The organism is Nicoletella semolina, from assembly GCF_004345745.1.
Classification (GTDB): Bacteria; Pseudomonadota; Gammaproteobacteria; order Enterobacterales; family Pasteurellaceae; genus Nicoletella; species Nicoletella semolina.
On sequence record NZ_SLXJ01000002.1, the window covers coordinates 113,890 to 171,364 of the forward strand.

Annotated in this window: 58 protein-coding genes and 2 pseudogenes; 29 read left to right on the plus strand and 31 right to left on the minus strand. The window is 40.5% G+C overall.

Going from position 1 to position 57,475, the window contains the following annotated elements:
- Nucleotides 1-246: 246 nt before the first annotated feature.
- The 4 genes from prmA (at nt 247) to EV693_RS01965 (ending at nt 4,562) form a co-directional block, all read left to right on the plus strand.
- Nucleotides 247-1,131, plus strand: coding sequence for a 50S ribosomal protein L11 methyltransferase (gene prmA, locus EV693_RS01950; protein WP_132500712.1), 885 nt, complete (start codon nt 247-249; stop codon nt 1,129-1,131).
- A gap of 268 nt (nt 1,132-1,399) precedes the next feature.
- On the plus strand, nt 1,400-2,464 hold the full coding sequence (locus EV693_RS01955) for an acyl-CoA dehydrogenase family protein (RefSeq protein ID WP_132500713.1): 1,065 nt from the start codon (nt 1,400-1,402) through the stop codon (nt 2,462-2,464).
- A gap of 11 nt (nt 2,465-2,475) precedes the next feature.
- Nucleotides 2,476-3,018 (plus strand): carboxymuconolactone decarboxylase family protein, encoded by a 543-nt coding sequence (locus EV693_RS01960; protein WP_132500714.1) that lies wholly within the window; start codon nt 2,476-2,478, stop codon nt 3,016-3,018.
- A gap of 182 nt (nt 3,019-3,200) precedes the next feature.
- Nucleotides 3,201-4,562, plus strand: coding sequence for an esterase-like activity of phytase family protein (locus EV693_RS01965; RefSeq protein ID WP_132500715.1), 1,362 nt, complete (start codon nt 3,201-3,203; stop codon nt 4,560-4,562).
- A gap of 65 nt (nt 4,563-4,627) precedes the next feature.
- Here the strand turns inward: EV693_RS01965 and EV693_RS09675 are convergent, their stop codons facing one another.
- The 5 genes from EV693_RS09675 to rppH form a co-directional block, all read right to left on the minus strand.
- Nucleotides 4,628-4,762: a hypothetical protein gene (locus EV693_RS09675; protein ID WP_279432607.1), complete on the minus strand. Its 135-nt coding sequence runs from the start codon at nt 4,760-4,762 to the stop codon at nt 4,628-4,630.
- Between the two features lie 90 nt (nt 4,763-4,852).
- Nucleotides 4,853-5,542, minus strand: a complete 690-nt coding sequence (locus tag EV693_RS01970; RefSeq protein ID WP_132500716.1) for a phosphoglycolate phosphatase — start codon at nt 5,540-5,542, stop codon at nt 4,853-4,855.
- A 30-nt stretch (nt 5,543-5,572) separates the two neighbouring features.
- Complete coding sequence (gene lgt / locus EV693_RS01975) at nt 5,573-6,373, minus strand: prolipoprotein diacylglyceryl transferase (RefSeq protein WP_132500717.1); 801 nt, start codon at nt 6,371-6,373, stop codon at nt 5,573-5,575.
- Nucleotides 6,374-6,445: 72 nt separating this feature from the next.
- A complete protein-coding gene (locus EV693_RS01980) occupies nt 6,446-7,255 on the minus strand; it encodes a sulfite exporter TauE/SafE family protein (RefSeq protein ID WP_132500718.1) in 810 nt (269 codons plus the stop codon).
- A complete protein-coding gene (gene rppH, locus EV693_RS01985) occupies nt 7,255-7,830 on the minus strand; it encodes an RNA pyrophosphohydrolase (RefSeq protein ID WP_132500719.1) in 576 nt (191 codons plus the stop codon). The genes EV693_RS01980 and rppH overlap by 1 nt, the downstream gene beginning before the upstream one ends.
- 692 nt (nt 7,831-8,522) lie before the next feature.
- Here rppH and trpS point away from each other — a divergent pair.
- From trpS to EV693_RS02000, 3 genes are all read left to right on the plus strand, one after another.
- Nucleotides 8,523-9,551, plus strand: a complete 1,029-nt coding sequence (trpS, locus tag EV693_RS01990; RefSeq protein ID WP_132500720.1) for a tryptophan--tRNA ligase — start codon at nt 8,523-8,525, stop codon at nt 9,549-9,551.
- 106 nt (nt 9,552-9,657) lie between these two features.
- Nucleotides 9,658-9,939, plus strand: coding sequence for a DNA-directed RNA polymerase subunit omega (gene rpoZ / locus EV693_RS01995; RefSeq protein ID WP_132500721.1), 282 nt, complete (start codon nt 9,658-9,660; stop codon nt 9,937-9,939).
- A 100-nt stretch (nt 9,940-10,039) separates the two neighbouring features.
- Complete coding sequence (locus EV693_RS02000; RefSeq protein ID WP_132500722.1) at nt 10,040-11,752, plus strand: RelA/SpoT family protein; 1,713 nt, start codon at nt 10,040-10,042, stop codon at nt 11,750-11,752.
- Between the two features lie 5 nt (nt 11,753-11,757).
- Here EV693_RS02000 and mfd read toward each other — a convergent pair whose 3' ends face one another.
- Entirely contained in the window at nt 11,758-15,210 is a 3,453-nt protein-coding gene (gene mfd / locus EV693_RS02005; protein WP_132500723.1) for a transcription-repair coupling factor, read from the minus strand.
- 215 nt (nt 15,211-15,425) lie between these two features.
- Here mfd and EV693_RS02010 point away from each other — a divergent pair, with 215 nt between their 5' ends.
- Nucleotides 15,426-16,352 (plus strand): LysR family transcriptional regulator, encoded by a 927-nt coding sequence (locus EV693_RS02010; RefSeq protein WP_132500724.1) that lies wholly within the window; start codon nt 15,426-15,428, stop codon nt 16,350-16,352.
- A gap of 53 nt (nt 16,353-16,405) precedes the next feature.
- Here EV693_RS02010 and EV693_RS02015 read toward each other — a convergent pair whose 3' ends face one another.
- From EV693_RS02015 to epmA, 12 genes and pseudogenes are all read right to left on the minus strand, one after another.
- Nucleotides 16,406-16,651 carry an FAD assembly factor SdhE gene (locus EV693_RS02015; protein ID WP_132500725.1) on the minus strand — a complete coding sequence of 82 codons (246 nt, stop codon included), beginning with the start codon at nt 16,649-16,651 and terminating at the stop codon, nt 16,406-16,408.
- The gene (ispH, locus tag EV693_RS02020) at nt 16,651-17,595 is read right to left on the minus strand and encodes a 4-hydroxy-3-methylbut-2-enyl diphosphate reductase (RefSeq protein ID WP_132500726.1); all 945 of its coding nucleotides are present in this window, start codon (nt 17,593-17,595) and stop codon (nt 16,651-16,653) included. The genes EV693_RS02015 and ispH overlap by 1 nt, the downstream gene beginning before the upstream one ends.
- Entirely contained in the window at nt 17,595-18,113 is a 519-nt protein-coding gene (lspA, locus tag EV693_RS02025; RefSeq protein WP_132500727.1) for a signal peptidase II, read from the minus strand. Before lspA ends, ispH begins: the two co-directional genes overlap by 1 nt.
- A gap of 66 nt (nt 18,114-18,179) precedes the next feature.
- Nucleotides 18,180-18,518, minus strand: coding sequence for a P-II family nitrogen regulator (locus EV693_RS02030; RefSeq protein WP_132500728.1), 339 nt, complete (start codon nt 18,516-18,518; stop codon nt 18,180-18,182).
- 9 nt (nt 18,519-18,527) lie between these two features.
- The gene (mog, locus tag EV693_RS02035; protein WP_132500729.1) at nt 18,528-19,154 is read right to left on the minus strand and encodes a molybdopterin adenylyltransferase; all 627 of its coding nucleotides are present in this window, start codon (nt 19,152-19,154) and stop codon (nt 18,528-18,530) included.
- Between the two features lie 57 nt (nt 19,155-19,211).
- Nucleotides 19,212-19,592 carry a YbaN family protein gene (locus tag EV693_RS02040; protein ID WP_132500730.1) on the minus strand — a complete coding sequence of 127 codons (381 nt, stop codon included), beginning with the start codon at nt 19,590-19,592 and terminating at the stop codon, nt 19,212-19,214.
- Nucleotides 19,589-20,344, minus strand: coding sequence for a UDP-2,3-diacylglucosamine diphosphatase (gene lpxH / locus EV693_RS02045; protein WP_132500731.1), 756 nt, complete (start codon nt 20,342-20,344; stop codon nt 19,589-19,591). The genes EV693_RS02040 and lpxH overlap by 4 nt, the downstream gene beginning before the upstream one ends.
- Before the next feature lie 37 nt (nt 20,345-20,381).
- A complete protein-coding gene (locus tag EV693_RS02050; protein WP_132500732.1) occupies nt 20,382-20,909 on the minus strand; it encodes a DUF1523 family protein in 528 nt (175 codons plus the stop codon).
- Nucleotides 20,906-21,706: a TatD family hydrolase gene (locus tag EV693_RS02055; protein ID WP_132500733.1), complete on the minus strand. Its 801-nt coding sequence runs from the start codon at nt 21,704-21,706 to the stop codon at nt 20,906-20,908. The genes EV693_RS02050 and EV693_RS02055 overlap by 4 nt, the downstream gene beginning before the upstream one ends.
- Nucleotides 21,707-21,716: 10 nt before the next feature.
- Nucleotides 21,717-21,926: pseudogene (locus tag EV693_RS02060) on the minus strand (type II toxin-antitoxin system RelE/ParE family toxin); the annotation flags it as partial.
- An 86-nt stretch (nt 21,927-22,012) separates the two neighbouring features.
- A pseudogene (locus EV693_RS09735) lies at nt 22,013-22,087 on the minus strand (type II toxin-antitoxin system ParD family antitoxin); the annotation flags it as partial.
- Between the two features lie 198 nt (nt 22,088-22,285).
- Nucleotides 22,286-23,266: an elongation factor P--(R)-beta-lysine ligase gene (epmA, locus tag EV693_RS02070; RefSeq protein ID WP_132500734.1), complete on the minus strand. Its 981-nt coding sequence runs from the start codon at nt 23,264-23,266 to the stop codon at nt 22,286-22,288.
- 192 nt (nt 23,267-23,458) lie between these two features.
- Here epmA and EV693_RS02075 point away from each other — a divergent pair, with 192 nt between their 5' ends.
- The 4 genes from EV693_RS02075 to lysA all read left to right on the plus strand — a co-directional run bounded on the left by EV693_RS02075 (nt 23,459) and on the right by lysA (nt 27,976).
- Nucleotides 23,459-24,943, plus strand: coding sequence for a TrkH family potassium uptake protein (locus tag EV693_RS02075; RefSeq protein ID WP_132500735.1), 1,485 nt, complete (start codon nt 23,459-23,461; stop codon nt 24,941-24,943).
- A gap of 194 nt (nt 24,944-25,137) precedes the next feature.
- Nucleotides 25,138-26,478 (plus strand): 30S ribosomal protein S12 methylthiotransferase RimO, encoded by a 1,341-nt coding sequence (gene rimO / locus EV693_RS02080; protein WP_132500860.1) that lies wholly within the window; start codon nt 25,138-25,140, stop codon nt 26,476-26,478.
- On the plus strand, nt 26,478-26,642 hold the full coding sequence (gene lptM / locus EV693_RS02085) for an LPS translocon maturation chaperone LptM (protein WP_207906466.1): 165 nt from the start codon (nt 26,478-26,480) through the stop codon (nt 26,640-26,642). The genes rimO and lptM overlap by 1 nt, the downstream gene beginning before the upstream one ends.
- Before the next feature lie 83 nt (nt 26,643-26,725).
- Nucleotides 26,726-27,976, plus strand: a complete 1,251-nt coding sequence (gene lysA, locus EV693_RS02090) for a diaminopimelate decarboxylase (RefSeq protein ID WP_132500736.1) — start codon at nt 26,726-26,728, stop codon at nt 27,974-27,976.
- Nucleotides 27,977-28,085: 109 nt separating this feature from the next.
- Here the strand turns inward: lysA and dapD are convergent, their stop codons facing one another.
- Complete coding sequence (dapD, locus tag EV693_RS02095; RefSeq protein WP_132500737.1) at nt 28,086-28,910, minus strand: 2,3,4,5-tetrahydropyridine-2,6-dicarboxylate N-succinyltransferase; 825 nt, start codon at nt 28,908-28,910, stop codon at nt 28,086-28,088.
- A gap of 233 nt (nt 28,911-29,143) precedes the next feature.
- Here dapD and yceD point away from each other — a divergent pair, with 233 nt between their 5' ends.
- From yceD to plsX, 3 genes are read left to right on the plus strand one after another with little or no spacing between them, the layout of a single operon-like run.
- Complete coding sequence (gene yceD, locus EV693_RS02100; protein WP_132500738.1) at nt 29,144-29,668, plus strand: 23S rRNA accumulation protein YceD; 525 nt, start codon at nt 29,144-29,146, stop codon at nt 29,666-29,668.
- Between the two features lie 19 nt (nt 29,669-29,687).
- Nucleotides 29,688-29,855, plus strand: coding sequence for a 50S ribosomal protein L32 (gene rpmF, locus EV693_RS02105; protein ID WP_132500739.1), 168 nt, complete (start codon nt 29,688-29,690; stop codon nt 29,853-29,855).
- 14 nt (nt 29,856-29,869) lie between these two features.
- Nucleotides 29,870-30,904, plus strand: a complete 1,035-nt coding sequence (gene plsX / locus EV693_RS02110) for a phosphate acyltransferase PlsX (protein WP_132500740.1) — start codon at nt 29,870-29,872, stop codon at nt 30,902-30,904.
- Nucleotides 30,905-30,926: 22 nt separating this feature from the next.
- On the opposite strand, the gene EV693_RS02115 is transcribed toward plsX, so the two are convergent.
- On the minus strand, nt 30,927-31,325 hold the full coding sequence (locus tag EV693_RS02115; RefSeq protein ID WP_132500741.1) for a MerR family transcriptional regulator: 399 nt from the start codon (nt 31,323-31,325) through the stop codon (nt 30,927-30,929).
- 135 nt (nt 31,326-31,460) lie between these two features.
- Between EV693_RS02115 and EV693_RS09465 the strand changes: the two genes are divergently transcribed.
- From EV693_RS09465 to trmB, 3 genes are all read left to right on the plus strand, one after another.
- On the plus strand, nt 31,461-31,619 hold the full coding sequence (locus EV693_RS09465; protein ID WP_165904864.1) for a hypothetical protein: 159 nt from the start codon (nt 31,461-31,463) through the stop codon (nt 31,617-31,619).
- 152 nt (nt 31,620-31,771) lie between these two features.
- Nucleotides 31,772-32,722 carry a beta-ketoacyl-ACP synthase III gene (locus EV693_RS02120; RefSeq protein WP_132500742.1) on the plus strand — a complete coding sequence of 317 codons (951 nt, stop codon included), beginning with the start codon at nt 31,772-31,774 and terminating at the stop codon, nt 32,720-32,722.
- Between the two features lie 43 nt (nt 32,723-32,765).
- On the plus strand, nt 32,766-33,515 hold the full coding sequence (trmB, locus tag EV693_RS02125; RefSeq protein ID WP_132500743.1) for a tRNA (guanosine(46)-N7)-methyltransferase TrmB: 750 nt from the start codon (nt 32,766-32,768) through the stop codon (nt 33,513-33,515).
- 136 nt (nt 33,516-33,651) lie between these two features.
- Here trmB and ilvC read toward each other — a convergent pair whose 3' ends face one another.
- Entirely contained in the window at nt 33,652-35,133 is a 1,482-nt protein-coding gene (gene ilvC / locus EV693_RS02130; RefSeq protein WP_132500744.1) for a ketol-acid reductoisomerase, read from the minus strand.
- A gap of 272 nt (nt 35,134-35,405) precedes the next feature.
- On the opposite strand from ilvC, the gene ppa reads away from it, so the two are divergent.
- A complete protein-coding gene (gene ppa / locus EV693_RS02135; RefSeq protein ID WP_132500745.1) occupies nt 35,406-35,933 on the plus strand; it encodes an inorganic diphosphatase in 528 nt (175 codons plus the stop codon).
- A gap of 108 nt (nt 35,934-36,041) precedes the next feature.
- Nucleotides 36,042-36,821: a M48 family metallopeptidase gene (locus EV693_RS02140; RefSeq protein WP_132500746.1), complete on the plus strand. Its 780-nt coding sequence runs from the start codon at nt 36,042-36,044 to the stop codon at nt 36,819-36,821.
- A 79-nt stretch (nt 36,822-36,900) separates the two neighbouring features.
- Here the strand turns inward: EV693_RS02140 and murC are convergent, their stop codons facing one another.
- The 5 genes from murC to mraY all read right to left on the minus strand — a co-directional run bounded on the left by murC (nt 36,901) and on the right by mraY (nt 43,179).
- Nucleotides 36,901-38,328: a UDP-N-acetylmuramate--L-alanine ligase gene (gene murC / locus EV693_RS02145; RefSeq protein WP_132500747.1), complete on the minus strand. Its 1,428-nt coding sequence runs from the start codon at nt 38,326-38,328 to the stop codon at nt 36,901-36,903.
- A gap of 47 nt (nt 38,329-38,375) precedes the next feature.
- Complete coding sequence (gene murG / locus EV693_RS02150; protein WP_132500748.1) at nt 38,376-39,446, minus strand: undecaprenyldiphospho-muramoylpentapeptide beta-N-acetylglucosaminyltransferase; 1,071 nt, start codon at nt 39,444-39,446, stop codon at nt 38,376-38,378.
- A 98-nt stretch (nt 39,447-39,544) separates the two neighbouring features.
- Entirely contained in the window at nt 39,545-40,723 is a 1,179-nt protein-coding gene (ftsW, locus tag EV693_RS02155) for a putative lipid II flippase FtsW (RefSeq protein WP_132500749.1), read from the minus strand.
- Nucleotides 40,723-42,051: a UDP-N-acetylmuramoyl-L-alanine--D-glutamate ligase gene (gene murD / locus EV693_RS02160; RefSeq protein ID WP_132500750.1), complete on the minus strand. Its 1,329-nt coding sequence runs from the start codon at nt 42,049-42,051 to the stop codon at nt 40,723-40,725. The genes ftsW and murD overlap by 1 nt, the downstream gene beginning before the upstream one ends.
- 45 nt (nt 42,052-42,096) lie before the next feature.
- Complete coding sequence (mraY, locus tag EV693_RS02165) at nt 42,097-43,179, minus strand: phospho-N-acetylmuramoyl-pentapeptide-transferase (protein WP_132500751.1); 1,083 nt, start codon at nt 43,177-43,179, stop codon at nt 42,097-42,099.
- Between the two features lie 401 nt (nt 43,180-43,580).
- On the opposite strand from mraY, the gene EV693_RS02170 reads away from it, so the two are divergent.
- The 9 genes from EV693_RS02170 to cgtA all read left to right on the plus strand — a co-directional run bounded on the left by EV693_RS02170 (nt 43,581) and on the right by cgtA (nt 52,381).
- Nucleotides 43,581-45,455 carry a PTS mannitol transporter subunit IICBA gene (locus tag EV693_RS02170; RefSeq protein WP_132500752.1) on the plus strand — a complete coding sequence of 625 codons (1,875 nt, stop codon included), beginning with the start codon at nt 43,581-43,583 and terminating at the stop codon, nt 45,453-45,455.
- Nucleotides 45,456-45,520: 65 nt separating this feature from the next.
- The gene (locus EV693_RS02175; RefSeq protein ID WP_132500753.1) at nt 45,521-46,663 is read left to right on the plus strand and encodes a mannitol-1-phosphate 5-dehydrogenase; all 1,143 of its coding nucleotides are present in this window, start codon (nt 45,521-45,523) and stop codon (nt 46,661-46,663) included.
- An 18-nt stretch (nt 46,664-46,681) separates the two neighbouring features.
- Nucleotides 46,682-47,218 carry an MltR family transcriptional regulator gene (locus tag EV693_RS02180; RefSeq protein ID WP_132500754.1) on the plus strand — a complete coding sequence of 179 codons (537 nt, stop codon included), beginning with the start codon at nt 46,682-46,684 and terminating at the stop codon, nt 47,216-47,218.
- Nucleotides 47,219-47,372: 154 nt separating this feature from the next.
- A complete protein-coding gene (gene nagB, locus EV693_RS02185; protein ID WP_132500755.1) occupies nt 47,373-48,167 on the plus strand; it encodes a glucosamine-6-phosphate deaminase in 795 nt (264 codons plus the stop codon).
- An 8-nt stretch (nt 48,168-48,175) separates the two neighbouring features.
- Nucleotides 48,176-49,321: an N-acetylglucosamine-6-phosphate deacetylase gene (gene nagA / locus EV693_RS02190; RefSeq protein WP_132500756.1), complete on the plus strand. Its 1,146-nt coding sequence runs from the start codon at nt 48,176-48,178 to the stop codon at nt 49,319-49,321.
- A gap of 171 nt (nt 49,322-49,492) precedes the next feature.
- On the plus strand, nt 49,493-49,804 hold the full coding sequence (rplU, locus tag EV693_RS02195; protein WP_132500757.1) for a 50S ribosomal protein L21: 312 nt from the start codon (nt 49,493-49,495) through the stop codon (nt 49,802-49,804).
- Nucleotides 49,805-49,824: 20 nt separating this feature from the next.
- Entirely contained in the window at nt 49,825-50,082 is a 258-nt protein-coding gene (rpmA, locus tag EV693_RS02200) for a 50S ribosomal protein L27 (protein ID WP_132500758.1), read from the plus strand.
- 102 nt (nt 50,083-50,184) lie between these two features.
- Complete coding sequence (locus tag EV693_RS02205; RefSeq protein WP_132500759.1) at nt 50,185-51,123, plus strand: DMT family transporter; 939 nt, start codon at nt 50,185-50,187, stop codon at nt 51,121-51,123.
- Nucleotides 51,124-51,211: 88 nt separating this feature from the next.
- On the plus strand, nt 51,212-52,381 hold the full coding sequence (gene cgtA / locus EV693_RS02210; protein ID WP_132500760.1) for an Obg family GTPase CgtA: 1,170 nt from the start codon (nt 51,212-51,214) through the stop codon (nt 52,379-52,381).
- Between the two features lie 744 nt (nt 52,382-53,125).
- Here the strand turns inward: cgtA and EV693_RS02215 are convergent.
- The 5 genes from EV693_RS02215 to EV693_RS02235 all read right to left on the minus strand — a co-directional run bounded on the left by EV693_RS02215 (nt 53,126) and on the right by EV693_RS02235 (nt 57,433).
- The gene (locus tag EV693_RS02215; protein ID WP_132500761.1) at nt 53,126-54,232 is read right to left on the minus strand and encodes an ABC transporter substrate-binding protein; all 1,107 of its coding nucleotides are present in this window, start codon (nt 54,230-54,232) and stop codon (nt 53,126-53,128) included.
- Nucleotides 54,233-54,243: 11 nt separating this feature from the next.
- Nucleotides 54,244-55,011 (minus strand): ABC transporter ATP-binding protein, encoded by a 768-nt coding sequence (locus EV693_RS02220; protein ID WP_132500762.1) that lies wholly within the window; start codon nt 55,009-55,011, stop codon nt 54,244-54,246.
- A 19-nt stretch (nt 55,012-55,030) separates the two neighbouring features.
- Nucleotides 55,031-56,068, minus strand: coding sequence for a FecCD family ABC transporter permease (locus EV693_RS02225; RefSeq protein ID WP_132500763.1), 1,038 nt, complete (start codon nt 56,066-56,068; stop codon nt 55,031-55,033).
- A 110-nt stretch (nt 56,069-56,178) separates the two neighbouring features.
- Nucleotides 56,179-56,616, minus strand: a complete 438-nt coding sequence (mioC, locus tag EV693_RS02230; protein ID WP_132500764.1) for an FMN-binding protein MioC — start codon at nt 56,614-56,616, stop codon at nt 56,179-56,181.
- A 52-nt stretch (nt 56,617-56,668) separates the two neighbouring features.
- A complete protein-coding gene (locus tag EV693_RS02235; protein ID WP_132500765.1) occupies nt 56,669-57,433 on the minus strand; it encodes a DeoR/GlpR family DNA-binding transcription regulator in 765 nt (254 codons plus the stop codon).
- Between the last annotated feature and the right edge of the window lie 42 nt (nt 57,434-57,475).

Sequence of the window (57,475 nt, forward strand, 5' to 3'; positions counted from 1 at the left end):
TCTTTGATTCCTTATTTAACGAAAATATAGGCGTGAAGGTATGTGTATGGTAAAGTATGCAAGAATAGCCTTGCACTTCAAGTGATTAATAAAGTTCAGAAAATATTGAATAAAAATTATTTTTATTAATCTCAGTGAAGATCTACATTTTAATCTAGCGGTCAAAAATAGGCAAAAATTTTCAATGAGAATAATGATCGATTGAAATAAACTATTCACTATCGAATTAAATAATTAGGAAACTATATGGCGTGGATACAAATTCGTTTAAACAGCACAGATAATCAAGCAGAACAAATCAGCGATTTTTTAGAAGAGATTGGTGCAGTGTCAGTTACCTTTATGGATAGCCAAGATACTCCCATTTTTGAGCCGCTCCCAGGGGAAACTCGACTTTGGGGCAACACTGACGTAGTCGCATTATTTGATGCAGAAACGGAAATGAACGTCATTGTTGAAGCGTTGATCACAAGCCGCTTAGTGGAAGCCGATTTTGCTCATAAAATTGAACAAATTGAGGACAAGGATTGGGAAAGAGAGTGGATGGATAATTTCCACCCAATGCAGTTTGGCAAGCGGTTGTGGATTTGTCCAAGCTGGCGAGCAGTGCCTGACCCACAAGCGGTCAATGTAATGCTTGACCCAGGGCTTGCATTTGGCACAGGCACGCACCCAACAACAGCAATGTGTCTAGAATGGCTAGATGCGATTGATCTCGTAGGTAAAACGGTGATCGATTTTGGCTGCGGTTCAGGCATTTTAGCCATTGCTGCGTTGAAATTAGGGGCAAAACAAGCCATTGGTATTGATATTGATCCACAGGCGATTTTAGCCAGCCAAAACAATGCTGCTGCCAATGACGTAGCTGATCGTTTACAGCTTTTTCTTGCTAAAGATCAACCTCAAGACCTGCAAGCTGATGTGGTCGTAGCCAATATTCTTGCAGGACCGCTCAGAGAACTTGCACCGAATATTATCAAGCTAGTCAAGCCCCAAGGTCAGCTAGGTCTGTCAGGCATTCTATCCTCTCAAGCTAACACAGTAAGCGAAGCCTATGCCAACAACTTCACCCTTGAGCCTGTACGAGAACAAGAGGAATGGTGTCGAATTACAGGTGTAAGAAAAAATTAAGACACAAGATTACGATTAAAATTACTAATCTATGCCACAGTTATTCAAATGCACTGAGCTGGGTTTTGTGTAATAAGCGGTCGAAATGCAGCAGAAAATTGCAATTGCGAGTCTAAGGCGTCGTTTACTTCTTTCATAGAAGAATTTGTTATGGCATTGGGTATACCAAAAATAAATACCAAATGCTTTAAATCTATTTTAAAGTTATAAAAAATAATTCTAACATCATAGCCATTCAACATATTTATTTACAGGATGTGGAGTGGCTATGTCAATACTTTCTCGATCTTTTATAGATTGGCTGACGAAATATGCAAATCAGCTTGATCAATCCAATCAATATTCCGATGAATTATTTACTCGACTTGCTAATGACGGCGTCTTTAAGGTTGGTGTGCCTGTCGAGTTAGGGGGAAATGGAGGCGATTATCACGATGTGATCGCAATCATTGAAGAATTAGCAAGTTATTCTTTAACTGCGGGCTTCATTACTTGGGGACACCGAACGCTGATTCAAAACCTCATTGAAAGTACAAATCCTTTACCAAGAGAAAAGTGGTTACCAGTGTTACTTGCTGGCCAACTATCTGGCGGCACAGGGTTATCCAATGCGGTCAAATTTCTCTCTGGGATAGAAGAATTACAAGTAAAAATTATAGAAAAAAATGGGAAATTCTACTTGCAGGGTAAATTGCCTTGGATAACTAATGTATCCAAACGTGGTTTTATTACGATCTTTGCTGCAGAGTATGCCGACAATCGTCAATCCCCTGTGATTATTGCCTTACCCCATGATGCAACGGGTGTCACTCGTAGCGTAGAACTAGAGTTAGTCGGACTACAAGGAAGTAATACTGTCGCACTGCTATTAGAGAACGTGGCACTCAATCCAGCTTGGATAATTGCAGATAATGCGAGTGACTATTTGGCTCAAATTCGTCCCGCCTTTTTAAGCTTTCAATGTGCAATGGCATTTGGATTAGCTAAAAGATCATTAGCTGAGGTAGAACAATCCCTCTCAGGTAACCGTTCTATTTTAGAAAAAGAATGGCAAGCCCAATCAGAGCAGTTGCAAAAATTACGACAATCACTACAAACAGGCTTAGCTCAAATTGATTATTTTGTTCAACAACCTCAAGCCTTATTTCAAATTAGAAACGATATTATCGAGGTTGCCTCACAATCGGTATTGCTAGAATTACAAGCTTCTGGCGGTCGAGGTTATTTAAAAAAAGGTGGCTCTAATTTTATTCGTCGCTGGCGTGAAGCAGCATTTCTTCCTGTGGTGACACCAAGTGTAGTCCAGCTTAAAACGATTTTACAACAACATTAGTCGAGGTATTTATGACAAAATTCCATATTCACACTATTGATACTGCTCCAGAAACAGCTAAGGAAGCACTTAAAGTCGTCAAAGAAAACAATGGCTTTATTCCAAATTTGATCGGCGTGCTGGCTAATGCACCTACAGCGCTGGAAACCTACCGCACAGTTGGAGCAATTAATCAACGTAATAGCCTTACACCAACTGAACGTGAGGTAGTACAGATTACAGCCGCAGTAAAAAATGGTTGCGGATTTTGCGTTGCAGGTCATACAGCCATTTCAATTAAGCAAATTAAAATGCCGAATGAATTATTACAAGCCTTGCGTGAAACTACGCCAATTGCCGATCCAAAATTACAGATTTTGGCACAATTTACCCTCGCAGTGATTGAGTTCAAAGGAAAAGTGAATGACAACATTTTAAACGAATTCCTTAACGCAGGTTACACTCACCAAAACGCACTTGATGTAGTATTAGGTGTAAGTCTAGCCACCTTATGTAACTATGCTAATAACTTAGCAAACACACCAATTAATCCTGAATTACATCCTTATCACTAGTGATGTTTACTCTCCCTGCGAAAATGATCTTCGTGGGGAAGTATTCTTTTAGATTAAGTAAGCGGTCTACATTGCGGCTAATTTTGCAAATTTCTCTCTTGTATCTCTAGATAGTCATATTTTAGTCACATAACACGATTAGAATGGAGGAAAAGTCATTTTCACACCTACAGGAGAGACAAATGTCATTAAAAGGTAAATTTAAAATCAGCTTAATTGCTGCCTCAACTCTAGCCAGTTCTAGCCTATTACTTGCCCAGCAAGAATATCCTGCGGTATTGGCAGGTCATCTAATTTTACCTGCTGAAACCTTTATTGCTGCACCGAAAGATGCACCACTTAGCTTAAAACATAGCGGTAAATTTGTGACAGGCAAACGCAATGATGTTTTGCAGAGTGTTGAAGGAAAATCAAATGGTAGACGAACGGGCGTTTCTTACCCCTTTAATGGTCAACCAATACAAGGTCATTCAGGCATTAAACGGATGAGTGATGGCAGTTACTGGCTGTTAACAGATAATGGAGCAGGTTCAAAAGCGAACTCGCCTGACTTTATGCTATATCTTACTCACTACGATATTGATTTTGCTAATAACAAGTTCGAACCGAAAAAAACCATTTTCCTACATGACCCCGATAAAAAGATTCCATTCCATATTGTGAATGAGGCAACCGATAAACGCTATCTAACGGGTGCTGACTTAGATCCAGAAAGTTTCCAAATCGTTAATAATTCTATTTGGATTGGTGAAGAATTTGGACCCTATTTAATCCAAACGGATATGGAAGGTAAAGTATTAAATTGGTATGACACACAAGTTGATGGAAAGCGAGTTCGTTCGCCTGATCACTTTAGCCAACGATTACCAAGTAGCCCAACCGAGAAAATTAGTTTTGAAGTCAGACGCTCCAGAGGCTTTGAGGGTATGGCATTGAATGCAAAAGAGAATAAGCTCTACCCGTTATTGGAGGGGGCATTATGGCAAGATGCTAATGCTAATTACGAAAATGATGATAATAAAAATTACCTGCGTATTTTAGAATTCGATTTAAATAGTAAGGTTTGGACAGGCAATTTCTGGAAATACCCGCTTGAAGCCAATCATCACGCTATTGGTGATTTCAATATGATTGATGAGCACCGAGCCTTAATTATTGAACGGGATAATGGTGAAGGTGTTATCGAAAAAGCCTGCCCACCAAATACGGCTGATCAAACATCTTGCTTCCCAAACCTGCCTAAATTTAAGCGTATCTATTTGGTTAAATTCGACAAATCGAATTACGGCAAAAATGTTGAAAAATTAGGCTATGTGGATCTCATGAATATTCAAGATCCCAACAAACTGGCTAAAACCCCACGAAGCCAAGGCGTGCTAACATTCCCATTCTTTACCATTGAGAATGTCGATATTGTTGATGATGAGCATATTATTGTCGGCAACGATAATAATCTGCCGTTTTCTAGTAGTCGTGATCCCAATAAGGCCGACAACAATGAGCTAATTTTACTGAGAGTAAAAGAATTACTACAGAGAAAGTAGCTACACAAGTACTAAAACCTAAAGTGCGTATAGAGTGGTTTTTTTCTATACGCATCTATAACTAGTTAAATCTCGCCGCTATCCCCCTGCTTTACGACAGAAGAAATTAAACAGAGGTGTAGATAACAAACGTTGTAACCGCTAAAATAGCCCTGTTGGTGATGTAATTCGATAACGTCTTCTAACGTTTTTTTATTCATAAGCGGTCATAAAGGGAGGAAATTTTGCAATATTCTCGCTTTTCTTATCTCTTCTCTCATCTCATTTTTCTTGTTTTTAAGACTGTCTTGCTAGCATAGTGAATTATTTGCTCCCAATATATCTAGCAGTTGAGCAAAATCATCACAAAGGTAATCAGGTTCAGACTGGCTAATTGGAATATTGTAGTTATAGCCATAGGTTAAACCTAGACTTGCACAACCTGCGGCTTTGGCTGCCAAAATATCATTTTTGGAATCGCCAACGAATAGGACTTCGTGCGGATAAAGCCCAAATTTTCCGCATAAATAATAGAGTGGGGCAGGGTGTGGCTTGATGGCAGGCAACGATTGTCCACCTAAGGTTTCGCTGAAGAAATGCTCAATACCAAAGGCTTCGAGTACAGGCAAGACGTGTTTGGTGGGTTTGTTAGTAACCACTGCCATCAGATAGCCTTGCTGCTGTAATGCGTTAAGCGTGGATTTTACGTTAGGATATAATTGGCTGAGATTGCATACATTTTGTCCGTAGAATTCACCAAAACGGTGTTTAAGTTTCTGATGTTGTTCGCTATTGAATTCGTGCGATTTTTCTGTCCATTCTAACCCTTTGCTAAATAACACATCAGCACCGTTACCAATCCACGTTAATACCTGTGCTTCTGAGGCTTGTGGTAGTCCAACCTCTGCAAAGGCGGAATTTAAAGAAAGTGTTAAATCAGGTAAGCTGTTTACCAGCGTGCCATCAAGATCAAAGCCAATCAATTTATATTTTATGTTCATTTGAACCTCCAAGCGGTCAAAATAACGGAATTATTTGCAATGACGTTTTAGGCGATAGGCTGTCGCAATAATGACGATGCCTGCGATAATCATTGGCAAGGAAAGCAGCTGTCCACGAGTAATTAAATCCGTTGCATTATTCACATTTGGGTCGAATTCTCGGAAGTATTCGACAATAAAGCGGAATGTGCCGTAGCCGAGTAAAAATAACCCCGCTACTGAGCCAGTTGGGCGTGGTTGGCGGATAAAGCTATTCAAAATAAAAAATAGCACAAACCCTTCTAAAAAAGCTTCATAGAGCTGCGAGGGGTGGCGTGGTAGATAACCGCCGTTGGGGAAAAGTACTGCCCAAGGTACATCGGTTACACGTCCCCACAGCTCGTCATTAATAAAATTGCCAATACGCCCCATACCTAAACCAAAGGGAATTAAGGGGGCAACAAAATCAGCGGTTTGCCAGAAGCTGCGTTGTTGGCGAGCTGATGTCCAGATCATTGCAACAATGACACCGATCAAACCGCCGTGGAAAGACATTCCCCCTTCCCAAATTCTAAACAGATAGAGTGGATCGCTGAGTAAGCGGTCAAAACTGTAGAAAAATACATCGCCAATGCGTCCACCTAGCACAACGCCGAGGAAGCCATTAAATAGCAGTTGATCAACCTGTTCGGTTGTCCATACGCCTTTTGATTGCTTTGTGCGGCGAATACCTAGCCAATAGGCAAATAAAAATGCCAAGAGGTACATCAATCCATACCAGCGTAAAGAGATTGGACCTAAGCTAAAAATAATTGGGTCGATCTGTGGAAAGGTTAAAAATTGTGGGTTCATAGTTCCTCGTGATTTTAAAAATACAGTATTTTAGGACAAGCTATTTTCAGTGCCTATTATGGTTAGTTTCGGTTATTTTAAGAACATATTGATTGCAATGCAGAGCAACATTACGGCAAAGGCTTTTTTCAAGGTTGCAACAGGCAGTACATTTGCCATATTTGCTCCTAATTTTGAGGTGAATACCGAAGCGATCATAATGCCAAATAGAGCAGGCAAATAGACATAGCCCAAAGCGTAGTCAGGTAGTTGCGGATTGTGCCAGCCACTGATAATAAAGCTGATTGTGCCAGCTAATCCTAACAATCCACCACACAGAGAAGATGTACCGATTGCACGCTTTATTTCAATGCCTCTACCGTTTAAGAATGGCACGATAAACGCACCGCCAGCAATGCCTGCAAAACTCGACAATACGCCAATAATACTACCTGCTGTAATGAGACTGCTTTTGGTGAGTGTGGGAGCGGTCTGTGTTGCGGTGGGAGCTTTTTTCGTTCTAAGCGACAAAAACATTTTGATTGAAGAATAACAAATCATCATGCCAAAAATTTTTGTCATAATGTGTTTAGGTAGCCCACTAACAACCAGACCTGACACGAAAACAGCAATCATTAATGCAGGAGCAAAATAAGGCACGATTGACCACGACACGTTACCGTGTTTATGATGGCGTTGTGCGGCGGAGAAAGTTGTCAAAACAATGGTGGAAAAAGACGTTCCCAATGCCATTGGCATTAGTAGCTGATCAGGCACACCAATTTTAGGTAGTAAATAAACCAGCGTTGGGACAATAATCATTCCGCCACCAATCCCAAACAATCCTGCCAAAAAGCCAGCAATTGCTCCCAATACTAAAAATGCAATAAACAGTTCTAACATCAACGTTTCCCTCGCTGAAAACGATTATAAGGCTTGCGAAATTCACGTTTTTGCGAAAATTCCTCTGCATTTTTTTCAGATTGATGCTTTTTAGTTTCATTCATCAATACCTGAGCAAATTCTTTCATCACTTTACGGTAAACATCACGTTTAAAGGAAACCACTTGCCGAACGGGATACCAAAAACTGACCCATCTCCAGCTATCAAATTCAGGGTTTTTTGAGGTTTTTAGGTTAATTAAGTTGTCGTCGCTGAGCAGTTGCAACAAGAACCAACGCTGTTTCTGTCCGATACAAATGGGATTTTGCAAGTTTTCAGCACGAACTAACCGCTTAGGTAGTTTGTATTTTAACCAATATTTCGATACCCAAAGTAATTGCACGTCTTTTTTTGCTAAACCCACTTCTTCGTAAAGCTCACGGTACATTGCGGCTTCAATGTTTTCGCCCTCGTTGATTCCCCCTTGTGGGAATTGCCACGAATTCTGTCCAAACCGCCTTGCCCATAGAACTTGCCCCTGCTTATTACAAATGACGATACCCACATTTGGGCGATAGCCATCAAAATCAATCAATTTAGGTCGCCTTGTTCTTGAAATAGAAATGGCGTTGATTGTTTCACAATTCCGCCTTTTGAACAACTAAAACGCCGAATAAGCGGTAGGTTTTATGCAAATTTTTACAATATAAAAGATAACAGTGAATATTGTGGATAACTCTGTGAATAAGATGATAAATTGTTGATAACTTTTTTTGCATAACTCAACAAAAAGCTTGATTCCACAAGGAAATGAGATTTTTACGACACATCGTGTAAAATACACATTATGGCAAGAATTATGTACATAATTTAACAAATTGAGTGATTTTTTCAGCTACTTTCATTGCTTTATTTGACGATTTCATTGAAGCGACTTGTAAAAAAAATTATCCTCAACGGCTGTGGATAACATTGTGATAGATAGTGAAATTGACCGTGCATAACCGAAAACAAGATCCAAAATTAGGTAATTTATGTATTGAAAACAATAGGTTACTGAATATTCTAATTTGTGGAAATATTCTGTTTATTTATTGCTCATTAAAAAATAACACATTTTTTCGTGTTGATTCACAATGCGATTGTCAAAATATTACTTTTTAAAATTTAAAAGTCGCTAATCATCACTGAAAAAGAGGAGCGGTCAGAAAATTAGATATTTTTGCAAAGTTCTGTCAAAATTGGATAATCTGTGGTTTAACATTGGAAATTAATTAAGGAAAAATGATGACAAAGCCTGTTGTATTAAGTGGTGTACAGCCGTCTGGTGAATTAACGCTCGGAAATTATTTAGGGGCATTGCGTCAGTGGACGAAAATGCAGGACGATTTTGAATGTCTCTTTTGTATTGTTGATCTCCACGCAATTACAGTGCGACAAGACTCTAAAGCCTTGCGTGCTGCAACATTGGACACACTGGCTCTCTATTTGGCGTGTGGCATTGATCCAAACAAAAGCACGATTTTTATCCAATCTCACGTCCCTGAGCATAGCCAGCTTGCTTGGGTGCTAAACTGCTATACTTATTTTGGTGAAATGGGGCGTATGACCCAATTTAAAGACAAGTCGGCTCGCCACGAAGATAATGTGAATGTTGGATTATTTACTTATCCCGTATTAATGGCCGCAGATATTTTACTTTATCAAGCCAATCAAGTGCCAGTAGGTGATGATCAAAAACAACATCTTGAAATTACTCGAGATATTGCGAACCGTTTTAATGCGATTTACGGTAAAAAAGATGCTGACGGTAATCTGATCGAAAGTATTTTGACGGTGCCTGAACCTTTTATTGCCAAAACGGGGGCAAGGGTGATGTCATTACTTGAGCCGAATAAGAAGATGTCAAAATCGGACGATAATCGTAACAATGTGATTGGGTTGCTTGAAGATCCGAAGTCGGTGGCGAAAAAAATTAAACGTGCGATGACTGATGGTGATGAGCCACCTGTGGTGCGTTATGATCGTGAAAATAAAGCAGGCGTTTCAAATTTACTGGATATTTTAGCCAGCATTACAGGCAAGAGCATTTCGACACTGGAAGCAGAATTTGAAGGCAAGATGTATGGGCATTTAAAAATGGCGGTTGCGGCGGAAGTTTCTGCGATGCTGACCGAATTACAAGCTCGTTATCACCATTTCCGTAATAATGAGGCACTATTAACGCAAATTTACCGTGATGGGGCAGAAAAAGCTCGAGCAAGAGCCAAAGCAACATTAGAGCAAGTCTATCAGCAAGTTGGGTTCGTTGTATAAACGGAGCTTGCTAGTTGTAGGCGAATTCCGTATAATCGACGATCTTTTAATGTATTTCAAATTTGCAAATAGCAGTGAATAAATAACTATTCGGAGTAAGGAAAAAATGGCTCGAGTTACCGTACAAGACGCAGTCGATCAAATTGGTAATCGCTTTGATTTAATTTTGACTGCGGCACGCCGCGCTAGACAGCTACAGCTTCACACTCGTGAGCCGTTGGTTGCAGAAGAAAATGATAAGCCTACAGTGATTGCATTGCGTGAGATCGAAGAAGGTCTAATCAACAATGACATTATGGATCGCCAAGAACAAATTGATGCACTACATCAAGATATGGCAGAAAAAGAAGCAATGTCGTTTTTAGCAGAAATTCAAGCCAATTCTTAATCTGTTAAAGGGCAATTTAGTGCAAGCGGTGAGTTTTCTCACTTAAATTGCAATCTAAGTTGCCCTTTTTGTATCTAATCAAATGTAAGGAAGGTGTTGTGTGGAGTTGTTTGAAAGTTTAAATACCTTAATTAAAGGCTATTTGCCTGAAGATAAAATTGCACTTGTTAAACGTGCGTTTATTGCTGCACGCAATGCTCACGAGGGGCAGTTTCGCTCGACTGGAGAGCCTTACATTACACACCCTGTTGCAGTCGCTTGCATCATTGCGGAGATGAAATTAGATCACGAAGCGGTGATGGCGGCACTACTACACGATGTGATTGAAGATACGCCTTATACGGAAGAACAGCTTGCAGCGGAATTTGGTTGTAGCACGGCTGAAATTGTGCAAGGGGTTTCAAAACTGGATAAACTGAAATTTCGCACACGCCAAGAAGCTCAAGTTGAGAACTTCCGTAAAATGATTTTGGCAATGACCAAAGACATTCGAGTGGTGTTGATAAAGCTCGCTGACCGTACGCATAATATGCAAACGCTTGGTGCATTGCGTCCAGATAAACGCCAGCGTATTGCTAAAGAAACCCTTGAAATTTATGCACCACTGGCTCATCGCTTGGGTATGGAATACCTGAAAAATGAGTTAGGTGATCTTTGCTTAAAAGCAATGTATCCCCACCGTTATGAGGTGATTAAACGCTCTGTTGAAGCGGCTCGTGGCAATTTGCGTGAATTGATACAACGCCTATCTAGTGAAATGCAAGAAAGGCTGGAAAACGTTGGCATTAAAGCTCGCATTTACGGTAAAGAGCGTCCACTTTATTATATTTACCAAAAAATGCAGGAAAAGCAGCAGCATTTTAATTCTATTTTGGATATTTATAGTTTCCGCATTGTCGTTGAAAATCTAGATAATTGCTATCGAACATTGGGACAGATGCACGCATTGTATAAACCTCGTCCATTTCAAGTGAAAGACTACATTGCTGTGCCTAAGACAAACGGCTACCAATCGCTTCACACCTCTATGATTGGTCCAAAAGGCGTGCCTGTTGATGTGCTGATTCGAACTGAAGAAATGGATTTGATGGCACAGCTTGGTGTGGCTGCCTATTGGGGATACCAGCAGCAAAATACCAGCGTGCAGGCAAGGGCAAAACAATGGCTTCAAAGCATTGTCGAAATGCAGCAAAGTGCAGGAAATTCGGCGGAATTTATTGAGAATGTCAAATCTGATCTTTTCTCGAGTGATATTTATGTCTTTACACCAAAAGGTCGCATTGTACAGCTGCCAGCTAATGCGACAGCTATAGACTTTGCTTATGCGGTGCATACTGATATTGGTGATCGCTGCCTTGGTGCAGTGGTCGATCATCAATCCTACCCACTTTCTCAACCATTGCAATCAGGGCAAACCATTGAGATAAAAACGGCTGAAACAGAATGCCTAAACGAGCTTTGGCTCAATTTTGTGGTAACTGCTCGAGCACGTTCTTGCATTCGTAACAGTCTAAAACGCCAAGAACGTAGTGAATTCATTGGAAGCACAACCTTGCATTCCTTAGACATTGCTCCTGAACTTGAAGCGGAAATTACCCTTGATCTTCTCAACGAGCAAGGCAACCTCGCAGCCGTGATTACGACTATTGCAAAAGTAAACAGCAATATTTTAAGTATTCAAAGTGAGCCAAAAGAAGACGGCATTCTCCAGGTTAATTTGCGGATTTCGGCCTCTGATGCTACCCATTTAAACAAAATCCTACACCAATTAATGACATTAAATGGTGTAGTCAGAGCAAGTTGTAATAAATAAAGTTGTTATGCCGATAACTTTGCAATCAGCTCTTCAACAAATTTCAGTCTGTCTGAAGAGTTCGTGAGCGGTAAGTTGAATCGAAATTTTTGCTGCCCTTCAAATTTATAAACGCTCTTATTTGCTTGTATCAGTTGCAAAAATTTCGTTGGGTCAGGCTGTGCAGTGGGTTTAAATTCCAAATAACCGCCATTTATTCCAGCCTCGATCTTCTTTAAACCTAGTGGCGTTGCGAGGTGGCGAAGCTGGGTAATTTGAAATAGATTACGAGTGGATTCAGGGAGTATTCCAAAGCGATCGATAAGTTCCACTTTCAGATCTTTCAATGCTTCTGCATTCTCTGTACTGGCAATCCGTTTATAAAAGGACAAACGGATATTCACATCAGCAATATAGTCCTCAGGCAACAACGCAGGCACTCGTAATTCAATCTCTACTTGATTTTGAGTAATTTCATCAAGCGTTGGCTCTCGTCCGTCTTGCAATGCTTTAACTGCATTTTCCAACAAATCCATATACAGTGAGAAACCGATACTTTCAATTTGTCCACTTTGCTCTGAACCCAATAACTCGCCAGCCCCTCGGATTTCCAAATCGTGCGTTGCTAGCACAAAGCCTGCCCCAAGATTATCAATCGAACTTAATGCCTCTAGTCGCTGTTTTGCATCTTTTGTCAGCATTTTAGGGGGAGGGGTGAGTAAATAGGCGTATGCTTGATGATGAGAGCGTCCTACTCGTCCACGCAGTTGATGTAGCTGTGCCAGACCAAATTTATCTGCTCGATCGATAATAATCGTATTCGCTGTCGGCACATCAATACCTGTCTCAATAATCGTGGAGCAAACTAAGACATTAAAACGTTGATGGTAAAAATCATTCATAACACGTTCTAAATCACGCTCTCGCATTTGTCCGTGTCCAATCACAATGCGTGCTTCTGGTACAAGTTCTGCCAATTTAGTCGCACAATTCTCAATAGTTGCTACATCGTTGTGTAGATAATAGACTTGTCCGCCTCGCAAAATCTCACGCAAAATGGCTTCTCGAATAACATTATCATCACCTTGTCGTACAAAGGTTTTTATGGTCAGGCGACGAGCAGGAGGACTGGCAATAATGGATAAATCTCGCATTCCGTTTAGTGCCATATTCAGCGTTCTTGGAATAGGTGTTGCGGTTAGCGTGAGAATATCAACGTTAGCACGAAGTTGCTTAATTTTTTCTTTTTGACGAACACCAAAACGGTGTTCTTCATCAATGATGAGCAGCCCCAAATCACGGAATTGAATATCATCTTGTAATAGCTTATGTGTACCAACGAGAATATCAATTTTCCCCTCTGCAACATTGGCTAAAATCGCTTTTTGCTCTTTTGCTGTTTTAAAACGTGATAACACTTCGACATTAATGGGATAATTGGCGAAACGATCTTTAAAATTCTCAAAATGTTGTTGAGCCAAAAGCGTAGTAGGAACGAGTACGGCAACTTGCTTATGATTTTCCACCGCTAAGAATGTAGCTCGCATAGCGACTTCTGTTTTACCAAACCCAACATCGCCACAGACCAGTCTGTCCATCGCTTTCGCTTGGCACATATCACTGATGACCGCATTAATCGCCATTTGCTGATCTTCTGTCTCTTCAAATGGAAAGGTACTGCTAAATTGCACGAAACTCTCACGATCATACTTAAATGCAAAGCCTCGCTGTGATTCTCGTTTAGCATACACATCTAATAATTCAGCCGCGACATCACGAATTTTTTCAGCGGCTTTCTGACGGGTTCTTACCCACGCCTCGCTACCGAGTTTGTGTAAAGGAGCGGTTTCATCTGATCCGCCAATGTAACGAGAAATAAGATGAAGCGAAGCCACTGGCACATACAGTTTTGCTTCATTGGCATATTGCAAGACCAGATATTCTGCTTTAATGCCACCTGTATCTAACACTGTTAGACCCGCATAACGTCCTACGCCATTTTCCAAATGCACAACCGCTTGCCCTATTTTTAACTCTGCTAGATTGCGAATTAACGTGTCAGGATTGACGGTTTTACGATTTTTTTCTGCTCTTTTTGAATGTACCTTTTCACCCAGCAGATCGGTTTCGCAAATAATTGCCAATTTCTCACCGCTTGCATTTTCAATGATAAATCCTTGATCAAGCGATGACACCATTAACGACATTGAAGAATCAATATCAGCGAGCGATTTCACTTGCTTTGGTTTAATTTTTAAGGGAGCAAGTAGTTCAAGTAATGTTTCTCGCCTCCCCTCACTCTCCACTGAGAGTAAAATTTGCCCTTTAAATGCCTCTCGAAACTGATTGAATGCAACAAAAGGATCTTTCTGTCCTGATAGCACTGCAATGGCAGGCAGAGCCACAAGGTTGGCATTTTGCTTAGCGGTCGATTTTCTAATTTTTTCTGCAACCAAACTTAGGCGTGGATAACCTTTTAATAAGCGATGAATTTGCTCCAGTGAAAACCATAATTGCTCTGGCGGTAATAGCGGTCGCATCGGATCAACCCGCCGACTTTCATAACGCTCTCTCGCATCTTTATGGAATTGTTCCGCCTTTTCTCTGATCCCATCAAAGGTGATAAATAGCGTATTTTTAGCAAGATAATCAAATAAGCTCGCCATTTCAGTAAAAAACAATGGCTGCCAATATTCAATCCCTGCGTTTAGAATCCCCTTACTCACTTGCTGATAAATATGTTCAGGCTCACGGCGGACTTCGCCAAATTGCTCACGAAATTTTGTCCGAAAATGTTCAATGCCAGTGCTGTCTGTTGGGAATTCGTGGGCAGGTAATAAGTTAATTTCGGTGATTTCGTGGATCGTACGCTGGCTATCCACATCAAAAGTGCGAATAGAATCAATTTCATCATCAAAAAAATCCAAACGAAACGGACTGTCTGACCCCATCGGATAGAGATCAAGCAATGCCCCCCGCACCGCATATTCACCAAATTCTAGCACCTGCTCAACTGCTCGATACCCAGCATTTTCTAATTGTAAACGGAGAGCTTGAATCGAAAAACGATCGCCTTTTTTGATTAACAATACATTATTTGCCAAATAGCTCGGAGGACAAACTTTCTGTAGCAACGTGGTGATTGGTAGCAAGACAATCTGTTTACTGCTTTGTTGTAAATGAAACAATGCCGATAAACGAGCGGAAATAATTTCCTGATGAGGCGAAAAATTATCGTAAGGTAAGGTTTCCCAATCTGGAAAAAGTTGTACAGGTAACGTAGTGAATTGCGGCAGGCTTTTCTCCAAACGTAACGCAGTATGCGTGTCAGGCGTGATAACTAAACTTAAGCCATCAAATTGTTCAGCAGTTTGCACAATCGCAAGGGTATCAGAATGCCCGATTAGATTGCCTAACGTTTGATGATCTTGAAATTTTCCATTTGTCTGAGGTAGGTTGATATTAAGATTGAATGTCATAAGCGGTCATTTTCTCGTGAAATTTTGCAAATTTTTATCGCTATAATAAAGAATTTAGCCAAATTCTGCCAAGAGATCTTAGGTTAAACGCCGTAAAATGTGATCTGTGTTGCGTGTTATATTGATTTACTCCTTTCTCCCCTATGTTATGATCATTTTATTTGCTAGTATTCTAGCATTACCCCTTCAGATATTTTTAGTTAGGAAATGCTTAAATGAAACCGCATTTTTTAGAGTTACGCCACCTAAAAACACTGCTTGCTTTAAAAGAAAGTGGCAGCGTTTCATCAGCAGCAAAACGTATTCATCTCACACAATCAGCACTCTCACATCAAATTAAACTTCTAGAAGAGCAATACGAATTACCGCTGTTTGAGCGAAAAACGCAACCTATCCACTTCACCCCTGCTGGAGAGCGTTTAGTTCAGCTCGCACAAGATATTTTACCAAAGGTGATAGAGGCTGAATCGGATCTTATTCGAGTAAAACAAGGCGAAGTGGGTGAACTACGTATTGCGGTGGAATGTCACACTTGTTTTGATTGGCTAATGCCCGCAATGGATCGATTTCGCCAGAGTTGGGGATTGGTTGAATTAGATATTGTATCGGGTTTTCATACTGACACAGTCGGTCTACTGCTCAATCACCGTGCTGACTGGGCGGTAGTTGCCAAAAAAGAAGACACCAGTGGTATTATTTACAACCCTTTGTTTTCATATGAAATGGTGGCAATTTGCTCAAAAGATCACCCTCTTGCTCAAAAAATGATTTGGGAAGCAGAAGATTTTCGTCACGAAACATTAATCCACTACCCTGTCCCTGATGATATGCTGGATTTATTGCGTAAAGTGCTGTATCCCGTTGGGATTAATCCCACTCGCCGTACCAGCGAGTTGACCATCGCCATTATTCAGCTTGTAGCCAGTCGCCGAGGCGTTGCCGCACTACCTTATTGGGCAGTAAAACCTTATTTAGAAAGAGGCTATGTTGTTGCTCGTAAAATTACTAAAAAAGGACTGTACAGTAACCTCTATGGAGCAATGCGAGAATCCGATCTGCCTACCGTCTATATTGATGATTTTCATAAGACTGTCAAAGCAGAGAGCTTTGCCACTTTACCTGATTTGTTGGTATTGGAATAGGATTTAGTAAGGGTCATTTAAAGGATTTAATTAAGGTTATCATTTTTTCTGATTTAAAAATCAGAGGCTCGTTGAGTCCGAATAAGCTCAACCATTGCTCGCAGGGGAGCGGTGGGTGCTTTTTCTTGTCCCATAAGCCAGCGGAATAATTCGGGATCTGTGAATTGGAGCATTTCGGCGAAAGTAATCTGCTGAGTTTCATTGAGGGTGTCAAAATATTGTTGGTAGAATGGCATAATGAGCATGTCTAATTCACGCATTCCACGCCGACATTGCCATTCAAGATGAAATCGGTTCATTATGCGACCTCGGTGATGCGTAATTCTCGTGGCACTTCAAATACGGTGTTTTCTTCGCAGCCCTCAAGTTCGTTTACTTCTGTTACGCCTAAGGTTTTTAAATGCTCTACAACGGATTGTACGAGGATTTCAGGAGCAGAAGCACCTGCTGTGATACCGATGGCATCTACGTCCTTTAGCCAAGTTGGATCAATGTCTTGCGGACCGTCAATCAATTTTGAAGGTGTACCCATACGAGAAGCAAGCTCGGCTAAACGGTTAGAATTAGAGGAATTTTTGCTCCCTACAACTAAAACCAGTTGGGTGAGCTTTGCCAGCTCTCGTACCGCTTGTTGGCGATTGGTGGTTGCATAGCAAATATCATTTTTTCGTGGTCCTTGAATAGCAGGGTATTTTTTTTTCAGTGCTTCAATAACATCGCTAGTGTCGTCAATAGATAGTGTGGTTTGTGTCATAAACGTGAGGTTTAATTCCCCTTTCAAGCTAAGCTTTGCGATATCTTCTACATCTTCTACTAAGAAAATTCCACCTTGAGGATTATCATATTGTCCAATAGTACCAACAACTTCAGGGTGTCCTTCGTGTCCAATTAAAATTGCTTTAATCCCTTTTTTACTAGCTCGAGCGACCTGCATATGAACTTTAGTTACAAGAGGGCATGTAGCATCAAAGACTTTGAGTTTCCGTTGTTTTGCCTCTTGACGTACCGCTTGGGAAACACCGTGAGCGGAGAAAATAACAATCGCTCCATCAGGCACTTCATCTAGCTCTTCAACAAACACCGCCCCCTTTGCTTTTAGTCCGTCCACAACGAAACGGTTATGTACCACTTCGTGGCGGACATAAATCGGTGAACCGTGAATTTCGAGTGCTAATTCGACAATAGAAATCGCTCGATCAACGCCTGCACAAAATCCTCGTGGATTGGCTAAGATAATTTTCATTATGGATTACTCTTATTGTTATGGTGTCTATTGCTTTTTTTGCTACTACGGTATTCGAGAATGGATTCTAAAATTAGCAGTGCTGCTCCCATTACGATACTAATATCGGCAAGATTAAATATGGGGTAATGATAAATATCCCAATAAAAGTGCAAAAAATCAACGACATAGCCGTGATAAGCTCGGTCTATTGCGTTGCCTATTGCACCACCAATAATCATTGCATAGGCGATATTTTGCAATCGCTGTGATGATTTGTTTTTATACAAAGTGATGATTAACACTATTGAAATAATGACAGCAAGTCCTAAGAAAAAATATTTTTGCCAGCCTGAATGATCAGCTAAAAAGCTGAATGCCGCACCATAGTTGCGAGCATAGGTTAAATTAAAAACGGGTAAAATATTGATAGTTTCGTGCAGCTCAAAACGTTGCACGACAATATATTTGCTCAATAGATCGGCAGTGATGACGCCCAGACTAAGCCACAACCAACGCAGACCTGAGATCGATTTCATTATAATATTTCCTTTTAAATGGTGAGTGAATATAAAATTTTTGCAAAAAAGCGTTAAATCAGACCGCTAAATTGCCTCTTCGTTCTCTTCACCTGTGCGAATGCGAATCGCACGTTCTACGTCATACACGAAAATTTTACCGTCGCCAATTCTGCCTGTTTGTGCCGTATCAATTATTGCTTGAATACAGTCATCAACTTGCTCATCGGTGACGACAATATCCAATTTGACTTTAGGTAAAAAATCAATCGCATACTCTGCACCACGATATAATTCAGTATGCCCTTTTTGGCGACCAAACCCTTTAACCTCGGTTACGGTCATTCCTGCAATGTTTATATCTGAAAGTGCTTCTCTTACATCATCAAGTTTAAAAGGCTTAATAATTGCTTCAATTTTTTTCATTACTTTTCCTTATCGTCTTGCGGATTTTGGGCGGAAACTTTCGCAGATCTCAGCATTTGTTTCAACATAAATATTACTTAATAGCTGTAGGCAATAGGGGACTGCACTAAAAATGCCTCGAACAATCGCTTTTCCATCAGTATCTTTTACCCCTTCAAGCGTTTCTTTAATCGCTTTAGGTTGCCCTGGTAAATTTAAGATAAGCGAATGATGACGAATGACGCCGACTTGGCGAGATAGAAGGGCAGTCGGGACGAAATGTAGGCTTACTTGACGCATTTGTTCACCAAAACCTGGCATTTCACGATGTGCAACGGCAAGTGTCGCATCTGGGGTTACATCACGCTTAGCAGGTCCTGTGCCACCTGTTGTTAAGACAAGATGACAACCAAGAGTGTCTACTAGTTCGGTTAATGTTTGTTCTATAATAGCTTGTTCATCAGGTATCAGGCGAGTTTCGTATTCAATAGGCGTTTGAAGAGCGGCGTTGAGCCATTGGGTTAATGCTGGAATGCCTTCATCAAGATAAATACCTTTTGAGGCTCGATCAGAGACAGACACCAAGCCAATTTTTAGTTTCTCTTGGCTAGGGTAAGCAATATTGGGAGAAGGCGTATTATTAGAATCAGCGGTCATTTTCACTCACTTTTTTGCATCGTGTAATAGGATATTCTGCATTTCAATAACTAGGCACTATTCTAGCGTGGACGGCGGATTTCCTAAAGTCTTTATCCGAAAGAAGAAATAATAATATTGAAATATGATGACAGCGATCAGCGTTATTTTTCCCCAAATATTTGGAATCGTGAAAAAGGCGAGCAAGCAGAACGGAGCAGAAAATGCCAAAATACCAATTTTCTGTTTGAGTGTCATTGAGCGAGTTTGGTCAAATTCTTTCAGGTATTTTTGGTAGAGTTTGGTTTGCATAAACCAGTGTTGGAGACGTTCTGATCCTTTGCCAAAGCAATAGAGAGCCAAGAGTAAGAAAGGGGTGGTGGGCAAACCTGGCACGACGATACCGATGATGCCTAAAGTAATGCTTGAAAAGCCTAATAAAATAAAAACGAGCTTCATTTTTCCTCGATAAAATTAAAACCAGATTCATTGATCACTAGAATTGATGCGACAGCTTGTCGTTGTTTTATTTTCCCATTGCCAAGAACCTTCCAATCACCTAGCACAATCCGAGTAAAAGCGTCAGTTGCAGAATTTTGTATAAAATGCACCGCTTGTTTATGGGTGTGTCCGTGAATCAGCCAGTCTGCTTGATAGGATTTGACCACTTTAGCGGTAAAATCTGGATTAACGTCCATCATTGTAAGAGATTTTCTGCCTTTGTCTGCTTGGCTTTGAAGGCGAATTTTCTTTGCTATTTTTAATCTTATCCATAAGGGCAGTAAAAGGAATAGACGCTGTAGCCATTTTTGATGTACCTTACGCCTAAATTGCTGGTAGCGTACATCATCGGTGCAGAGTGTATCGCCGTGGCAAAGCAGGATTTTTTTGCCATATAATTCAATGAGGTGGTAATCAGGCAGAATAATGACGCCTGTTTCTTTAGCAAATTGTTTTCCGATCAAAAAATCCCGATTGCCGCAGATGAAATAACAATTAACGCCTTGCCTTGTGAGTGAGGACAGGGCGGATTTAACCTGCTCAATCAGTGGTGAGTGTTCATCATCGCCGATCCAAAAATCAAACAGATCACCGAGAATATAAACCGAGTTTGCAAGCGGTGCGTTTTGTTGCAAAAAATGCAAAAAGCGTTTGGTGAGTTCTGGTTGAGACTCATTGAGATGCAGATCGGCGATAAAATAGTGGCTCATAAATTCTCAATTAAAAAGCAGCAATCAACGATGTTAATTATTTCTCGCTATCAAACCAGCCTCGCACAAGTTGCACGGACAGGAAAAAAGTAAATGCAAAAAATACATAGAATACATAGCTAAACCAAGGCGTAGACGGACTTTCATCGACTTCTAATGATTTAATTGAAACCACATTACGAAATTCGTGTACCCAGCTTAAATACCAGCCGTAATATTTGATCTGTACGAGTTTTCTGTCATTGGCGAAGGCCTGTGCTTTGGCTTGTGTCAGTGCAGAATCAAATTTGAAATACAGCGGAAATCCCCACTCAGTATCTTCGTTACGATAAGTCATTACCTTTTTCGTTTCTGGGTTCTCTGTAAAAATATAGTAGACATCACGCACAGGACCATCTTGGGGATTTGACTTGCTAATTGGACCGTCTTTATCCACACGGCGAACTTCCATACCAGTGATAACAGTAGTGTCATAGCTTGGAAAAGCGTAATTGACAGCACCAATCAATACAATATGCAGCGATAGCATAACTAAAATAAAAAAATATTTTATTAAACTTCTCATTTCATTTCCTTAGTATTCAAGTTGAACAATGTTTGACTGTTTTGGGTGGTGATGTGTGCCATTTTTTCTACGGAGACGCCTTTTAATGCTGCAACGTATTCACAAACTTCACGCACATAGGCAGGTTGATTTGGCTTACCTCGATATGGCACAGGGGCAAGGTAGGGCGAATCCGTTTCGACTAATAGGCGTTCAAGTGGCACTTGACGCACAACCTCTCGTAATTCCTCAGCATTGCGGAAGGTGATAATGCCTGAAATGGAGATATAGAAGCCAAGATCTAATGCTCGCTTTGCCATTATCCAATCTTCGGTAAAGCAGTGCAATACGCCACCGCACTGTTCTGCTTTGCCCTGTTCTAGAAAATTTATCGTATCTTGGCGTGCGCAACGGGTATGAACGACGAGCGGTTTTCTTACTTGCTTAGCAATATCGATTTGTTGTTCAAATAATGATTGCTGAAGTGCTTTGGTTTCAGGTGTATAGTGATAGTCTAACCCCGTTTCTCCCACCGCCACAACTCGAGAGTCTTGTGCATATTCAAGTAGCCTATCATAATCAAAAGGTTCATCATCGACATTCAGAGGGTGAACTCCGCAAGAAAGCGAGACTTCCGCACGGTGTGCTGTCAGTTTTTTCATCGCCTCAAAACGTCCTACGGTGGTACAAATGGAAACTAGATGTTGAACCCCACGGCTTTTAGCATAATCAATGACCTCATCAACGTTTTTATGGCAAGAGTCATAATCCAGTGAGTCTAAATGGCAATGTGAATCAATGATAAATAAATCGTTCAAAATATTTCCTTTATATGTAGCGTTTGTGAACCATTCGGTTATTTAAAATGCGAATAACAAGGATATAGCCCTGTTTTGGTTGATAAAAAATAGTGTGTAATCGACAAACAAAACTAGAAATATGATAACCAAGATCTAGACGAAGCTGCCCTATTTTGGGAAATCTGGACGAGGTTTCTAATGCAGATTTTAATTGTTGAAGATACTTGTCAGACTGCGTTAAACCAAATTTTTCCTCGCTGCTTGCACAATCTCATCAAAAGTGTCGCAACATTCTTTCTACTCAATTCTTCTTGAATTGCTTGTCTAAAGCTGGAAAAGATGCTCTTCTTTCTCCTCCAACATTCTCAACGCCGTATGAATGACTTCACTGGTTGAACCATAGAGACCGTTTTAGACCATCTGGTTGACAAAATTACTTAGTGGTTCGCCAAGTGTAACGCTTGTTGTGCGTGCCATAACGCCTCCAACTTTTTATTTAAACTGCTTGATTGTATGATTTATTCACACAATATCACACTGCAAATAAATTGCAAAATATGAAAAAGATCTGACCGCTTGTTTCCAATTGACCAATCTTCAAGCTCTATTCACGCCAAATGCCATCACTTCATCAATCGTGTCTGCATTCAGTGCAATCATCAATAGCCGATCAATACCCAACGCAACACCAGAACAATGGGGAATACCTGCTCGTAATGCGGCTAAAAAACGCTCATCTAACGCACTGGTTGGCAATCCCATTTTTTCACGCTCAAGATTATCTTGCTCAAAGCGGCGAAGTTGCTCTTTTGCATCGCTTAATTCGTGGAAGCCGTTTGCTAATTCCAATCCTTTGTAATAGAACTCAAAACGCTCCGCTACTCGATGATCTTCAGTGCTAATTTGTGCGAGAGCGGCTTGTGTGGCAGGGAAATGATATACCACAGTAGGACAAGTTTTGCCTATTTGAGTTTCCACGAGTTCACTAAATAAGAATTGTAATAAGGTATCACGAGATTCATTATCATCACATTGGAAACCGTGCTCTTTTGCCTTCGCAGCCAATAGTGAATTGCTCGCAGAAAGTGGATCAAGCCCCACATAGGTTTGGAAAACAAACTGATAACTAAAGGATTCGGCAGGTTCGCAGTCAAGAATTTGCTGAAGTAAATCATCAACTTCATTAATCAGACGGTACATATCAAAATGTGGACGATACCATTCCAACATCGTAAACTCAGGATTATGCCGTCTACCTGCTTCTTCATTACGAAAGACTCGACAGATTTGGAAAATCGCACCACTCCCACACGCCAGTAATCGTTTCATATGGTATTCAGGACTGGTAATTAAATGGAGCGTTTTTGCTTGTGTATCAAATGGCGCAAGAAACTGCGTGCTAAAGGTTGAAAGATGAATATCCGTAACAGAAAATTCGCTCATTGTTGGCGTTTCTACCTCTAATATTCCACGATCGGTAAAAAATCGGCGAAGTTCCGCTATTATTTCCGCTCGTTTCAGCAGTGTAGCAATCGTTGCTGAAGGCTTCCATTCATTATTATTATGCAAGTTTTCCATTATAGGTTACCGATTAGTATTAGTATTTGGCTTATATTGTAACAAAAACGAGAAGAAAATAGCCATTAACTCTTATGTCCTAAACCTCAGTTTACTCTATAAGATTTTTGTTTTTGAGGCTGGTTGAACATCTTGTCGCCTCAGCAAAACACGAGTACCATTATTCGTCTTATTTTTTTAAAGGGTTTTCGTGTGCAATTTTTTTCTATTATCCGCATTGTGGGTATTTTAGTGATCTGCTTTTCATTCACTATGCTTGTGCCAGCGAGTGTTGCAGTGGTGTATGGAGATGGTGGCGGTTGGGAATTCTTAGAAGCCTTTGTGCTAAATTTTGTCGTTGGTACATTGCTTTGGGCTTTTTGTCGTAATCACAAGCAGGAATTACGTTCTCGAGAGGGATTTTTGATTGTGGTGCTGTTTTGGGTGGTGCTTGGGTCATTGGGTGCTGTGCCGTTTATTTTATTGGAAAATCCAAATTTAAATTTCTCAGAATCTATTTTTGAATCCTTTTCTGGTCTGACAACTACAGGGGCAACGGTCATTACAGGGCTGGATTATTTACCTAAAGCCATTTTGTTTTATCGTCAATTTTTACAGTGGCTTGGGGGTATGGGGATTATTGTATTGGCTGTGGCAATTATTCCATTGCTTGGTATTGGTGGAATGCAGCTTTATCGAGCTGAAATGCCAGGGCCATTAAAAGAGCAAAAAATGCGTCCTCGTATTGCAGAGACAGCAAAAGCCTTATGGTTGATTTACCTTTCATTAACCATACTTTGTGCCATCGCCTATTGGCTGGCTGGAATGGACAGTTTTGATGCACTCACGCACAGTTTTGCCACTGTTTCAATAGGGGGATTTTCTACCTATGACAACAGTATTGGCCATTTTAACAGCGAGTGGATAAATTATATTACGACAGGTTTTCTATTGATTTCAGCGTGTAATTTTACATTGCATTTTATGGTGTTGGATCAATTCCACGGTCGCTATAAGGGGCAAGCCAAACCGCAATTTTTTGGACTGTATTGGCGAGATTATGAATTTCGTTTTTTTATTCTTGTTCAACTCTCACTCTTTGTGATTTGCCTTGTTGTACTATGGTGGCACAATCATTTTGCTGATGGTTCGTTAAACTTATCTCAAGCGTTATTTCAGGCTGTCTCTATTTCTACGACCGCAGGTTTTTCCACGAGCGATTTCAGCCTTTGGCCTTCGTTTTTACCGCTTTTGCTTTTGCTTGCCTCTTTTATTGGCGGCTGTGCAGGTTCAACGGGAGGGGGATTAAAGATGTTTCGTGTTTTATTGCTCTATTTGCAAGGTCGGCGAGAAATTCATCGCTTTATTCACCCCAATGTTATTCAACCGATAAAATTAGGCAAAAATGTCCTGTCTGAGCGAGTTGTTGAAGGTATTTGGGCTTTTTTCTCCGCTTATTTTTTTATTTTTGTTATCTGCTGGCTGGCGGCAATTGCGTGCGGAATGGGAATTTTTGATGCACTTAATGCAGTCATTGCTTGTATGAATAATTTAGGTCCTGCACTCGGATCAATTAGCCAAAACTTTACCAGTGTGCCAGACAGTGCTAAGTGGGTATTGACGTTTGCAATGGTATGCGGACGATTGGAGGTTTTTACCTTATTGGTGATTTTTAGCCCTACTTTCTGGCGAGATTAGGTTACCTTTCGATCCCCCTTAAGCTGGTTAGGAAATAGAAAATCAGAGAAATTTGCAAAATTTTTCATACAACAGACCGCTTGCTGTCGTATTTTTATCGCAAATTTTGTACAATTCCCCCCTTTATAAAATTGATTTCTGTTGCTTATTTCTTTCTGTAAGCGACTTTTATGATTACCTATTTTGAGAATATTATGAATTCAACGCCCAATATTGGTTTTATTAGTTTAGGCTGCCCTAAAAATTTGGTCGATTCAGAACGTATTTTAACGGAGTTACGTTCAGATGGTTATAACATCATTCCAAGCTATGAAGGGGCGGATTTGGTGATTGTGAATACCTGCGGCTTCATTGATAGTGCGGTGCAGGAATCCCTTGAGTCGATTGGCGAGGCTCTGGAAAATAATGGCAAAGTGATTGTAACAGGTTGCTTGGGGGCAAAAGAAAATCAAATTCGTGAGGTCCACCCTCAAGTTTTGGAAATTACAGGACCGCATAGTTATGAAGCGGTGATGCAGCACGTTCATAAGTATGTGCCTCGCCCTGAATACAATCCTTACCTCAATCTTGTGCCGAAACAAGGCGTAAAACTTACTCCTAAACATTATGCCTATTTAAAAATTTCTGAAGGCTGTGATCATCGCTGCACGTTTTGTATTATTCCTTCAATGCGTGGTGATTTAGACAGTCGCTCAATTGTACAAGTGCTTGATGAAGCCAAGCGTTTGGTGGATGCTGGCGTGAAAGAAATTTTAGTTGTTTCGCAAGATACGTCAGCCTACTCGCTGGATAAGAAGCGGGAAAACGCTACAAATACCGCTAAAACAGTTTTTTGGAATGGTATGCCAATCAAAAATGATTTGCTGACTTTGTGCGAAAAACTGGGGTCGCTTGGTGTTTGGGTGCGATTACATTATGTTTATCCCTATCCGCATGTTGATCAGCTGATTCCGCTGATGGCGGAAGGGAAAATTTTGCCTTACCTAGATATTCCCCTTCAGCACGCTAGCCCAAAAATTTTGAAGGCAATGAAACGTCCAGGTTCAATAGAACGCACCTTAGAGAGAATTAAAAAATGGCGTGAGATTTGCCCTGATTTAACCTTGCGTTCGACCTTTATTGTTGGTTTCCCAGGGGAAACGGAGGAAGATTTCCAATTATTGCTTGATTTCTTGCAAGAAGCACAGCTTGACCGAGTAGGTTGTTTCAAATTTAGCCCTGTTGAGGGAGCGACCGCAACCGAAATGCCTGATCAAGTGCCTGAAAACGTAAAAGAAGATCGCTTCCACCGTTTTATGCAGCTACAGCAGCAAATTTCAGCCGAGCGTTTAGCTCAAAAAATTGGCAAAACTGTTGCGGTGATTATTGATGAAATTGATGAAGAAGGCATTGTTGGACGCTCAATGGCTGATGCCCCTGAAATTGATGGTATGGTGTATGTTGATAACCTCTCTGGTGTGTCTGCGAAGGTGGGAGAGATTATTCAAGTTACGATTACTCACGCTGACGAATATGATTTATGGGGAACTTGTTAATGAAAAAATACGTTTTATTGCTAATGCTTTCTCTTTTGGGGCTGAGTGCTTGTGGGGTAAAAGGCGATCTATATATTCCAGCACAAAATAAACAACCTAGCGAAACACAACCTCCTAGCAGTAACCTTAATCCAGCTAATATTGCAAAGGCTACAAAAATATAACCTAAATGCACCGCTTGCAAGCGGTGATTTTTTAGCTAGTTTTTGCAGATTGCAGCAGCAAAAATGAATCATACGGAGAAATTATGGATTTTTTTAATTATCGTCATCAACAGCTTTTTGCCGAGGACGTGGCTGTAAAAGATATCATCACACAATATGGCACGCCTGCTTATATCTATTCTCGATCAACTCTCGAACGCCATTGGCACGCCTTCAACGATGCCTTCGGCGACCACCCTCATTTAATTTGCTTTGCTGTAAAATCGAATTCAAATATTGCTCTGCTAAATATTATGGCTCGCTTGGGATCAGGGTTTGATATTGTTTCGCAGGGTGAATTGGAACGAGTGCTGGTAGCAGGCGGCGATGCCAGCAAAGTAGTATTCTCTGGGGTAGCGAAATCACATAGTGAAATTGCTCGAGCTTTGGAGGTTGGCATTCGTTGTTTTAATGTAGAGTCTGTTGCTGAACTGTACCGAATTAATGAAGTTGCAGGGGAAATGGGCAAAGTCGCACCAATATCCCTAAGAGTCAACCCTGATGTTGATGCACATACTCACCCTTACATTTCAACAGGACTAAAAGAGAACAAATTTGGTATAAGCGTAGATAAAGCCAGAGAGGTTTACCGCCTTGCTAAGGCTTTGCCAAACCTGAACATAGTTGGAATGGACTGCCATATTGGTTCGCAATTAACCGAACTTCAACCTTTTTTAGATGCAACAGATCGCTTGATTATATTGATGGAACAGCTAAAAGAAGATGGCATTACACTACATCATCTAGACTTGGGAGGTGGCTTGGGCGTGCCATATCAAAGCGAGACGCCACCACACCCAACTGAGTATGTCAGTGCATTGCTTGAAAAATTGCAATCCTACCCAACTCTTGAAATTATCCTTGAACCAGGGAGGGCAATCACTGCAAATGCAGGCATTTTGATAACCAAGGTTGAATACCTCAAGCAAAACGAAGATCGTAATTTTGCCATTGTGGATACAGGAATGAACGATATGATTCGCCCAGCCCTGTATGAAGCCTATATGCAAATCATCGAAGTAGATCAGTCCCTTAATCGCCCTAATGCCATTTATGACGTAGTCGGACCAATTTGTGAGACCTCAGATTTTCTAGGTAAACAGCGACAACTTGCGATTGCAGAAAATGACCTTATTGCTGTCCGTTCCGCAGGGGCATACGGAGCAACGATGTCTTCAACCTACAACTCTCGCCCACAAGCGATTGAAATAATGGTTGATGGTAAGCAATTTCACCTCATTAAATCCCGTGCCAGCTTTGCAGATTTATGGCGTTTAGAGCAATTATTGCCCTGACCTAAAATGAATGAGAGAGGACACGATGTTATTGAATCGTGTCCTTACTATACTTAGTTTCCTTTCTAAAAAAGTGAGGATCAAGTATTTTGTATAAGTGATAAATCAACTATTCATCAATTGTGCGGAGTAGTTCGTTGATGCCCACTTTACCACGAGTTTTTTCGTCTACTTTTTTCACGATAACAGCACAGTAAAGGTTATATTTACCGCATTTTGAAGGCAAGCTGCCTGACACGACAACAGAGCCAGCAGGTACACGGCCATAATGGATCTCGCCTGTTTCTCGGTCGTAAATTTTAGTAGATTGTCCAATGAATACGCCCATAGATATGACAGATCCTTCTTCAACGATTACCCCTTCTACGATTTCAGAACGTGCACCAATAAAGCAGTTATCTTCAATGATGGTTGGGTTTGCTTGGAGTGGCTCTAAAACACCGCCAATGCCAACACCGCCTGAAAGATGCACATTTTTGCCAATTTGAGCACAAGATCCTACTGTTGCCCAAGTATCGACCATTGTGCCTTCATCTACTCTTGCACCGATGTTTACATAAGAAGGCATTAAGACGGTATTTTTTGCAATGAATGCACCTTTGCGTACGGTCGCAGAAGGGACAACTCGGAAACCTTCTTTTTGAAAACGTTCTTCTGTGTAGTCAGTAAATTTTTGTGGCACTTTGTCATAATATTTTGTATCACCACCGTCAATGATAGCATTGTCGTTGATACGGAAAGAGAGTAGAACCGCTTTTTTGAGCCATTGATGTGTTACCCATTGACCATCAATTTTTTCGGCAACTCGATAAGTGCCGTTATCTAACCCCTCAAGAGCTTCTTCTACCGCTTGACGTGTGTCATTATCTACGGAATTAGGGGTGATTTCTGCACGACGTTCAAATGCAGCTTCGATGATTGTTTGTAGAGACATTTACATTTCCTTTTCTTAAATTTTTCTGAAACAAACTGAGATAAATTAAACATAAAAACAAGATACTTTTTAGCATAGAGAGAAATAGATTTCCACTAATTACTATGATTTGTAGTTATTTAATCTTAATTTTGGTTCAATTCTTACTGTGTTTGCTTTGATTGCTGTGAATTTTAGCTAAATTGTAATTTTCCTTTGACTATTTTGATCGCAATCGGTAATATTCGTAGCCTATGCAAAAGGTGAAACTGCCCCTAACAATTGACCCGTACAAAGATGCTCAGCGTCGAATGGATTATGCTGGTTGTATTTCTGCTAGCCAATTAAGCCGTTTGGGTGAGTTTGTTGGTAACGTGCTTAGCGATGCACAAGTTACTCTCTCGTTATATATCGATCCACAAAAGCTGACTGTGATTAAAGGCACAGCAATGGTTGAGGTATCATTAGATTGCCAACGTTGTAGTAATTTATTTACGCAAACGCTAGACTGCACATTTTATTTCAGTCCAGTGTCGAATATGAATCAGGCGGACGATTTGCCCGAAATCTATGAGCCAGTTCAGCTAAATGAGTTTGGCGAAATAAATTTACTAGATATGATTGAAGATGAATTTATCATCTCGCTCCCTTTAGTCCCGATGCATAGTTTTGAACACTGTGAAGTGTCCACGCAGGAACAGGTTTTTGGCGAATTGTCCAATGAGTTGGCGAGCAAACCGAACCCGTTCGCTGTATTAGCTAATTTAAAGAAAAACTAATTTAGTAGGAGTATAGCCAATGGCTGTTCAACAAAATAAAAAATCTCGTTCACGTCGTGATATGCGTCGTTCACACGATGCTTTAACCACTGCTGCAGTTTCTGTAGATTCTCGTGGGGAGACTCACTTGCGTCATCACGTTACTGCTGACGGTTACTACCGTGGTCGTAAAGTTATTAACAAGTAATCGTTGAGGTTGTCTTGAGTCGTCTAACCTTAGCGTTAGATGTAATGGGCGGGGACTTCGGTCCCCGTGTTACTATTCCTGCTGCATTAATAGCTTTGGAAAAATATCCAAATCTCTCTTTTTTGTTCTTTGGTGATCAGAGCCAGAGTTCTACATATATTTCACGTTTTTCAACCGCTTATCGATCTCGTATTCAATTTATTCATACAGATAATGCTATTGAAATGGATATGCCTTTTGTGCAAGCTCTACGGCAAAGTAAACAGAGTTCAATGCGTTTGGCTATTGAGGCGGTTGCCAAGGGTAAAGCACAGGCTTGTATTAGCGGAGGCAATACGGGAGCATTGATGGGGCTGGCTAAATTACTGATCCAACCACTACCTAGTATTGCTCGCCCTGCCCTTACGTCATTGATTCCAACAATGAATGGGCAATCGACCGTTATGCTGGATCTCGGTGCGAATGTTGAAGTAAGCAGTGAATTGCTCTTGCAGTTTGCCGAAATGGGGAATATTTTTGCAAAAAAAATGCTAAATCTCACCGCTCCTCGTATTAATTTACTGAATATCGGGACAGAAAATAATAAAGGTACAACGGTTTTAAAAACCGCACACCAAAATTTAAAATTACGCCAAGATCTCAATTATCAGGGGTTTATTGAAAGTGATAAACTCACCAACCACTGTGCAGATGTGATTGTTTGTGATGGTTTTAGTGGCAATATTGCTCTTAAAGCACTTGAAGGTGTGGCTAAAAATATATTAGCTCTGCTATTTAAAAAAAGTAGTGAAGAATTCGGTTTGTGTACAAAGATAAAACGCCTAGCGTTGCGTATGCTACTTTATCGCTATTACCGTAAATTACAGCAAATTAATCCTGATCGTCATAATGGTGCAACTTTGTTAGGTTTATCCTCTGTTGTGGTCAAAAGCCACGGTGGAGCGAATATTAGAGCGTTTTACTATGCGATTGAATATGCTATTTCACAGATTGAACATCAAATCCCTCAACAAATTGAGCTGGGTTTGCAGCATCTTATGCAAAAATAATATTTAATACCAAAGTAAACCGCTACTTATTTTGTTGAAATCCAAAACCCATAATAGCACACCCAGATTGTCCATCGCTTAAACAGCTTGTTTTCTGTAGGCTGATTAATTTTTGACGCATTGACTCTAATACCGATATTTTATCGGTTAAATCGGCAATATGTTTCGTTGTGAAGGTTAATACTTCTTCACAATTGTGGCTTGGAGCATCACGAAATGCAAGTAGATCCTTAATTTGAGTTAATGAAAACCCAACATCACGGGCGTGGCGAATAAAGGTTAGTCGTTGAATATCTATCTCAGAGTAAGCTCGATAATTTGATTCCGTGCGATGAGATGGTACAACTAAGCCAATTTTTTCATAATCTCGAATTTGTTTAGCTGAAAGCCCTGATGCCTTTGCTGCGCTGCTAATGTTCATCTTCTCTCTTATTTCACTAATTTAAAATATTTTCAAAAGATCTTGACCTTAACCTAAGGTCAATCTTTATCATCATAAACGCAAAAGCAAAATTGCTCAACTTTTTAACTAATTTCAATTCACAAGGAGAATAAAATGACGGTTACTCGTGTTTATCCAAATACTACTGAATGTAAAACTCAGCCGTGCCAATGTACCCCAGCTTGCATCTGTGGCAAAACCTGCGGTTGTAAAGAGGGTGAATGCTATTGTAGCACGGATTGTGAATGTCGTCAGGATAGCTGTAAAGCGTAATTGTTTGCAGTATTCAAATAAATATTAGCTATTATATTTCTGAAAAACCACCAATCTTGGTGGTTTTTCGTTATGTTATTGCTTATGGTACGCAGGTCTGTGGTTTTTTGCGGTATAATGTTGGTCAAATGACATTTTAATGAGAATAGAATATGTACAGTAAAATTGTGGCAACGGGTAGTTATTTACCAAATAAAGTGCGGACTAATGCTGATTTAGAAAAAATGGTTGAGACTTCTGATGAGTGGATTGTTACTCGTTCAGGTATTCGTGAACGTCGTATTGCAGCAGAAAACGAGACTGTGGCAACAATGGGAGCCGCTGCGGCTAAACAAGCGATTAAAATGGCAAATATTGATCCTAGCGAAATTGGTTTAATTGTGGTCGGTACAACAACAAATTCGCACGCTTATCCTAGTGCAGCCTGTCAAATTCAAGGGGAGTTGGGGATTGAAGATGCGATTGCATTTGATGTTGCAGCGGCCTGTACAGGCTTTATTTATGCGTTGAGTGTGGCTGATCAATTTGTGCGTAACGGCAGCGTAAAAAAGGCGTTGGTCATTGGTTCAGATTTAAATTCCCGCTACCTTGATGAAGCAGATAGAAGTACTGTGATCTTGTTTGGTGATGGTGCTGGAGCTGTGCTATTAGAGGCAAGTTGTGAGGCTGGTATTCTTTCTACTCATCTTCACGCCAGTGCAGATAAGGAGAATATGCTGTCTTTGCCTCAGCAACAACGTGGTCAAGAGCGTTCAGGGTTTATTGAGATGCAGGGTAATGCAACCTTTAAACTTGCGGTGCGTCAGCTTTCAAGTGTGGTAGAAGAAACATTAAACGCCAATAACTTGGACAAGAAAGATTTGGATTGGCTTGTGCCACATCAAGCCAATTTACGCATTATCAGTGCGACTGCCGATAAATTGGAGATGGATATGTCTCAAGTGGTAGTAACGCTAGATCGCTATGCCAATAATAGTGCGGCGACGGTGCCTGTTGCATTAGATGAAGCCGTGCGTGATGGGCGTATTCAGCGTGGACAGTTGCTTTTGCTTGAAGCCTTTGGTGGCGGTTGGACTTGGGGTTCAGCATTAGTGCGTTTTTAATATGATGTATAATAAGCGGTGAGATAGGGTAAAAATTTTGCAAATGGAACAACAATTAACTTTCGCAGATAAAAAACGCAAAACCGTTGAGCGTGCCGAATTCACAGAAGATGGACGCTATCTTCGTAAAGTTCGCAGTTTTGTGTTGCGAACAGGACGTTTAAGCGATTATCAGCGAGAGATGATGAATGCCAATTGGTCTAAGTTAGGGCTGGATTATCAGGCACAACCTTTTGATTTTAGAGCTATCTTTGGCAATGATAATCCTGTCGTGCTTGAGATAGGATTTGGCATGGGAAAATCTTTGGTTGAAATGGCACAACAAAATCCTGAACGCAACTATATTGGGATTGAAGTTCACACACCAGGGGTTGGAGCTTGCATTGCTTATGCTCTTGAAAAAGACGTGAAAAATTTACGAGTCATTTGCCACGATGCGACAGAAATTTTGCGTGATAGCATTGCAGAGGGTTCATTAGCTGGGCTGCAACTCTATTTTCCTGATCCGTGGCAGAAAGCGAAGCATCATAAACGGCGTATTGTTCAACCTGAATTTGTTCAACAAGTCTTAACAAAATTGAACTCAAATGGGTTCATTCATTTCGCCACAGATTGGGAAAATTATGCTGAGCATATGTTGGCGGTATTACGTCAGTTCGATCAACAATTGCATAATACCTCTGAGACTAATGATTTTATTCCTCGCCCCGATTTTCGCCCGCTGACGAAATTTGAGGCACGAGGGCATAAGCTCGGACACGCTGTGTGGGATCTCTATTTTACTAAGCGTTAAAACATCAACATTTATCAAATAAAACGGACACCATTATGATCTGACCCCAAAAAGTTAGACTACTTTAATTCAAGGACTGAGTTCTGTATTCCACAGGGCAGATCAATTAGGTGTCCTTGTTTTTAGCTAGGTTAGATTATTCCTGTGATGAAATGCGTTTCATATCTGTCATATAGCCTCGTAATTCTTGACCAATTAACTCAATTGGGTGGTTACGAATGGCATCATTTACATCACGCAATAAGACATTGTCAATTTCCACTGCCAGGGTTGCTTCGCCTAAATCGCCTTTTTGGAGAGTCGGAATAATTTTCTCAGCAAGAATTGGAGTAGCAACATTCGCAAATAAATAGTTACCATATTCTGCTGTGTCAGAAATGACCACGTTCATTTCATATAAGCGTTTGCGAGCAATCGTATTAGCAATTAATGGCAACTCGTGTAGTGATTCATAGTAAGCTGATTCTTCATAAATACCTGCACAAACCATTGTGTCAAAGGCTAATTCAACACCCGCTTTTACCATTGCGACCATTAACACACCATTATCAAAATATTCTTGTTCGGTAATTTTAATGCCATCTGCTTTTGGTGCATTTTCAAAGGCTGTTTTACCTGTTTCCTCACGCCACGCTAATAAATTAGCATCGCCATTTGCCCAGTCCGCCATCATTGTTGCAGAAAATTCGCCGCTGATGATGTCGTCCATATGTTTCTCAAACAAGCCTGTTAATTCCGCTTTGATTTGCTCTGAAAGTTCAAATGCACGAAGTTTCGCAGAGTTAGATAGGCGATCCATCATTAAGGTGATTCCGCCTTGTTTGAGTGCTTCCGTGATAGTTTCCCAACCAAATTGAATTAATTTGCCTGCGTATGCAGGATCTTTACCTTCTGCCACTAATTTGTTGTAGCACACGATTGAACCTGCTTGTAGCATACCGCAAAGGATTGTCTGCTCACCCATTAAGTCAGATTTTACTTCTGCTACGAATGAGGATTCTAACACGCCTGCACGGTCGCCACCTGTTGCACTCGCCCAAGCTTTTGCAATTGCTAAGCCTTCACCTTTTGGATCGTTTTCTGGGTGAACTGCAATTAATGTTGGGACACCAAAGCCACGTTTATATTCTTCACGCACTTCTGTACCTGGGCATTTTGGAGCAGCCATTACAACAGTTAAATCTTTACGAATTTGCTCACCTTCTTCCACAATGTTGAAACCGTGTGAATAGCCAAAAGCCGCCCCTTGTTTCATTAGTGGCATTACATCAGCAACTACTTTTGAATGCTGTTTATCTGGCGTTAAATTGATGACTAAATCGGCAGTTGGGATCAACTCTTGGTAAGTTCCCACCTTAAAACCGTTTTCAGATGCACGAGTAAATGATGCACGTTTTTCAGCAATCGCTTCAGCACGCAACGCATAGCTGACATCTAAGCCAGAATCACGCATATTTAAGCCTTGGTTTAGACCTTGTGCTCCACAGCCAACGATAACGATTTTTTTGCCTTTTAAGAAATCACAGCCCTCTGCAAATTCTTCACGAGCCATGAAGCGACAGCGACCAAGCTGATCTAATTTTTGACGTAAGTTTAATGTATTGAAATAGTTAGCCATTTTAAGCACCTTTAATGAAATGAATGAAAATTTGTCCTACTGTATTTAGAATAATAAATACAATGTTGATTAGTATAACAGAATATTACATTGCAAAAATTGATATTTAAACAATTTGTTGTTGCATTAAATGAAATTATAGTGTGGTAATTTTTTTGTAAAATGTCTAGAGAATTTAACCGCTTGCTTTTCCAACTTATCTTCCCCAATGAGCAAGGATCAGCTATAATCCTAGCGATTTTTCACCCTCGAATTGATAGAAGGAAACCAAAATGGGCTTAAAAAACGTACCTGCTGGCAAATCGTTGCCAGATGATATTTATGTTGTGATTGAAATTCCTGCCAACGCTGATCCAATCAAATATGAAGTGGATAAAGAAAGTGGTGCATTATTTGTTGATCGCTTTATGGCAACGGCAATGTTTTACCCTGCAAACTATGGATATATAAACAACACCCTATCTTCTGATGGTGATCCTGTTGATGTATTAGTGCCAACCCCATATCCACTACAACCTGGCTCAGTGATTCGTTGTCGTCCTGTCGGCGTCTTAAAAATGACTGACGAGGCAGGTGGTGATGCGAAGGTCGTTGCGGTGCCACATAGTAAATTGAGTAAAGAATATGATCATATTCAAGATGTGGGCGATTTACCTGCGTTATTGAAAGCTCAGATTCAGCACTTCTTTGAAAGTTATAAAGCTCTTGAAGCAGGGAAATGGGTGAAAGTTGAGGGCTGGGAGGGCGTAGAAGCCGCTCGCCAAGAAATTCTCGAATCTTTTGAGCGTGCTAAAAAGTAAGACTTAAGTGCCTTTGATGTAAATGCCAACATAATGTTGGCATTTTGCGTATTATGCTGACAAGCGGTACGTTAATGTCTAAATTTTGCAATGTTGATGGACTTTAAAATGAAACAATGGACTAAATTTGGGTTTTCGCTCTTCCTTCTTTCAGCGGTAACTGCTTGTGTCAATACACAACAGATTAACAGTGAGGCTGCACATAGTTATGCAAAAGTACAGCGTGAGGCTCGTTCTCAGGGGGCTGTTGATAACCAATCTGCGACTGCTAAACGTATTCACACGGTGTTCAACAATATGAAGCCTTATGCAGAAAAAGCCAATAGGACAGGTGTGCCATTTGCGTGGGAAATCACGGTGTTTAAATCGCCAGAATTAAATGCGTGGGCAATGCCTGGTGGGAAAATGGCATTTTATACGGGGTTGGTTGATAAGCTTGCTTTAAATGATGATGAAATTGCTGTGGTGATGGGACACGAAATGGCACACGCCTTACAGGAACATTCTAAAACAGGCAGAACTGTGAGTGCGGTAACAGGGCTTGCTGCTCAACTAGGGAAAATAGCCTTAGCCTCGCAAGGCATATCCAGCAATGTTCTTGGCGTTGATGCCGTTGATGTTTTAAGAGAATTTGGTTTAACGAAACCTTTCTCTCGTCGCCAAGAGACTGAAGCTGATGAGGTCGGTTTGTTCTTGATGGCAGAATCAGGCTACAATCCAGAAGCGGCACCGCAAGTGTGGGGCAAAATGAGTAAAGCCACAAAAAGCACACAAGACTTATTAGCAACCCTTGCTTCTACTCACCCAAGTAATGCTGATCGCCAAGCGAACCTTGCTCGTCTCGTGCCAACAGCGAAAGCGGTTTACCTCAAGAAGAAATCATTCTAATTTTATACTAACTGTTCTCTCTTTGCTTGTTGTTTGAGAGAACAGGATAGCATAGTGAAGACAAACCTCTGCTCAACTATTATGCTTTCCAGCTTTCTGCTAAATCACGGGAAATTCGACTGACGTTTCCTGCCCCTTGTGCCAAGATTAAATCGCCGTCTTGGAGGATTTGATCAAGCACTTCGCCCAATTGATCCGTATTGGATACTAAAATTGGATCAATTTTACCTAGATTACGCATTGAACGGCATAATGCCTTACTGTCTGCTCCCACTATTGGTGTTTCGCCAGCGGCATAAACTTCTAACATAATCAATACATCAACCTGTGAAAGCACTTGGACAAAATCATCAAATAAATCACGAGTACGAGAGTAGCGGTGTGGCTGGAAGATCATCACAATCCGTTTATTTTCCCAACCAGAACGTGCGGCTTTAATGGTGACATCAACTTCTGTTGGGTGATGTCCATAATCATCAACTAACATTATTTTACCATTTGGGCGAATAAATGAACCAAGTTGATCGAAACGCCGTCCTGCCCCTTGGAAGTCGGCTAAGGCTGCTAAAATCGCCTCGTTAGCAATGCCTTCCTCTTTTGCGACCGCTAACGCCGCTGTTGCATTCAGGGCATTATGCTTTCCAGGGACATTTAATAATACTTCCATTCTCTCGCCTGTTGGACACATCACCGTGTAATGACCTTGGAAGCCAGTCTGTTGATAGTCCTCAATGCGATAGTCTGCTTTCTCACTAAAACCGTAAGTGATGACTTGCCGTCCAACTTGAGGGATAAGCTCCATCAGCACGTTATCATCGGCACACATTACAGCTAAACCATAAAAGGGCAAGTTGTGGAGAAACTTGACATAGGTTTGCTTCATTTTCTCAAAATCCCCACCATAAGTATCCATATGATCGGGTTCAATGTTAGTAACCACAGACACCATTGGCTGTAAATGCAAGAACGAAGCATCGCTTTCGTCAGCCTCAGCAATCAGATAACGGCTAGCTCCTAAATGTGCATTTTTGCCTGCAGATTTCACTAAGCCGCCATTGACAAAGGTGGGATCCAGTTTTGCCTCGGTGTAAATCATTGAAACCATTGCGGTGGTCGTGGTTTTACCGTGTGTCCCCGCAATGGCGATGCCGTGTCGAAAACGCATAATTTCGGCGAGCATCTGTGCTCGTTGAATGACTGGAATACGAGCCTGTTTTGCTGCGGCTACTTCTGGGTTACTGTCATTAATGGCACTTGATACAACCACAACACTGGCTCCTGCAATATTCTCTGCTTGATGACCAATAAATATTTTCGCTCCTGCTTTGGCTAAATGCTGAGTAGTCGCACTCTCTGCAATGTCTGAGCCAGAGATTTGGTAGCCTTCGTTTAATAGCACTTCTGCAATACCACTCATTCCTGCTCCACCAATGCCAATAAAATGGATTTGGTTCACTCGACGCATTTCAGGAATAATTTTTTTTACTTTATCTTGGAAATTCTTCATTCTTTACCCTTATTTAAATTCATTTTGCCCTTCTGCTATTTGTTTCTTTAGCTATTTGCTTCTTCAATCACTACTTCTGCAACACGTTGAGCAGCGGTAGGCGTAGCTTTCGTTCTAGCCTTGATTGCCATCTCAACTAATTTTTGGCGATTGGCAAGTAGCGGTTGCAAGACATTCAGTAAATTTTCAGCAGTAAAATCAGGCTGTTCGATGATAATTGCTGCTCCCTCTTTTGCTAAATAAGTAGCATTTAAAAATTGCTGGCGATCTTTGTGCTGGAATGGGACAAAAATAGCAGGCAATCCAGCTGCCGCAATTTCGCACACGGTTAATGCACCAGAACGACAGATGACAAGAGACGCTTGTTCATAAGCCTGTTTGACATCATCAATAAACTCGCAGGCTTTGCCATTTTTAGTCGCTTGGTAAATTTCTGCGATGTTAGCTAATTTCCCTTGCCCTACTTGATGGGTAATAAAAACGTGATGACCTAATTTTTTGGCGACCTCAGGAATAACTTGATTTAACACTAACGCCCCTTGACTGCCTCCCATCACCAAAATATTCATAGGTTTGTCAGTACAATGACTTGGTTGTTGAAAACGGATTTCTGGTGCGGCAAGCGTAAAGAGATCTTGACGAACAGGATTGCCCACTACTTCAGCTGCTTTAAACGCAGTTGGAAAAGCTTGTAAGGTACGATTAGCAATTTTGGATAACCAGCGATTGGTTAATCCTGCCACCGCATTTTGTTCGTGTAAAATAATTGGTACACCACAGAGTTTTGCCGCAATGCCACCTGGACCTGAAACATATCCCCCCATTCCTAAGACAGCATCAGGTTGATAGCGTGTAATAATTTTGCGAGCCTGTAGCACCGCTTTGCAAATGGCAAAAGGAGCAGCTAGCAGAGCTTTTAATCCCTTGCCTTTAATGCCTGAAATTTCGATAAATTCGATTGGAATACCGTGTTTTGGTACAAGTGTAGCTTCCATACGATCGCTAGTCCCTAGCCAACGTACTTCCCAGCCTTGATATTGTAATTCTTGTGCGACCGCAATGGCAGGGAAAACGTGTCCGCCAGTACCGCCTGCCATTACGAGTAATTTTTTCGTCATTATATTTCTCTTACTTAGATATTAGGCGGTCAGATATTGCAAAATTTTTGCAAAAAATCACCGCTTGCAAATCAAATGATGAGGATTGCCTCTGTAGGCTAAGGTTGTTTTAAATGAGCGTGTCCAACTTTTTCAAGCCGATTTTCGTGATCAATTCTCATCAATACCGCAATCGCAATTGCCATAATCACAAGACTTGAACCGCCATAACTCACCAACGGAAAGGTCAGCCCTTTGGTTGGCAATAAGCCTGAAGCAACGCCCAAATTCACGAAGCCTTGTAAAAAAATCCATATAGCAATGCCAAATGCAAAAAAACCATTAAAACGTAAATCTTGAATGAGAGCCGCTTTGCTGATTTTCAACGCACGGAATGAGAGTGCGAGCAGTAGCAATACAATGATGGTAATGCCTAAAAAGCCAAATTCTTCACCAATAACCGCCATGACAAAGTCAGTATGTGCTTCGGGCAAGTATTCAAGTTTTTGTACTGAATTGCCTAACCCTTGTCCCCAAAATTCACCTTGTCCAAATGCCATTTGTGAGTTTGATAATTGGAAGCCATCGCCATACGCATCAGCAAAAGGATCCATAAATGAGGTAACACGTTTGAGGCGATATTCTGAAGAGAGTACTAAAAAGGTAAACATCACTGCCCCTGCGATACCTAAGAAGACAAACTGGAGGATTTTCGCACCCATAATAAATAACATTGAGAAAGTCAGTACAAATAGAACCGCAGTACTGCCTAAATCAGGCTGAAGTAGTAGCAAAATGCTGAATAAGCCAAGAATTGCGATTGGGCGAATAAAACTTAAATTCTTTGTCCGCATCTCATCAAATTTACGCACATAAAAACTGGCAAAGTAGCAAATCACTGCCAATTTTGCCAATTCCGCGGGCTGGAAGTTAATCGGACCAATCGGAATCCAGCGAGTTGCTCCATTTACATTTTTGCCAATAATTAAGGTCGTAAATAATAGCGATATCGAAATAAGGAAAAACCAGCCATTAAAACGTTCCCAGCGTTCGCTTGGTACTTGTACGAAAAAAATAAAAGCAATGAGTGCCGCAACGAGATAAACACCATCACGCACGGCAAAATGAAATGGGTCATTAAATAAACGTGTGCTAACGGGAATGGAAGCGGAAGTAACCATCACGAAACCGATGGTGAGAAAACCAAGAAATAGCCAAAGAAGCGTGCGATCATATAACGCATTGGTTGTGGTAATGGTTCCCCATTTTTCCCATTCTTGCTTGATTTTCTGCCACATCAAACGGCTCCTTTGACTGCGGATTTTGTTGCTAGTTTCTCTGTTGCTAATGTTGCAAACAATTCTCCTCTCTCTTCAAAATTTCTGAATTGATCGAGGCTTGCACAGGCAGGTGAAAGTAAGACAATATCGCCTTGTTTCAGTTGGGGACGAATTTGCTCAATTGCCTGCGACATTGTTTCTACTAGTACACTGTTTGTTGAAAGTACGACCAATTTCGCACCGTCCTGACCAAAACAGTAGCAGACAATATTAGGTTGATTGACTAATGGTTGGAGATCGGAAAAATCCGCCCCCTTGCCATCTCCACCTAATAAAAGATAAAGCGTACTATGGATTTGCAAGCCATTCAACGCTGCGACAGTACTGCCAACATTGGTGGCTTTTGAGTCGTTAATCCAACGAACACCATCGTCTGTTGGAATAACTTGGAAACGGTGAGCTAATCCGCCATAATGCTGTAATGCGTTTACAATCCCCTCACGAGGTATATCAGCCGCCTGTGCCAATGCAATTGCGGCAAGGGCATTCATTTCATTATGGCGACCGCTAATTTGCATTTGAGTAGTATCTATTAGTGCCTCGCCACTGGCGTAAAGTTTGCCATTATGCAAATGATATTCGGCATTCTGATTTGCAAAATAAACTAATTTATTGACCGCTTGATCAGGGAAAGTTTGGCTATCTTCGCCATTTGCAATCGCATTTTCGGCATTATGATAAATGCGTAGTTTGGCTTGGCGGTAATCAGCAAGGCTGTTGTAGCGATCCATATGGTCTTCACTGATGTTTAAAATCGTGGCAGCTTTTGCTTTCAATGAATAGGTGGTTTCAAGTTGGAAGCTAGATAATTCAAGTACATAAAGATCGTAATTGTCATTCAGCAAGCTTAACGCTGGCACACCAATATTGCCGCCCATTCCGACTTTTATTCCAGCTTGAATTGCCATTTCAGCCGTCAAGGTGGTTACTGTGCTTTTCCCATTTGAGCCAGTAATTGCAATAATCGGTGCTTTGGCTTCACGGCAAAAAAGCTCAATATCGCCGACCACCTCAATCCCTTTTGAAATTGCCTGTTGGATTTCTGGTGTGGCAAGGGCGAGACCAGGGCTAATGACAATTAAATCTGAAGCAAGCAGCCACTCAAGATGTAAGCTACCTGTATGCAGTGATACATTTTTAGGCAGTTTCTCTGCGCCAGCAGGCTTTTCACGAGTGTCAATAACTTGCAGTTTCACGCCTTTATCAGCAAAAAATTCTACGCAGGACAAGCCTGTTTTGCCAAGTCCAACAATAGTAATCGTCTTATTTTGGTATCGGTTTTGCATTCTTTTCCCTAGTCTATAAATGGAGTATGTTTGATGGCTGATGAATTAACGTAATTTTAAGGTAATTAAGCCTACCAAGACTAATATCAAGGTGATAATCCAAAAGCGAATAATCACTCGAGGTTCTGGCCAGCCCTTAAGTTCAAAATGGTGGTGAATGGGTGCCATTCTAAAAATACGTTTTTTGCGTAATTTATATGAACCAACTTGCAAAATGACTGACAGGGCTTCGACTACAAACACGCCGCCCATTACCACTAAAAGTAACTCTTGTCGAACAAGCACTGCGATGATTCCCAAGGCTCCTCCTAATGCCAGTGAGCCAACATCACCCATAAAGATCATCGCAGGGTAGGTGTTGTACCATAAAAAGCCTAATCCTGCTCCGACAATGGCAGTACATAAAATCACCAATTCACCACTGTGTTTGATGTAAGGAATGTGTAAATAGGAGGCAAAGTTAATATTCCCTGTTGCCCAAGCGATGAGTCCGAATGCGGCAGCCACCATAATAATTGGCACAATCGCTAAACCGTCTAATCCATCGGTTAAATTGACGGCATTACTTGTGCCAACAATCACAAAATAGGTTAGCACCACATAAAATAGCCCCAACTGTGGCATAATTTCTTTAAAAAATGGCACAACCAGTTGGGTAGCAGCAGTTTCTTTACCGATTGCATATAAGCCAAGTGCACTGATGAGAGCAATGACTGACAGCCAAAAATATTTCCAACGTGGGATCAGTCCATCGGTATTTCTACGCTTGATTTTCCAATAATCATCAATAAATCCAACGATACCGTAGCCAAATAAAATAAACAGCACAAACCAAACGTATGGATTGCGTAAATCAGCCCATAGAACGGCACTGATGCCAATGGAGGCTAAAATCATCACGCCTCCCATTGTTGGCGTGCCACGCTTTTTAAAATGGCTTTCAGGTCCATCATTGCGGACTTCTTGTCCGAATTTTAGAATTTGTAAACGGCGAATCACTGTAGGTCCAATCCAAAGCCCAATTCCCATCGCAGTTAATAATGCCATAATGGAACGGAAAGTAATATAAGACACTACGTTAAAGGCAGTGTTAAATTGAACGAGATATTCAGCAAGCCAAACGAGCATTGGTGATCCTTGTAAATTGTTAAAATAAAGCACAGCGGCAGTAGGGTTATTTATTATATCATACCGCATATTGATGATTATTTTGCAATTTAATTCGGCAATTGGCAATCCTTGAAATAAATCATGATAGCCTTCCTTTTGCCTTTACAACACAAACAACTAAGTGGAATGGGTTTTATCCATAAAATGTAAAAGCCGTGGACTAAAGCTCACGTTGCAAGGCTAAAAGTGGAGATAGAGTAAAGAATTGAGGTAATTTTGTGAATTAGATCACATTTTTAAAACGGAGAAACAATAATTAATGTGAACTAGATCACATTTTTGACATAAACATTTTTGTCTTTTTTATCTGTGGTGCTATGTTGCATACCGAATTTTATTCTGATTTCCTCGAGGTAATTATGTCTTCTAATTTAAAAGTAAAAGTCCAAAGTTTTGGACGTTTCTTGTCCAATATGGTGATGCCAAATATTGGGGCATTTATTGCATGGGGCTTTATTACGGCACTATTTATTCCAACAGGGTGGTTGCCAAATGAGTCATTTGCGAAACTTGTTGGTCCAATGATCACCTATTTGTTACCGTTATTAATTGGTTATAGTGGCGGACGATTAGTAGGAGGTGAACGAGGGGCTGTCGTAGGGGCAATTACGACAATGGGGATTGTTGTTGGGGCTGATATTCCAATGTTCTTAGGGGCAATGATTGTGGGGCCACTAGGCGGCTGGGCGATTAAGACCTTTGATAGAGCCATTGAAGGCAAGGTCAAAAGCGGTTTTGAGATGTTAGTCAATAATTTCTCGGCAGGCATTATTGGTATGTTACTTGCCTTGCTCTCATTTAGTGTAATTGGTGGATTAGTTACGCAACTTGCTAACTTACTCGCTGCAGGGGTCAATGCGTTAGTATCTGCAAATTTACTACCATTAACCTCAGTATTAGTTGAACCCGCTAAAATTTTATTTTTAAACAATGCAATTAATCACGGTATTTTTTCGCCATTAGGTATTTCGCAATCCTCTGAAGCTGGCAAATCTATCTTTTTCTTGATTGAAGCAAACCCAGGTCCAGGTTTAGGTATCTTGTTAGCGTATATGTTCTTTGGTAAAGGTTCAGCCAAGAATACCGCAAGTTCTGCGTCAATTATTCATTTCTTTGGCGGTATTCACGAAATTTATTTTCCGTATGTGTTGATGAACCCACGTCTAATTTTAGCTGTGGTTGCTGGCGGAATGACAGGCGTGTTTACCAATGTGTTATTGGATGGTGGCTTGATTTCTCCAGCCTCCCCAGGTTCAATGATTGCCGTCTTAGCGATGACACCAAGTGGAGCACACATTGCCGTGATTCTTTCTGTAGTGTCGTCTTGTACGGTTGCTTTTTTAGTCGCTAGCCTATTATTGAAAACGCAAAAAAATGAGGCTTCACTTGAAGATGCTCAAGCTCGTACAGCCTCAATGAAATCGGCTGCGAAAGGGCAAGCTCAAGCGGTCGTTTCGAGTGATCTTTCTGCAATCTCAACAATCTATGTCTCTTGCGATGCAGGAATGGGGTCGAGTGCGATGGGAGCAAGTTTGTTACGTAAAAAAGTAGAAGCGGCAGGTTTAAATATTGCGGTGAAAAATGTGGCAATCAATGATTTACCAGCCAATGCACAACTTGTGATTACTCACCAAGACTTAACGGCAAGGGCTGAAAAACAAGTGCCAGCCGCACAACACCTTTCATTGAATAATTTTTTAGACAGTACATTTTATGATGACTTGGTGGCAAAATTATCTGAGAAATCGACCGCTCGCAATGCTGCAGTACAGCAGCAAAACCGCTTAGAAAACCAAGGTGCAGGCTTTTCGCTATACCCAAACCAGATTTTCCTTAACCTCACTGCCAACAGCAAAGATGAAGCGATTCAATTTGCTGGTGAGCAATTGGTTAAACTCGGATTTGCCCAGCCAGAGTACATTGCTGCAATGTTTGAACGTGAGCAACAGATTTCCACTTATTTAGGAGAAGGTATTGCTGTACCACACGGCACAATTGCTGCAAAAGACAAGGTGCTAAAAACAGGTATTGTATTTTGCCAGTATCGTGAAGGTGTGCGTTTTACTGAGGAGGAAGATGGTATTGCGAAATTGGTGATTGCAATTGCAGCACGCAATAATGAACATCTCCAAGTGGTGAATGCGATTACTAACGCCTTAGATAACGAAAACACGATGGCAATTTTGGCTGAAACGGACGATCCACAACAAGTGTTAAGCTTGTTAAAAGGCTAGCTAAAATTCAAATTGGAAAAGTAGGACGCAGTGCTTGCGTCCATCACAACTGTAAAGGAATAAAAATGAACGCATTACATTTTGGTGCAGGCAATATTGGGCGAGGCTTCATCGGTAAGTTATTATCTGATTCTGGTATTTTCGTTACCTTTGCTGATATTAACCAAACACAAATTGATCAGATTAATCAAAATAAACAGTATGGCGTGAGAATCGTTGGCGGAGAGAGCCGCGTGGAAATGGTTCAACATGTCTCAGCTATTCATTCTCAAGACGAACAAGCGGTCATTCAACAGGTAAAAAATGCAGATTTAGTTACCACGGCAGTCGGTCCGAATGTGCTTGGCTTTATTGCTCCATTATTAGCAAAAGCACTGGTGATTCGATTGGAAAGTGGTAACACTCAGGCATTGAACGTGATTGCGTGTGAAAATATGGTGCGTGGGACAAGTTTTTTTAAAGCAAAAATTTTTGAACAGTTGACCGCTTCACAGCAAGCTGAGATTGAGAAATATGTCGGTTTTGTTGATTCTGCAGTGGATAGAATTGTACCACCAGCGGAGGTAAACCCGTCTGATCCGCTTGAGGTAACCGTTGAGGAATTTAGCGAATGGATTGTGGATAAAACTCAATTTAAAGGCGATGTTCCAAACATTAAAGGTATGGAATTAACCGATAATTTGATGGCCTTTGTTGAGCGTAAATTATTTACTCTCAATACAGGGCATTTGATTTGTGCCTATTTAGGTAAGCAGGCTGGTGTGAAATGGATCAAAGAGGCAATTGCAATTAATTCAATTAGATCTGCGGTAAAAAGTACGATGGAAGAAAGCGGAGCTGTGCTGATTAAGCGTTACGGCTTTGATCCGCAGGCACATTTTACCTACATTGAGAAAATTTTGAAACGGTTTGCTAACCCATATTTGAATGATGATGTCAATCGTGTTGGGCGAGAGCCGGTTCGTAAATTAAGCGAAAATGATCGCTTAATCAAACCATTAACAGGTACGTTAGAATATGGACTCGCAAATCAACACCTGATCAGTGGCGTAGTGATGGCATTGCAATATCGTAATGAGGACGATCCACAAGCGGTCGAATTAGCTCAATTTATTGCAGAACAAGGCGTAGAAGCGGCTATCGTGCGTTACACGGGTTTAACTGATAGTAATCTAATTTCACAGATTGTGTCAGCCTATGGTGAGTGAATTCTCACTGGATCGCTCATGGTAAATCAGCAAGATAATTTTATTGCACAGCTTGGTGAAGCCTCGTCAGCTCAGGAGTTCTTCACTGTGGCTGTGCAGCAATTCACGGAGAGTGTGGATAATCTAATTCAACACATCTTTCATCATACCGAGTTCGCCCTAAAATCCGTGGTAGATTCCTTATTTGAACATCAAGGGCCTTTGGCGGATCTTTCCGTTCGTTTGAAACTGCTGCTTGGTTTGGGCAGGATTTCGGCTCAAATTTATCAGGACATCAATCTATTTGTTGAAATGGAAACGCAGTTGCATTGTCGCGCTGATGGCAATGAGTGTGAGGCATTTTCAACCCTGAAAATAACACAATTCGCCCAAACACTGAATAGTCTTGATTTTGGTTTGCTGGCAGAATTGATGAAATTAACAGGCGAGGTTGAAAACAGAGATTCAATGCTGTTTCAAATTCAGCAGCTCCGCTTTGAGCGAGCGATGCGTTCAAGCTTAATTTTGGTGATTTCACATATTCACGAAGCATTAGCAGTGAAAAATGCAACGTAGATTATACGAAATGTGGAAAAATGTGATTTTGTTCAAACTTTGTGTAAATATCTTAGAATTGAAGTAATTTTTCCTTTATAATCTAAAAAATGAAGTTTTATTTCAATCTTTTTTCTAATTTTTATTTTGCTTAATTTGTTAGAGGAGAAATTTTATGCGTCTCGTTCCCTTAGATACAGCGGCACAAGTAAGCCAATGGGTTGCTCGTTACATCGCCGATAAAATTAATACGTTTCAGCCAACCGCTGAAAAACCTTTTGTGTTGGGGTTACCAACGGGTGGTACACCGCAAAAAACCTATCAAGAGTTAATTAAGTTATACCAAGCAGGCGAAGTGAGCTTTAAACACGTTGTTACGTTTAATATGGACGAATATGTGGGCTTGCCGAAAGAACACCCTGAAAGTTATCACACCTTTATGTACACCAACTTTTTTAACCACGTTGATATTCAGCCAGAAAATATCAATTTGCTCAATGGAATGGCAGACGATGTACACGCAGAATGTGAACGCTACGAAGCCAAAATTCGCCAATATGGTAAAATTCATCTATTTATGGGTGGCGTGGGTGTTGATGGGCATATTGCGTTTAATGAACCTGCTTCTTCTTTGAGTTCTCGCACGCGCATTAAAACTCTCACCGAAGATACTTTAATTGCCAACTCTCGTTTCTTTAATAATGATGTGAATCAAGTACCAAAATTTGCTTTAACGGTTGGCGTTGGCACTTTGCTTGATGCGGAAGAAGTGTTGATTTTAGTTACAGGACACAATAAAGCTCAAGCATTACACGCAGCGGTTGAAGGGCCAATTAACCATTTTTGGACGATCAGTGCCTTGCAGCTTCATCGCCGTGCAGTGATTGTATGCGATGAACCTGCCACACAGGAACTGAAAGTAAAAACCGTTAAATATTTCAAACAGCTTGAGCAAAACGTGGCTCGCTAGGAGGAAAAATGAATCATTATGCCCTCACAAACTCGGTGATTTATACAGGTGAAAAAGTGCTTTATCAGCACGCTGTTGTGATAAAAGAGGACAAGATTGCTGCTGTTGTATTAGAAAACGAATTGCCAGCTACATTAGAAAAAATTGATCTACAAGGGGCAAATTTATGTGCAGGCTTTATTGACTTACAATTAAATGGCTGTGGCGGTGTAATGTTCAATGAGGATATTAGCGTCCGCACCCTTGAGATTATGCAAGAAACGAATCTTAAGTCGGGTACAACCAGTTACTTGCCGACCTTTATCACCTCGCCTGATGAAGGAATGAAGCAAGCTGTGCAGGTGATGCGTGATTATCTCGCAAAACACCAAAATCAGGCATTGGGTTTACATTTTGAAGGCCCTTACTTAAGTGTGGAAAAAAAAGGGGTGCATCGTCCTGAATATATTCGAGAAGCGAGCGGTGAAATGTTGGATTTTTTTTGCAAAAACAGCGATGTGATTACCAAGATCACTCTTGCCGCAGAAAACCCAACGGCTGATCATATCCCCCGTTTGACCGAGTCTGGTATTATCGTTTCTATCGGACATTCAAATGCAGACTATGCACAAGCCAAACAACGCATTGCCGAAGGGATTTCTTTTGCAACTCATCTGCATAATGCGATGTCGCCAATTAGCTCAGGGCGTGAAGGCGGTGTGGTAGGGGCTGTGTTAGACAGCGATATCTATGCAGGCATTATCGTTGATGGATTGCATGTTGATTGGAGTAATGTTCGCATTGCCAAAAAGGTAAAAGGTGATAAGTTGGTTATAGTGACCGATGCAGTTGCACCAGCAGGCACTAACATCGATCATTTTATTTTTGTCGGTAAAAAAGTGTTATATAAAGACGGAAAATGTATCGATGAATTTGGATCGCTAGGCGGTGCGGCAATCACGATGATTGAATCTATTCGCAATGTGGTACAGTACGCTGACATTTCGTTAAATGAAGCGATTAGAATGTGTACATTATATCCTGCCAGAGCGATCAATGTGGATAATCAATTAGGTTCAATTGAGGTCGGTAAAATTGCTAACCTTGCAGTCTTTGATCAACAATTTAACGTGATTGGCACCGCAGTAAATGGTAATTGGCAGTCACATCAATAACAGAATAAAAATTAAGGTTCGTTTTAGGCAAGTGTAAATTTGGAAAGAATTGATATTTTTCTCAAATTACCGCTTGCTCTTAGCCTAGTTTTTGCGTAGAATCACGCACCTATTTTATATGAATTTTAGCGTGCCAACGTTATACGAAAGGCACGAGTTAGCGGAGTAAATATGTACGCAGTTTTCCAAAGTGGCGGCAAACAACACCGAGTAAGCGAAGGTCAAGTTATTCGTTTAGAAAAACTTGAAGTAGCAACAGGTGAAAAAGTTGAGTTTGACTCAGTGTTAATGGTCGTTAATGGCGAAGATGTTAAAATCGGTACGCCAGTTGTTGCTGGTAGTAAAGTCGTAGCAGAAGTGGTTACACACGGTCGTGGCGAAAAAATTCGCATCGTTAAATTCCGCCGTCGTAAACACAGCCGTAAACAACAAGGGCATCGTCAGTGGTTCACAGAAGTGAAAATCACTGGGATTCAAGCATAATTTCAGAGGAGATCTAAAAGATGGCAACTAAAAAAGCTGGTGGTTCAACTCGTAACGGTCGTGATTCTGAAGCTAAACGCCTTGGTGTAAAACGTTTCGGTGGCGAGTCTGTTTTAGCAGGTAGTATTATTGTTCGCCAACGTGGTACTAAATTCCACGCGGGTAATAATGTAGGTATGGGTAAGGATCACACTTTATTCGCAACTGCTGATGGTAAAGTTAAATTCGAAGTGAAAGGCGAAAAAAGCCGTAAATATGTAAGTATTATTGCTGAATAATCATTTCGAAATATATTAAGAACCCCACGTCTCAAGATCGTGGGGTTTTTTCTTATTTATCTCAGTCTATATTTATCTTTTCTATACAATTAAGGAATAGCAATGAAATCTCAACCTATGGCAGGTTTTCTTTTTTCACTACTCGCTATTACAATGTGGGGGACGCTGCCAATCGTATTGCAAGTGGTACTGAAAGTGATTGATGCTCAAACAATTGTTTGGTTTCGCTTCGTCGTTGCGGCTATGGGGCTATTTTTATTACTGTATTTTGCAAAAAAATTACCAAATTTCACCGCTTTCTTTCGTCAATATCGTGGGTTATGGGTTATTGGTGTAATTGGGTTGTCGTGCAATTTTTTCCTATTTAATTTAGCATTAAAATATATCCCAGCGGCAGCAAGTCAGGTCATTAGTCCGATTTCAACCTTCGTGATGGTGATGGTGGGCGTCGTTTGGTTTAAAGAAACCTTTGGTGTTCATCAAAAAATTGGCTTTGTCCTCGTTGTGATTGGCTTAGGAATGTTTTTTAATAATAACTTCAGTGATTTTGCCGAAATGAATGCTTATGCCTATGGTATTTTATTGGCGATTTCTGCAAGTCTGATTTGGATTGGTTACAGTATTTCACAAAAACTGATGTTAGCCCATTTTAATTCCCAACAAATTTTACTGATGATTTATTTCGGTTGTGCAATCGTATTCACACCGACTGCAGATCTCAGCCAAATGCAGGGATTAACCACGTTTCAAACGGTTTGCTTAATTTATTGCGGTTTGAATACTGTCATTGCTTATGGCAGCTATGCTGAGGCACTTAACCGCTGGGAAGTTTCGAAAGTCAGCTTGATGATGACCTTAATTCCTGTAATGACATTATTATTTTCGGCACTTTTTCATAAACTTGATCCTGAACAATTTCCCTCTAATTCATTGAATTTTATCGGATATATGGGGGCAATCGTGGTGGTAATGGGGGCAATGCTTGCGGCAGTTGGACATAAAATTTTTTATCGCTATCAATTAGATATTAGAAAGCGATAAAATAAAGACATAGACAAAAAAGATAGCATAAAATCAAAAGAAACCACTTGATTTAAGAGTAATGCTCTAAACTATTTTAGGAGAAAAAATGAAATTTATTGATGAAGCCTTGATTCGTGTTGAAGCAGGTGATGGCGGCAACGGCTGTGTGAGTTTTCGCCGTGAAAAATATATCCCCAAAGGTGGACCTGATGGCGGAGATGGAGGCGATGGCGGTGATGTATATCTTATTGCAGATGAAAATTTAAATACCTTAATTGATTATCGCTTTGAGAAACGTTATGCAGCAGGGCGAGGCGAAAATGGGCGGAGTTCAGGCTGTACAGGGCATCGAGGAAATGACATTACTTTGCGTGTGCCAGTAGGAACCCGTGCAATCGATAATGATACACAGGAGGTGTTGGGCGATTTAACCAAGCACGGAATGAAAATGTTGGTCGCAAAGGGTGGCTATCACGGCTTGGGTAACACTCGTTTTAAATCCTCTGTGAATCGAGCACCTCGTCAAAAAACAAATGGTACATTAGGCGAAAAGCGAGACTTGCTACTTGAGTTAATGCTATTGGCAGATGTAGGAATGCTAGGATTACCAAATGCAGGAAAATCAACCTTTATTCGAGCAGTGTCTGCAGCTAAGCCGAAAGTGGCCGATTATCCGTTTACCACACTCGTGCCAAGTTTAGGGGTAGCTCGGGTTGGGGTAGATCGCAGTTTCGTGGTGGCGGATATCCCTGGGCTGATTGAAGGGGCAGCTGAAGGAGCAGGGCTTGGAATTCGTTTTCTTAAACATTTGGAGCGTTGTCGAGTTTTGATTCATCTCGTGGATATTCTGCCTATTGATGAAAGTGATCCTGTGCAAAATATTTCCATTATTGAAAGTGAACTCTATCAATATAGCGAGAAGTTATCAGAAAAACCAACGTGGTTAGTGTTTAATAAGATTGATACGATTGGCGAAGAAGAGGCTCAGAATCGAGCCAAAGAGATTGCTGAACAAATTGGCTGGGAGGGGGATTACTACCTTATTTCTGCTGCGACAGGGCAAAATGTACAACAATTAACTCGTGATATTATGGATTTTATTGAAGCGAACCCTCGTGAAGAAGCTGAGCAAAATATCGAGGCGGAAGAAGTGAAATTCAAATGGGACGACTACCATCAACAAGCAATGCAAAATCCTATCGAAGAAGAGGATTGGGACGATGACTGGTCAGAAGAAGATGATGAAGGCGTGGAAATTATCTATGAACGTGGTTAGTTATGCCCTTATAAGAAATTACTAGCAACGACTAATAAAATGGCTATGTGTAATTACATAGTCATTAATTTTTTAGATGAAATGTCATAGCTGAGAAACACTTTTTTGATAAAAATAGATAAATATCACTTTAGAGGAATTTTTTGAGGAGGTTTATTGTATATTCGTCTACTTAAAGTGATATGAATAAACAAGATTCACACCAAATAATATGAATACAATCACATAAGAGAGTTTTCTATTAATATAAGCCTTTTTCCCAATCCATAATATAAGTATACAAAATAGTGTTATTGATGATGTGATTAACGACGTCATAATTATCCTCCTCTCTTATAAAGATAACTTTTTAATGTCTTTTAGAAACTCTCCTATTTTTTACAAGTTTTTGATTTTTAATAGAACCTTTCCTCTATTTTTAAAAATATGGTAAAGAATAATTATTCCAAAAGAAAAGTAGGCTAAATCAACATCAAATATATCTGCTAGAACAACTGAGATGATTCCTACCAGTAAGTAAAAGCACATCTCTCATATTCCGTATTCCTCTTTAATTTTTTGATTATAAATGTATTTGAAATAGCACAATTAATATGCAAATTGAAACCTATGTAAATAATTTTACAAAGTCAATAAATTTATAAACAGTAAAACCTTTAAATATCAAATTATTATGAACTATTCTATAAAATAGCGGATAAACTTTATCCGCTCTATAATCAAATGTAAGTCTATGCTTTTTATCTACTGGTTAAGCTGAATAAAGAAAGTTCCTGTTGGCACGATCGGTAGATATTGACGGTGGAAGTCTAAATAGGTCTTTTCTGGATCAATATCTTTAAATTGTGCTGGATAGAGCGTTTTTGCCATAAATTGAGTACTCGCCAAATCGGTGATTGAGCGAGAAGCGGTATGGTAAATACCATACACATTACCATTTTTTACTGCAGGGATATTTTCCCAGCCTGCACGTTTAACAAAACCAGCTAGGCGTTTTTGAGCATCTGCTTCTTGAATATTAATCCCCATTGCCATAATTTCATTATTTTTATCCGTGTTCATTTCAGTACCAGAAATAATGATCACATCAGGTTTGGAGGTAAGGAACTGTTCAGGGTTGATAGGTCCCCAGTTTTCAATAAAGGGTGCACTGATATTCTCTCCCCCAACAGTATTGGCGATTGCTCCCCACATATTTTTACCAAACGTAAAGCTGTATTCGGCAGGACCTTTGTTACCAAATTCAATGTAAATTTTTGGTTTTTTCTGACCGCTTGCAGCCACACGCTGTTGAATCTCTTTAATTCCGTTTTCGTATTCATTCGCAATTTTTTCCGCACGCTGCTCTGTGCCAGCAAGCTGTCCAAAAAGTTTCATACTTTTGGTGTGTTTTTCTACAGTCTGAGCATTAAAATCCACGACCACAACAGGAATGCCAGCCTGTTCAAGGCGAGGAATTTCGCTGGCGAGGGTTTGATATTGCCAATCAGCAAGTACAACGACATCAGGTTTCAACGCCAATGTTTTTTCAAGGGAAAATGTTCCAGTATTCACATTCCCAATATCTGCAATCGTTTTGAGCGTTGGCAATTTTTCACTGAATAACGCCCAACTACCGGGGTTAAATTTTTCCCAAAATTCACGAGAAATACCCACCACATTCCTGAAGTTTTCTGCTCCTGTTGCTGCAATATAGTCTGGGTAGTAGAAACCTAAAACCATACGCTTGGCAGGGACATCAACTTTGATCTCACGATCAAGCACATCTTTAATGACTTTCACTTCCGCTTGTGCAGAAATACCAGCTAGTAGAAGTGAAGTTGTTAATACACTTTTTACTAATTTTTTCATTTTGAATCTCCCTATTGAGGTTGTCGGAGTGGGCGAATGACAGGTTGCCCATTACAGTCGCATAAAATCTGCACGTTCACGTTATACAATTGATTGATCAGATCAGCTTGCAAAACATTTTTTGCTTGTCCGCAGCCTTGTAATTTTCCGCAGCCAAGTAAGATGACCTCATCAGAAAATTGAGCTGCAAGACTTAAATCGTGTAGCACCATTAAAGTAATTGTCTTCTCTCGTTTGGTGTAATGACAGACGTGTTCTAATAAGTTTAACTGGTGGTGCATATCTAATGCACTCACAGGTTCATCAAGCATTAAAATCTTTGGATTTCGCAGCAGCACTTGTGCAAACATTATCATTTGCCGCTGTCCGCCACTTAGGCACATAATATCTTGGTGGGCTAAATGAGTGAGTCCAAGTTGCTGTAAAATAGTGGCTGCCTGTGTAAGTAGCTCATCACTTAGATGATAATGTAATGATTCGACCTGCCCAAGCAGCATCACTTCAAGTGCGGTTAGCGAAGCATCAACCTGCGTATCCTGCGGCATATAACCGATACGCTGCCGCCAAGTTGCCAGATTTTTTTTATCCAATTTCTCCGTTTGATAGAAAATATCGCCATCAAAAGGCAATTCACCAAATAAGACTTTTAACAAAGAAGATTTCCCTGCACCATTCGGACCTAATATGGTATAAATTTTTCCTTCTTCTAAACGCAGATTGAGGTTATCCGCAATCAATAATTCATCACGTTTAATTTTCAAATTTGTAATCTTTAGCATTTAACTAACCCCTTGTTTCCTACCGTTTAGTTAATACAATCCAAAAGAAAAAAGGTACGCCAATAAATGCTGTTACAATGCCTACAGGAAACAATGCCCCAGGGATAATAATTTTAGAGAGAACCGAAGAAAGGGATAAAAATGCTGCCCCTACGAGCATTGAAGCGGGTAAGAAAAAACGTTGATCCTCGCCAACTAGCAATCGAGCAATATGGGGAGAAACGAGACCAATAAAGCCAATAATACCTACAAAGCTGATAGCCGTTGCGGTCATCACGGCGACTAGAATTAAGGTTTTTATACGCAAAGCCTGTAAATTGATCCCAAGGCTTAATGCTCGAGTTTCACCCAATCTTAAAGCGGTTAGTTTCCATACATCTTTTGCAAGAAAAGTAATACAGACTGCCGTCACTAATACTGCAATTGCCAATGTTTCCCACGTTGCTTTAGATAGGCTACCAAATAACCAAAACAGAATTTGTTGGGAAATTTCAGGAGCAGAGATAAATTGGATCAGAGAGAGCATAGACTGGAAGAAAAATAATGACGCAATGCCAACTAAAACCAACATTGCTGAACTGAAACGGCGTAGCGAGGCAAATAAAAAAAGAATGCCTGTTGCAATCATCGTCATGACAAATGCCCCAATTGGTACAGCAATGCTTGAGGGCATACCAAAACTACCAAATGCAATGACAGCAGAAGCACCTAACCCTGCCGCCGCCGCAATCCCTAGTGTATAAGGGCTTGCCATCGGATTATTTAATAAGGTTTGGATTTCCGCTCCACCAACGCCCAATGCCATTCCAACTACCAATGCCATTAGTGCCATCGGTAAACGCAAGTCATAAACGATGACTTTTGTTGTGTTATCTACATTTTCCACTTGCAACAAAGTTTTAATCACTTCGCTAATCGGCAACATTGATGGACCAGTTGCCACATCAAGTACCAAGCCAATGCAACCTACAATAAGAAAGACAAATAAAATAAACCAGCGTTTACGTTCAAGTATTCGCTGGTTCTTTATGATTTGTGTGGCGGAAAGAGAGCACATTTTATTAAACTAATCAAAAATAATTCTTGATAGTATAATAATATTCATTGCACAACTGCAACCGCTCTTTTATTCTTACTATTGCTTTACTTCTTTTTCTAGCGATGAAATTAAAGCAAAAAAGTCGGTAGCCAAGATTCTGCGGTGCCATCGTGATCAAAATTTTGGGTAACGTCAATTTTTAACGATTCGCAGCATTGTGTTGCACCGCAAGCACAGAGGCTTTTTTCAACAATATTCACTGCATTACAAAATGTATCGTAATCCGAGCTGCCTAATCCAATGACGCCAAATTTCATTTGGCTGAGATCAGGTTGCTGTGTTGTAATTTCATCAAAAAGTGGTTGAATATTATCAGGCAATTCGCCTGCACCGTGTGTGGAGGTTACAACCAACAGACAATCTTGTGATTGAATATCAGCTAATGTGGCGTTGTTAAATAATGTTACTTCAATGCCTTGTGTGGTTAATACGTCATTTAAGTGATCTGCCACATATTCTGCACCACCGAGGGTACTGCCTGTGATAATACAAATGGATTTGGTCATAATTTATCCTTATAAAAATAGAAATAATATCAAGATAGGTGTTTTTCATCGTCTAGACTTCTGAAAGGCTAAGCTGAATATTCATTGCTGTAATTGCCTCTCTTGCGTTTTCTGCTAGGTTATTATCACAGAAAATTTGATCAAACACGGTGAGAGGATAAACAAAAAACGTTGCTAACCTACCATATTTTGAAGAGTCAGTTACAAGGATATTTTTATGTGAAGCCTCAATGATTGCTTTTTTTACGGGAATTTTATTTTCATCTGGAGTCGTTAGCCCCTTCAAATTCCAAGATGATGTTGAAATAAATGCGATATCAATGGAAATATTCTTTAAACATTGTGCAGCAAGAGAGCCTGTGGTTGATAAATTTTCTTTGCACACACTTCCCCCAATATGGATTAGCTTTGCCTTGCTCGAATGGCATAGAAAGTAGGCAATCGCAAAATCGTTGGTAATCACCAATAAATCTTCTCTGTCTGCGATTTGGTAAGCTATCTCTAATGTCGTTGTGCCAGCATCAAGGTAAATAGTTGAGTTTTGAGGAATAATTCTCGCTGCGGCTGAACCAATTGCCCATTTTTGTTGATGAAATAATTGCGACTTGATGTTGTGAGCAGGCTCTTCTGAAAGTCTTTCAATGGACTGTACCCCACCCGAAATAGAGGCTACTTTCCCTTCTTTTTCTAATTTTTGAATATCTCGGCGGATTGTCATATGTGAAACGTTGAATCTTTTCGCCAGTTCATTAATGCTGGCATATCCGTTGTTATGAATAAATTGTATCAGTTGTTGCTGTCGCTCTATTGGGATCATCGTGGAATTTCCGTATGAAAATGAGAGTAGTAATTGTAGCAG

What these genes read in the sequence shown, in the direction of transcription:
- EV693_RS02140 (WP_132500746.1), top strand. Translation starts at nt 36,042, where the DNA reads ATGAAACAATGGACTAAATTTGGGTTTTCGCTCTTCCTTCTTTCAGCG.
- EV693_RS09675 (WP_279432607.1), bottom strand. Translation starts at nt 4,762, where the DNA reads ATGAATAAAAAAACGTTAGAAGACGTTATCGAATTACATCACCAACAG.
- mog (WP_132500729.1), bottom strand. Translation starts at nt 19,154, where the DNA reads ATGACCGCTGATTCTAATAATACGCCTTCTCCCAATATTGCTTACCCT.
- mioC (WP_132500764.1), bottom strand. Translation starts at nt 56,616, where the DNA reads ATGACCAAATCCATTTGTATTATCACAGGCAGTACCCTCGGTGGTGCA.
- EV693_RS02175 (WP_132500753.1), top strand. Translation starts at nt 45,521, where the DNA reads ATGAACGCATTACATTTTGGTGCAGGCAATATTGGGCGAGGCTTCATC.
- EV693_RS01965 (WP_132500715.1), top strand. Translation starts at nt 3,201, where the DNA reads ATGTCATTAAAAGGTAAATTTAAAATCAGCTTAATTGCTGCCTCAACT.
- EV693_RS01955 (WP_132500713.1), top strand. Translation starts at nt 1,400, where the DNA reads ATGTCAATACTTTCTCGATCTTTTATAGATTGGCTGACGAAATATGCA.
- EV693_RS02015 (WP_132500725.1), bottom strand. Translation starts at nt 16,651, where the DNA reads ATGAACCGATTTCATCTTGAATGGCAATGTCGGCGTGGAATGCGTGAA.
- EV693_RS01960 (WP_132500714.1), top strand. Translation starts at nt 2,476, where the DNA reads ATGACAAAATTCCATATTCACACTATTGATACTGCTCCAGAAACAGCT.
- lptM (WP_207906466.1), top strand. Translation starts at nt 26,478, where the DNA reads ATGAAAAAATACGTTTTATTGCTAATGCTTTCTCTTTTGGGGCTGAGT.
- EV693_RS02050 (WP_132500732.1), bottom strand. Translation starts at nt 20,909, where the DNA reads ATGAGAAGTTTAATAAAATATTTTTTTATTTTAGTTATGCTATCGCTG.
- epmA (WP_132500734.1), bottom strand. Translation starts at nt 23,266, where the DNA reads ATGGAAAACTTGCATAATAATAATGAATGGAAGCCTTCAGCAACGATT.
- nagA (WP_132500756.1), top strand. Translation starts at nt 48,176, where the DNA reads ATGAATCATTATGCCCTCACAAACTCGGTGATTTATACAGGTGAAAAA.
- lpxH (WP_132500731.1), bottom strand. Translation starts at nt 20,344, where the DNA reads ATGAGCCACTATTTTATCGCCGATCTGCATCTCAATGAGTCTCAACCA.
- trpS (WP_132500720.1), top strand. Translation starts at nt 8,523, where the DNA reads ATGACAAAGCCTGTTGTATTAAGTGGTGTACAGCCGTCTGGTGAATTA.
- EV693_RS02040 (WP_132500730.1), bottom strand. Translation starts at nt 19,592, where the DNA reads ATGAAGCTCGTTTTTATTTTATTAGGCTTTTCAAGCATTACTTTAGGC.
- cgtA (WP_132500760.1), top strand. Translation starts at nt 51,212, where the DNA reads ATGAAATTTATTGATGAAGCCTTGATTCGTGTTGAAGCAGGTGATGGC.
- lspA (WP_132500727.1), bottom strand. Translation starts at nt 18,113, where the DNA reads ATGAAATCGATCTCAGGTCTGCGTTGGTTGTGGCTTAGTCTGGGCGTC.
- EV693_RS02180 (WP_132500754.1), top strand. Translation starts at nt 46,682, where the DNA reads ATGGTAAATCAGCAAGATAATTTTATTGCACAGCTTGGTGAAGCCTCG.
- lysA (WP_132500736.1), top strand. Translation starts at nt 26,726, where the DNA reads ATGGATTTTTTTAATTATCGTCATCAACAGCTTTTTGCCGAGGACGTG.
- mfd (WP_132500723.1), bottom strand. Translation starts at nt 15,210, where the DNA reads ATGACATTCAATCTTAATATCAACCTACCTCAGACAAATGGAAAATTT.
- lgt (WP_132500717.1), bottom strand. Translation starts at nt 6,373, where the DNA reads ATGAACCCACAATTTTTAACCTTTCCACAGATCGACCCAATTATTTTT.
- ispH (WP_132500726.1), bottom strand. Translation starts at nt 17,595, where the DNA reads ATGAAAATTATCTTAGCCAATCCACGAGGATTTTGTGCAGGCGTTGAT.
- murD (WP_132500750.1), bottom strand. Translation starts at nt 42,051, where the DNA reads ATGCAAAACCGATACCAAAATAAGACGATTACTATTGTTGGACTTGGC.
- murG (WP_132500748.1), bottom strand. Translation starts at nt 39,446, where the DNA reads ATGACGAAAAAATTACTCGTAATGGCAGGCGGTACTGGCGGACACGTT.
- yceD (WP_132500738.1), top strand. Translation starts at nt 29,144, where the DNA reads ATGCAAAAGGTGAAACTGCCCCTAACAATTGACCCGTACAAAGATGCT.
- EV693_RS09465 (WP_165904864.1), top strand. Translation starts at nt 31,461, where the DNA reads ATGACGGTTACTCGTGTTTATCCAAATACTACTGAATGTAAAACTCAG.
- rpoZ (WP_132500721.1), top strand. Translation starts at nt 9,658, where the DNA reads ATGGCTCGAGTTACCGTACAAGACGCAGTCGATCAAATTGGTAATCGC.
- ilvC (WP_132500744.1), bottom strand. Translation starts at nt 35,133, where the DNA reads ATGGCTAACTATTTCAATACATTAAACTTACGTCAAAAATTAGATCAG.
- ftsW (WP_132500749.1), bottom strand. Translation starts at nt 40,723, where the DNA reads ATGTGGCAGAAAATCAAGCAAGAATGGGAAAAATGGGGAACCATTACC.
- EV693_RS01970 (WP_132500716.1), bottom strand. Translation starts at nt 5,542, where the DNA reads ATGAACATAAAATATAAATTGATTGGCTTTGATCTTGATGGCACGCTG.
- rpmF (WP_132500739.1), top strand. Translation starts at nt 29,688, where the DNA reads ATGGCTGTTCAACAAAATAAAAAATCTCGTTCACGTCGTGATATGCGT.
- EV693_RS02170 (WP_132500752.1), top strand. Translation starts at nt 43,581, where the DNA reads ATGTCTTCTAATTTAAAAGTAAAAGTCCAAAGTTTTGGACGTTTCTTG.
- EV693_RS02225 (WP_132500763.1), bottom strand. Translation starts at nt 56,068, where the DNA reads ATGTGCTCTCTTTCCGCCACACAAATCATAAAGAACCAGCGAATACTT.
- rpmA (WP_132500758.1), top strand. Translation starts at nt 49,825, where the DNA reads ATGGCAACTAAAAAAGCTGGTGGTTCAACTCGTAACGGTCGTGATTCT.
- nagB (WP_132500755.1), top strand. Translation starts at nt 47,373, where the DNA reads ATGCGTCTCGTTCCCTTAGATACAGCGGCACAAGTAAGCCAATGGGTT.
- dapD (WP_132500737.1), bottom strand. Translation starts at nt 28,910, where the DNA reads ATGTCTCTACAAACAATCATCGAAGCTGCATTTGAACGTCGTGCAGAA.
- prmA (WP_132500712.1), top strand. Translation starts at nt 247, where the DNA reads ATGGCGTGGATACAAATTCGTTTAAACAGCACAGATAATCAAGCAGAA.
- murC (WP_132500747.1), bottom strand. Translation starts at nt 38,328, where the DNA reads ATGAAGAATTTCCAAGATAAAGTAAAAAAAATTATTCCTGAAATGCGT.
- EV693_RS02235 (WP_132500765.1), bottom strand. Translation starts at nt 57,433, where the DNA reads ATGATCCCAATAGAGCGACAGCAACAACTGATACAATTTATTCATAAC.
- mraY (WP_132500751.1), bottom strand. Translation starts at nt 43,179, where the DNA reads ATGCTCGTTTGGCTTGCTGAATATCTCGTTCAATTTAACACTGCCTTT.
- EV693_RS02120 (WP_132500742.1), top strand. Translation starts at nt 31,772, where the DNA reads ATGTACAGTAAAATTGTGGCAACGGGTAGTTATTTACCAAATAAAGTG.
- EV693_RS02215 (WP_132500761.1), bottom strand. Translation starts at nt 54,232, where the DNA reads ATGAAAAAATTAGTAAAAAGTGTATTAACAACTTCACTTCTACTAGCT.
- rimO (WP_132500860.1), top strand. Translation starts at nt 25,138, where the DNA reads ATGAATTCAACGCCCAATATTGGTTTTATTAGTTTAGGCTGCCCTAAA.
- EV693_RS02205 (WP_132500759.1), top strand. Translation starts at nt 50,185, where the DNA reads ATGAAATCTCAACCTATGGCAGGTTTTCTTTTTTCACTACTCGCTATT.
- EV693_RS02220 (WP_132500762.1), bottom strand. Translation starts at nt 55,011, where the DNA reads ATGCTAAAGATTACAAATTTGAAAATTAAACGTGATGAATTATTGATT.
- EV693_RS01980 (WP_132500718.1), bottom strand. Translation starts at nt 7,255, where the DNA reads ATGTTAGAACTGTTTATTGCATTTTTAGTATTGGGAGCAATTGCTGGC.
- ppa (WP_132500745.1), top strand. Translation starts at nt 35,406, where the DNA reads ATGGGCTTAAAAAACGTACCTGCTGGCAAATCGTTGCCAGATGATATT.
- rplU (WP_132500757.1), top strand. Translation starts at nt 49,493, where the DNA reads ATGTACGCAGTTTTCCAAAGTGGCGGCAAACAACACCGAGTAAGCGAA.
- EV693_RS02010 (WP_132500724.1), top strand. Translation starts at nt 15,426, where the DNA reads ATGAAACCGCATTTTTTAGAGTTACGCCACCTAAAAACACTGCTTGCT.
- EV693_RS02115 (WP_132500741.1), bottom strand. Translation starts at nt 31,325, where the DNA reads ATGAACATTAGCAGCGCAGCAAAGGCATCAGGGCTTTCAGCTAAACAA.
- trmB (WP_132500743.1), top strand. Translation starts at nt 32,766, where the DNA reads ATGGAACAACAATTAACTTTCGCAGATAAAAAACGCAAAACCGTTGAG.
- EV693_RS02030 (WP_132500728.1), bottom strand. Translation starts at nt 18,518, where the DNA reads ATGAAAAAAATTGAAGCAATTATTAAGCCTTTTAAACTTGATGATGTA.